Here is a 46622-nt window from a genome sequence, read left to right on the forward strand (position 1 = left end):
CTGCGTGGGCGTCGGCACCATCGGCTGCACGGTCCGGAACCGGGGCTCCTGGGCGGCGGGCAGCCCCAGGAAGAAGTCCAGGCCGTAGGGGGCGCGGACGCGCTCCTCGTGCAGCTCCTGAATCGTCCGGCCGGTCGCCCGCCGCACGATCTCGCCGGTGAGCGCGCCGATGACCAGGGCGTGGTAACCGAAGGCCGTCCCAGGGCGCCAGAACGGCCGCTGGTCGGCCAGGCGCTCCGCGACCACCCGGTCGTCGGCCAGCTCCGCCGCCGTGAACCCGGTGTCGGTGCCCACCACCCCCGCCCGGTGCGCCAGCAGCTCGCGCAGCGTCAGCGAGCCCTTGCCCTCGGCGGCGAACTCCGGCCAGTAGTACGTCACCTTGCGGTCCAGCTCCAGCGTGCCGTCCTGCACGAGCAGCGCGACCACCAGGTACGCGGCCCCCTTGGTGGAGGAGTACGCCGCGTACAGCGCGCCCCGGTCGGCCCCCGCCCACAGGTCGACCACCGGCCGCCCGTGCACATACGCGCACAACTGGCCCTCGTAGTCGGGCCGCTGAGCCGCCACGAACGCGGCGAACTCCTCCCGCACCGGCTCGTAACCGTCGGCGACGGTGCCGTGGATCTCCTGGGTCTGGCTCATGCGCTCTCCTCGACCTGACCGCTGACCACTGGTGGGACTCCCGGGGATCGGTACGGCGGCCCGGGCACGTTCGACTCAACGCCCGCCGCGAACCGTGGCGCGAAACCCTCGGTAAAGTGTGACCATGCGTGATCTTGGGGTGGGTTTCGGTCATCTGCTGAAGGGCCAGCGCTGGATGGCCCGGCACGGCAGGTCGTACGGCTTCGGCCTGCTCCCCGGCCTGATCGCACTCGCCCTGTACGCGGCGGCCCTCACCTCGCTCGCCCTGTGGGGCGAGGACGCCGTCACCTGGGCCACGCCCTTCGCGGACGGCTGGGGCAGCCCCTGGGCCGGCCTCTTCCGCGGGTTCCTCACCGCCGTGCTGTTCGCCCTCGGCCTGCTGCTCGCCGTGATCACCTTCACCGCGGTCACCCTGTTGATCGGCCAGCCCTTCTACGAGAGCCTCTCCGAGCGGGTCGACCGGGACGTCTCCCCGGACGGCAGCGCGCCCGAGTCGGGGCTGCCGCTCTGGCGCGAACTGTGGATCTCCGCCCGCGACAGCCTCCGCGTCCTCGTGCGGGCCGCGGTGTGGGGCGTGCTGCTGTTCGCCCTCGGCTTCCTGCCGTTCATCGGGCAGACCGCCGTACCGGTGATCGGCTTCTTCGTGACCGGGTTCTTCCTCACCGAGGAGCTGACCGCGGTGGCCCTCCAGCGCCGGGGCGTGGAACTGCGCGAGCGGCTGGCCCTGCTGCGCTCGCGCAGGATGCTGGTCTGGGGCTTCGGCACCCCGCTCGCCGTGGCCTTCCTGGTGCCCTTCGTCGCCGTGTTCCTCATGCCGGGCGCGGTCGCGGGCGCCACCCTGCTCGCCCGCGACCTGCTGGGGGAGGAGAGCGGCGGCGAAGGGAGCTCCCAGGCGTCCGGCGGCGGGGCGGGCACCGCGGATCCCGACGCTCCGGAGGCCCGGGAACTCAACCCGTGAATCGGCTCAGGCGCCGGTGTGGACGGTGCAGTTCGCCTGGCGGGTGATCTGTCCGAGGGGGACGTCCAGCCCGGTGCCGGGATTGCCGCACGTCTGGTTCTGCCGGCCGTTCTGGGCGGCGTTGGTCTCCGGGCCCACCGCGTCGCCCGGACGGACCGAGGCCCGGCCGAAGTGCGTGTCGCCGGGACCGTGGGAGGAGTGCTGGGCGGCGGTGCAGGTGGTGCGCTTGCTGACGGTGCCCGCCACGCTGAGGGTCAGGGTGTCGGCGGAGTTGCCGCAGTAGAGGTTCTGCCGGCCGGACTGGGCGGTGTTGACCTGAGGGCCGACGTTGGTGCCCCCGACGGCCCGGGCGCCCTCGGGGTGGGCGCCATGGCGCCGGCCGCCGCCGGGGTGGCGCGGGTCGGTGACCACACAAGTGGTGTTCCAGTACACGTCCCCCGTCACGTTGACCGTGACGAGGTCGGCGGAGTTGCCGCAGTACAGGTTCTGTTCACCGGCCTGGGCGGCGTTGACCTGCGGGCCCACGCCGGAGCCCCCCTCGGCCCGGGCGCCGCCGTGACGGCCGCTCAGGTGGCGGGTGCGGCCGTCACGCTCGACACAGAAGCGGTCGTGGTGCACCGTTTCCCCGACATTGAGCCTGATGATCCGGGCGGAGTTGCCGCAGTCCAGGTTCTGCCGCCCCTCCTGGTCGATGTTCTGCTCGCCGTTCAACGGGAGGTCGTCGAGCACGTCGGCGAGCGCGGCACCGGCTCCGACCGAGGTCAGGGCCCCGGCGGCCAGCACCACGGCGACCGCCCTGCGGACCTTCTGCGCGCCTGCTCCAGGCGCCGCGTGGCGTCCTCGCTGTCCCATTGCCACCTCTCCTTGTCGAGTTGTCGGGCCGCTCCGTCCGGCCGCGGTACCAGCCCGCGCGCGTTCGGCGCCCTCAGTCATGGGGTAAACGCCCGGGTGGGCGAAAAGTGTTGGTCTGCGCATATGTGAGCGGCCCGCCCGAGGGAGGTTTCGGGCGGGCCGGATCCGGGGTCGCCGATCGGGGGCGCCATGGTGACGCCCCGGCCGAGGCGATTGCCGGAGGTCAGGACTCCTGGGAGCCGATGTTGACCGAACGGTCGACCGCCAGGCACTGGCTGTCGATGCGGGCGTCCGTGGCGGTGAGGCTCAGGTCGTTGCTGTTGCCGCAGGCGTTGTTCTGCCGGCCCTCCTGGGCGATGTTCTGCTGGAACAGTCCCGCCAGGCTGGAGCCGCCCTCCACCCTGGCGCCGCCGCCGACCCGCGTCGTTCCCTTGTTCACCGAATCGTCCACGGTCGCGCACGACGACCTGACGTGCGTGTCGGTGAGGGACACCCCGTCCAGGGCGTTGTGGTTGCCGCAGGCGTTGTTCTGCCGGCCCTCCTGCGCGATGTTCTGCTGGTTGGCGTCGGCCACGGCGGAACCGCCGTGGATACCGGCGCCGCCCCCGATCTCCTTGGTGCCCTCGTTCTCCGAGCGGTCCACGGTCGCGCAACGGAACTCCGCGCTGCCGCCGCTCAGCGTGAGATCGGTGATGTCGACCATGTTCGCGTTGTTGCACGCGTTGTTCTGGCGGCCTTCCTGCCCGATGTTCTGCTGGATCAGGGAAGCCGCGGAAGAACCGCCGTCGACGCGGGTTCCGCGTCCCTTGATCACGGCGTCCTTGGTCCGGGAGCCGTCCACGTTGACACACCTGCTGTCGACCCGGGCATCGCCGGCGTCGGGGGGCTCGGGGAAGAGGGAGTTGTCGCAGGCGTTGTTCTGCCGGCCCTCCTGCGCGATGTTCTGCTGGAACTCGGCGCCGTCGCCGCCCCGGACACGGGAGCCGCCGCCCCGCACCAGGACGTCCTTGCTGCTGGAGTGGTCCCTGTTGACGCACTCGCTGGTCAAGCGGCCACCCTCCACGTCGGGAAGGAAGAACACGCCGCTGTCGCAGGCGTTGTTCTGCCGGCCCTCCTGGGCGATGTTCTCCTCCTCGAAGCCGGTGCCGCTGCCGCTCTTGACGTGCGCCCCGCCTCCCTTGGTCAGAACACGCTCGTTGCCGGAGTCGTCCGCGTTGTCGCAGCGGCTGGTCGTGCGGCCACCGGTCAGGTCGAAGTCGGCGTCGTTGTTGGTGGCGCAGGCGTTGTTCTGCCGGCCCTCCTGCGCGATGTTGTTCTGGAACGGCCCGTCGAGACCGGAGGCGCCCACGGCGTCGGCGCCGCCGCTGCGGAACAGCGTGTACTTGTTCCGGGAGTGGTCCTTGTTGGAGCACTCGTCGCCCACCAGGCCGCCGGTCACCTCGAGGGTGAAGTCGATGGAGTCGGCGCAGGCGTTGTTCTGCCGGCCCTTCTGGGCGATGTTCTGCTGCTCGACACTCGTCACCCCGTCACCGCCAACGGCACGCGCGCCCTTGTACTTGACGCGCGTGAACTCGTTGTAGGAACCGTCCCCGTTCACACAGCGGCCCCGCAACTGCCCGGGGTCCAGCGAGATGTCGCCCGCGGTCGACAGATCACACGCGCTGTTCTGCCGGCCCTCCTGGGCCACGTTCTGCTGCGACAGATCACCTCCGGCGGAACCGCCGGTGGCGGTCGCGCCGCCCGGGCCGACCGCGAAGGCGACTCCTCCGACGTAGGACGTGAAACTGCCCATCGTCATGGCCATCAACGTGGCCGCTGCCAGTTTGCGCACTCCACCACTCCTTGTTCTGCGGGGGTTTGGGACAAGCACTCAACGAAGCCCCCGAATCGCGCGTCACGGACAGCGCCACCGTGGCCCCCGCATGGCCTAATGGCGGCAGAATGGGTTCTTATGGTCGTATTTTGCAGGGGGGTCTGAGTGCCGCCCTTGTCGGAGCGTGCTCCCGGGGAAGAGGGCATGTGCGCCGGTAGCGCTCAGGCGGGTGTGAAGGGTTCGTACGGGATCGTGGCGCGAGGCCCGATCGCCGACCGCGGCCCCATCACGGCGACTAACGTCTGGCTCGGGGCGAGCCCTCCCCGAGAGCAGCCCCGGCCCGGGACCTGACCCCGGGCCGGGGCTTGTCGCGTCGCGGGCGCGGGTGCCCGCGCCGGTGCGGGCGCGTCCTCAGCCCCGTACCGAGAAGCCGTACACCGTCTCCGAGCGGAACACCTCGCCCGGCCGCAGCTCGGTGGTCGGGAAGGCGGGCCGGTTGGGGGAGTCCGGGAAGTGCTGGGTCTCCAGGGCGACCGCGTCGCCGGGCGAGAAGGGCTCGCCGAGGTGATCGGCGGTGTAGAGCTGGAGGCCGGGCTCGGTCGTGGCCACCGTCAGGACCCGGCCCGACACCGGGTCGTGCAACTCGGCGACCTCCTCGGCCGCCCCGGTCACGCCCTTGTCGAGCACGAAGTTGTGGTCGTAGCCCGAGCCGGTCCCGCGGCCCTGCCGGAAGTCGAAGCGCGTGCCGGACACGTCCTCGAGGACCCCGGTCGGGATGAGGTCCGCGTCCACCGGGGTGTAGTGCGAGGCGGCCAGCCGCAGCTCGTGCCCGCCCGCGCTCCCCGACCCGCTCAGGTTCCAGTACGAGTGGTTGGTCAGGTTGATCACGGTCGGCGCGTCGGTGGTCGCCTCGTAGGCGATGCGCAGGGCGCCCGACTCCTCGAGACGGTAGGTCGCCGAGACCTCCAGCCGGCCCGGGAAGCCCTCCTCGCCGTGCGGGCTGACCCGTGTCAGCCGCACCCCGTGCTCGACGGGCGCGGCGTCCCACACCCGCTTGTCGAAGCCGCGGTCCCCGCCGTGCAGCGAGTTGCGCCCCTCGTTGCGCTCCAGGGCGTACGTCCGCCCGTCAAGCGGGAAGCGGCCCCCCGCGATCCGGTTGGCGTAACGCCCGATCAGCGCGCCGAGGAACGGCTCGGGGTGGGCGAGATAGCCGTCCAGGTCCGCGAAGCCCAGCACCACGTCCGCCGTGCGCCCCTCCCGGTCCGGCACCTCGGCCGACTGCACGATCCCGCCGTACGACAGCACACGCACCCGGACCCCACCGCGCTCCAGCGTCCAGCGGTGGACCGGCGTGCCGTCGGAAAGTGTGCCGAAAAGTTCGCTCATGTGGGAAACCCTAGGGGACACCCCCAGGCTCACGGGCTCTTCGCGGTCACCGTGCGGTAGGCGATCTCGGCGAGGCGGGCCTGGCCGTTGCGGCTCGGGTGGAACCAGTCCCAGTGGCTGAGCTGCTCGGTGCCGAACCGGTAGTCGAAGACCGCGTTGTGGTCGAAGCGGCAGCGGCGGTCCTTGGCGCACACCTGAGCCAGCACCTCGTTGTACGCCTCCACCCGCTTCTCCACCGTGTCGCGCCGCTCGACCGCCGACGGGTCCAGCGCGTCCGCGTCGCCCAGCATCGAGGGGCAGATGCCCAGCTTCCAGATCTGCTTGCCCAGCGGATTGCCCCGCCCCTGCGACCACAGCCGCTTCAGGTTCGGCACACTAGCGACGTACACCTGGGTCTTGGGCAGCGCCTGACGCAGCGTGTCCATCGCCTCCTGGAACTGCGCGCGGAAGTCCGCCACCGACGTCATCGCGCCCGTCGTCGCCCGGCAGGCGTCGTTGGCGCCCGCCATCACCGTCACCAACTGCGGCTTGCGCAGCACCGCCTGCGTGATCTGCCCGGTCAGATCGGCCATCCGGGCGCCCGTCACCGCGTAGTTCCAGCTGCGCTGCGCCGCTCCGGTCACCCCGAGCAGCCGTACCGCCAGGGAGTCCACGGCGGCGTCGCTGCCGGTCGCCCACGACACCTCCGGGCAGTCCGACAGCACCGCGCACGCGTCGAAGCCGCGGGTGATGGAGTCCCCGACCGCGGCGATCGAGTCCGGGCCGCGGTCCCACACCGGCGCCGCCGACGCGGACGGGCGCGCCGCTCTCGCGCCCGGGTCCCGCGCGCCCGACGCGCCGTCACCGGCGGCGTCGCAGCCCGCGACGGCCAGAACGGCCGCCGCCGCCACGGCACCGGCGGCCCGGTTGCGGTGACTTCGCTTCCGCATCCCCTGGTGATCCCCTCGGTCGTAGTGCGCGGTCGTGGTGCGGTACCCCCCTCCATGAGAACGCGCGGGAGTTCCCGCCCCCACTCGATGGCGCTCGTGGAACCCGTACAAGCGTCCTGCCGGGTGAACGGGAGGCGTTTCCTTACCCCGGGACGGACGGTACGTCACACTCCTTGCGCCGTCGCACGGTAGCCTCGCCATCAACGTGGCGGTCGCGCCACTTCCGTCCGCCCGCCCGCACCATGTACCGCTCTGCCCGGAGGTCCCGGTGACGACACGTGGAGTTCTGTACGTGCACTCCGCGCCGCGCGCGCTGTGCCCGCACGTCGAGTGGGCCGTCGCCGGGGTGCTCGGCACGCGCGTCGGCCTGGACTGGATCCGCCAGCCCGCCGCGCCCGGCACCTGGCGCTCGGAGTTCTCCTGGCAGGGCGAGGCCGGCACCGCCTCGAAGCTCGCCTCCGCGCTGCGCGGCTGGCACCTGCTGCGCTTCGAGGTCACCGCCGAGCCCAGCGCCGCCGCCGAGGGCGAGCGCTACAGCTGCACCCCCGACCTCGGCATCTTCCACGCCGTCACCGGCATCCACGGCGACATCCTCATCCCGGAGGACCGCCTGCGCGCCGCCCTGACCCGCTCCCAGCGCGACGAGACCGACCTGGAGGCGGAGATCGCCCGGCTCCTCGGCAAGCCCTGGGACGACGAGCTGGAGCCCTTCCGGTACGCCGGCGAGGGCGCCCCCGTCCGCTGGCTGCACCAGGTGGTCTGAGACCCGCCCGGAAACTCGTCCGGAAACTCATCCGGGAACACCGACGGCGCCGGCCCGGGCCCCAGGTGGGGTCCGGGCCGGCGCCGTGTGCGGAACTCGCGGAACTCAGATCGTACGGAAGGCCAGCACCACGTTGTGCCCGCCGAAGCCGAACGAGTCGTTGAGGGCCGCGATACGGCCGTCAACGGGCAGCTTGCGGGCCTCCCCGCGGACCACGTCCGCGTTCGCCTCGGCCTCGGGGTCGATGTTCTCCACGTTGATGGTCGGCGGGGCCACCCGGTGGTACAGGGCCAGCACGGTCGCCACCGACTCCACGCCGCCCGCGCCACCGAGCAGGTGACCCGTCATCGACTTGGTCGCGGAGACCGCCATGTGGTCGGCGTCGTCGCCGAAGACCTTGCGCAGCGCCTTCAGCTCCGCGATGTCACCGGCCGGCGTGGAGGTGGCGTGCGCGTTGACGTGCACGATCTCGGCCGGGTCCAGGTCGGTGCGCTCCAGCAGGTTCTGCAGCGCGTGCGAGATGCCGCGGCCCTCGGGCTCCGGCTGCACGATGTCGTGGGAGTCGGCCGAGATGCCCTGGCCGACCGCCTCCGCGTAGACGCGGGCGCCGCGCTTGGCGGCGTGCTCGGCGGACTCCAGCACGAGCACGCCGGCGCCCTCGCCGAGGACGAAGCCGTCCCGGTCGACGTCGTAGGGGCGCGAGGCGCCCTCGGGGTTCTCGTTGTTCTTCGACATCGCCATCATGTTGCCGAACGCGGCGATCGGCAGCGGGTGGATCGCCGCCTCCGTACCGCCGGCGACGACCACGTCGGCGCGGCCGGTGCGGATCATCTCGATGGCGTAGCCGATGGCCTCGGCGCCCGAGGCGCACGCGGAGACCGGCGTGTGCACGCCCGCACGGGCGCCCACGAGCAGGCCCACGTTGGCCGAGGGACCGTTCGGCATCAGCATGGGGACGGTGTGCGGGGAGACACGGCGTACGCCCTTGTCCTTCAGCACGTCGTACTGGTCCAGCAGGGTCGTCACACCGCCGATGCCGGAGGCGATGACCGCGCCGAGCCGGTCCGGGTCGATGGCGCCGTCCTCACCGGCCTTGGCGGTGAAACCGGCGTCCTTCCAGGCCTCCTGGGCGGCGATCAGCGCGAACTGCGCCGAGCGGTCCAGTCGGCGGGCCTGCGGCCGCGGGATGGTCTCGGTCGGCTCCACGGCGACCGGGGCCGCGATGCGGACGGCCTGCTCGGCCGCCCAGTCCTGCTCCAGGGGCTTCACGCCGGACTTGCCGGCGATCAGACCCTCCCAGGTAGAGGCTGCGTCGCCACCCAGCGGTGTGGTTGCGCCGATACCGGTGACGACCACGGTGCGATTGGTCGAGCTCACGGGAATTCTTTCTCCAACGGTTACGAGGAGGACCATCCCCGCCCGAGCGGGGAACGGCGCCACCGCCGGGTGGCGGGGCAGTCAGCCCAAGGCGGTGATCGGTGGATCAGCCCTGGTGCTTGAGGATGTAGTCGGTCGCGTCGCCGACCGTCTTGAGGTTCTTGACGTCCTCGTCGGGGATCTTGACGTCGAAGCGCTCTTCGGCGGCGACGACGACCTCGACCATGGACAGCGAGTCGACGTCCAGGTCGTCGGTGAAGGACTTGTCCAGCTGGACGTCCTCGACCGGGATCCCGGCGATCTCGTTCACGATCTCGGCGAGACCGGCGACGATCTCTTCCTGAGTGGCGGCCATGTCGGCGCTCCTTCGTTGGTGTTCCAGAGGGTGTGGCGCCCGCCGCGGCAGCGGCAGGTGTTGCGTTCCCGTACCGGAAGCATGATCCGGCACGGAGTGCCTAGGGGAGGGTAACGACCGTCGCGGCGTACACGAGACCCGCCCCGAAGCCGATGACGAGCGCGGTGTCGCCGCTCTTCGCCTCGCCGGTCGCCAGGAGCCGCTCCATCGCGAGCGGGATCGAGGCGGCCGAGGTGTTGCCGGTGGTGCGGATGTCACGGGCGACCGTGACGTGCTCCGGCAGTTTCAGCGTCTTCACCATCGAGTCGATGATCCGCACATTGGCCTGGTGCGGGATGAAGACGTCCAGGTCGTCCGGGCTGATCCCGGCCGCGTCCAGCGCCTGCTGCGCGACCTTCGCCATCTCGAACACGGCCCAGCGGAAGACCGCCTGGCCCTCCTGCGTGATCGCGGGGAACTTGACGTTGCCCGCGCTGTCCAGGGGCAGCTCCGAAAGGTCGCCGATCCGGAAGCGGTCCCACGGCACGGTCTGCTTGATCGTTTCGGCCTTGTCGCCCTCCGAACCCCACACCGTGGGGCCGATCGCCGGCTCCTGAGAGGGGCCGACCACGACCGCGCCGGCGCCGTCACCGAACAGGAAGGCCGTGGCCCGGTCCTCCAGGTCGGTCAGGTCGCTCAGCCGCTCCACGCCGATGACCAGCACGTACTCCGCCGAACCCTCGACGATCATGCCCTTGGCGAGGGTCAGTCCGTAGCCGAAGCCGGCACAGCCCGCCGAGATGTCGAAGGCGGCGGCCTTGTTCGTGCCCAGTCTGTCGGCGATCTCGGTCGCCACCGCAGGGGTCTGGCTGAAGTGCGACACCGTCGAGACGACGACCGCGCCGATCTGCTCGGCGTCGATCCCGGCGTCCGCGATCGCCTTGCCCGAGGCCTCCACGGACATCGCCGCCACGGTCTCCTCCGGCGACGCCCAGTGCCGGGTCTCGATGCCGGAGCGCGACCGGATCCACTCGTCGGACGAGTCGATCGTCTCGAGGATCACCTCGTTGGGCACCACCCGCGTGGGGCGGTAGCCGCCCACACCGAGGATGCGCGCGTACGGGGCGCCCTTGCTGGGCTTGATCTTCGACATGATCGTCGGCTCCTTCGGGCGTCAGGCGTTCGCGTGGTCGGCGATGAGCTCGCGGGCCGCGTCGAGGTCGTCGGGGGTCTTCAGCGCCAGCGTCTTCACACCGGGCAGCGCGCGCTTGGCGAGCCCGGTGAGCGTGCCGCCGGGGCACACCTCGAGGAGCGCGGTCACGCCGAGCTCCTTGAAGGTCTCCATGCACAGGTCCCAGCGGACCGGGTTGGCCACCTGGCCCACCAGCCGCTCGACGACCTCTGCGCCGCTGTGCACCGCCCGGCCGTCCTTGTTGGACACGTAGGTGACCTTCGGGTCGGACGGCTCCAGCGCCTTGGCGGCCTGGGCCAGCTTGTCGACCGCGGGGGCCATGTGGTGGGTGTGGAAGGCGCCGGCCACCTTCAGCGGCACCACCTTGCGCACACCCTCGGGCTTGTCCTCGATCAGCGCGGCGAGCTGCGCCATGGTGCCGGCGGCCACGATCTGGCCCGCGCCGTTGACGTTCGCCGGGGTCAGGCCCAGCTTGCGCAGGTGCTCGACGGACACCTCCGGGTCGCCGCCGAGCAGCGCCGACATGCCGGTCTCGGTGATCGCGGCGGCCTCGGCCATCGCCAGGCCGCGCCTGCGGACCAGGGTCAGCGCCGCGGTGTCGTCCAGCACGCCCGCGAAGGCGGCCGCGGTGATCTCACCCACGCTGTGGCCCGCCACGGCACCGGGTGCCACGTCACCGAGCGCCGACGCCGACAGGATCCCGGCGGCGACGAGCAGCGGCTGGGCCACGGCCGTGTCGCGGATCGCGTCCGCGTCGGCCTGCGTCCCGTAGTGGACGAGGTCCAGGCCGATGGCGTCCGACCAGGCGGCCACGCGGTCGGCGGCACCGGGCAGTTCGAGCCAGGGAGTCAGGAAGCCGGGCGTCTGGGCGCCCTGGCCGGGAGCGACGAGTACGAGCACTCTCACACTCTCTCTTGGGGACGGGCGCGGCCGCCCGTGGGGACAGGGACGAAGAACACGGAGGGGTTTTGTGGACCCCCGACAAAAGCCTAGGCCTGGGGATCTCCATCGGCCAGACGCCCCAGGATCAGCGCGATCCTCAGTGTGAACGCGGATCGTACATCGGACGGCGACCATCCGGTGACGTCAGTCACACGTCGGAGCCGGTAGCGCACGGTGTTCGGGTGAACGAAGAGCATCCTGGCCGCGCCTTCCAGACTGCTCGCCTGCTCCAGATAAACACTCAAGGTTTCCAGGAGCGCGGAGCCGGCCTCCTCCAGCGGTCTGTAGATCTCCTCTACCAACTGCTCCCGCGCGCCCGGATCACCGGCGATCGCGCGCTCCGGCAGCAGATCGTCCGCCAGCACCGGCCGCGGGGCGTCCTGCCAGGCGAAACACGCCTTCAGGCCGGCCGCGGCGGCCTGCGCGGAGCGGGTCGCGGCCAGCAGGTCCGGCACGATCGGCCCCGCCACCACCGGCCCGGCCGCGTACGGCCCGATCAGCGACTTGGCCACCGCCAGCGGGTTGTCGCTGCCGCCCGCGATCACCACCAGCCGGTCCCCGAGCACCCCGGTGAGCACCTGGAGCTTGGCGTGCCGGGCGGCACGCCGGATGGCCTCCACCGTCAACTCCGAGTCACCGTCGGGCGCGGTGCCGAGCACCACGCACACGTGCTCCGGTGAGTTCCAGCCGAGCGCCGCCGCCCGCGACACCGCGCCCTCGTCGGCCTCCCCGCTCAGCACGGCGTTCACCACCAGCGACTCCAGCCGCGCGTCCCAGGCACCGCGTGCCTCGGCGGCCTGGGCGTACACCTGCGCGGTGGCGAAGGCGATCTCCCGGGCGTACACCAGCAGCGCCTCGCGCAGCACGCCCTCGTCGCCCGGAGCCGCCACCTCGTCGATCGCGGACTCCATGACCTCGATCGTGGTGCGCACCATCTCCACGGTCTGCCGCAGCGTGATCGCCCGCGTCAGCTCGCGCGGCGCGGTCCCGAACACGTCGGTGGAGATCGCCTGCGGGGCGTCCGGGTGCCGGAACCACTCGGTGAAGGCGGCGATGCCCGCCTGGGCGACGAGCCCGATCCAGGAACGGTTCTCCGGTGGCATGGCCCGGTACCACGGCAGCGTCTCGTCCATCCGCGCGATGGCCTGGGCGGCCAGCGACCCGGAGGACTTCTCCAGCCGTTTCAGGGTCGCGGCGTGCGGATGAGCGGGCCGCGCGGCGGCTTCGGACGTGTGGGATTCGGGTTCGGGCACGGGACAAGACTGCCTTATCCGGACGCCAGTGCGTGCCGCCGGGTCAGGGGTGGGGCCTTGAGGGCCTGTCCGGACACCGGGGTCTACGGTGGTCTGCGTGACGACGGACGTACGGCGCGCTGCGGAGCGCTACCAGGGCGGCGACCCGGCCGCCGGGATCACCACCCGGCACGCCTTCTCCTTCGGCCCGCACTACGACCCCGGCAACCTGCGTTTCGGCGCCCTGATCGCCTGCAACGAGGAGCGCCTGGCCCCCGGCGCCGGCTTCGGCGAGCACCCGCACAGCCACACCGAGATCGTCACCTGGGTCGTCGAGGGCGAGCTGACCCACCGCGACTCCACCGGCCACGAGACGGTCGTCCGCCCCGGCGACGTGCAGCACCTGAGCTCGGCGGCGGGGGTCCGCCACGTCGAACGCAACGACACCGGCGCCCCCCTGACCTTCGTCCAGATGTGGCTGGCCCCGCTGGAGCCCGGCGGCGACCCCCGCTACGAGATCGTCCACGGCATCGCCGACTCGACCCCGTACGCAGTCCCCGAGGCCGCCGCCATGCTCCACATCCGCCGCCTGACCCCGGGCGAACGCACCGCGATCCCGGACGCCCCCCACGTCTACCTCCACGTGGTCCGCGGCGAAGTCGCCCTCTGCGAGAACCACTTGACCCCGGGCGACGCGGCCCGCCTCACGAACACCGAGGACCGGGAGGCGGTGGCGGTGACGGAATCGGAACTGCTGATGTGGGAGATGGCGGCCACCGCCACCGGCCCGCGCTAGCCGCGCAGTTCCGCCAGTACCGCGTCCGTGAAAGCCGGCCACGCCTCGACGGCCCATGGGCCGAAGGCCCGGTCCGTCAGGGCCACGCAGGCTGCGCCCGCGTCCGGGTCCGTCCACAGGAAGGTGCCGGACTGGCCGAAGTGGCCGAAGGTGCGGGGGGAGGAGGAAGTGCCGGTCCAGTGCGGGGACTTGGAGTCGCGGATCTCGAAGCCGAGGCCCCAGTCGTTGGGGTTCTGGTGGCCGTAGCCGGGCAGGACGCCCTTCGTGCCCGGGTACTGGACCGTCATCGCCTCGGCGACCGTGCGCGGGTCCAGGAGACGGGGCGCCTGCAGCTCGGCGGCGAAGCGGAGGAGGTCCTCGACCGTGGAGGCGCCGTCCTTGGCGGGGGAGCCGTCCAGGGACGTGCTCGTCATGCCCAGCGGCTCCAGCACCGCCTGGCGCAGGTACTCCGCGAACGGGATGTCCGTGGCCTTGGCCACATGATCGCCCAGGACCTCGAAGCCGGCGTTGGAGTACAGCCGGCGCTCGCCGGGCGGGGCCGTCACGCGGTGTTCGTCGAAGGCCAGGCCGGAGGTGTGGGCGAGCAGGTGGCGGACGGTGGCGCCGGGCGGGCCGGCCGGCTCGTCGAGCTCGACCGCGCCCTCCTCGTAGGCGACGAGCACCGCGTAGGCCGCCAGCGGCTTGGTGACCGAGGCCAGCGGGAAGCGCTGGCCGGCCGGGCCGTGGGTGCCCGGCACCGTGCCGTCCGCGCGGACCACGCCCGCCGCGGCGGTGGGGACGGGCCAGTTCTCGATCGAGGCCAGGCTGTGCAGCGACATGGGACCGAGCCTAGGGCCTGTCCGGCGGATCAGGTCGCAGAAAAGCGACGACGCCTGGTCGACCCAGGTGACCCCGCGTCTGCGGCATGACCGCCGGACAGGCCCTGAGCGGTCACAGCCACAGCTCCAGCAACGGGTCGGGCTTGGGGCGGAAGCCCAGGGAGGTGTAGAGCGGGGCGCCCTGCGTGGACGTGGTGAGCTGCACGCGGTCGGCGCCGCGCTCGCGGAACCAGCCCAGCAGCGCGTCCATGCACGCGCGCGCGTACCCGCGCCGGCGGGTGCCGGGGTCGGTGGCGACGCTGAAGACGTAGCCGACCGTGCCCAGCGGGTTGCCCGCCCGGCCGATCCGGTAGTCGAGCGTGCCCGCCACCAGCGCGGCCAGCGCCCCCGGCCGCTCAGGGTGGTCCACGACGAACGCCGCGAAGTCCCCGTCGGGCTCGGCGAGCCTGGCCCGCAGCGTGGGCAGGGACCGCTCGTGCCAGTCGGTGGAGCCGTCCGCCGCGGCCATCGAGTCGATCATCACCTGGCGCAGCCGCAGCACCTCACCGGCGTCCTCGGGCACGGCACGTCGTACGAGACTCATGGCGCGCAGGCTAGCCAGCGCCTCCCGGCCGCGTCGCGCGCTTTTCTCACCGGCTTCCAGGGTTCCGCTTGCCTGGAGTGCACTCCAAGGCCATAGCGTGGAGGTCATGACGGTGACACAGACCACGGCCGTGGCCACCGAGGAGACCGAGTCGACCGACATCTGCTCCCCCCCGCCGCGGCGCCACCCGCGCCCCGACGGACAGGACAGCTACACGATCAGCGAGGTCGTCGCCTTCACCGGGCTCACCGCGCACACGCTGCGCTGGTACGAGCGGATCGGGCTGATGGCCCACGTCGACCGCTCGCACACCGGCCAGCGCCGCTACACCAACCGCGACCTGGACTGGCTCGACCTCGTCGGCAAGCTCCGGCTGACCGGCATGCCGGTGGCCGACATGGTGCGGTACGCGGAGCTGGTGCGCGCGGGCGAGAGCACGTACGGCGAGCGGTACGAGCTGCTGGAGGCGACCCGCCGGGACGTCCTGGCCCGGATCGCCGAGCTCAGGGACACCCTCGCCGTCCTGGACTACAAGATCGGCATCTACGCGAACGCCGGGCAGTCCTACGAAACCGCCCGTACCCGCTGACCACCGCCCGCCCCGGCCGTCCTCACAGCTCCGCGAGCAGCTCCGCCTTCTTCACCGAGAACTCCTCGTCCGTCACCAGCCCCGCCTGGTGCAGTTCGCCGAGGTGGCGGATGCGGTCGGCGATGTCGGCCGGGTCTCGGCGCGGGGCCGGGACCGGCACCGGCGTAGAGGGACCCGCGGCGCGCACCGCGGCGAGTACGGCGGCCGCGAAGGGCAGTGACTCGTGCACCGGGCCGTACCCGAGCCCGAACACGACCGCGGCCGGGTCCTGGTCCGGCTGCGGCGGCCGGGAACGGTCGGCGGCGCCCTGTGCGGAAGCCGCCTCGCGGGGCAGCAGCCGCAGATGGCCCTCGAAGATCTCCGGCGAGCGCCACTCCACCCCGCCGAGCCCGGCCACGGGAAAGCTCTGGTCGCCGGCCTTCCACTTGGCCGAGGAGGCGCCGGTCCACGACCAGCGGAACCTCACCGCGCTGCCGTCGAAGGACGCCTTCCCGTCGTACGCCTTGAACCGCAGCGGCGGCTCGGGCGGGGCCACCAGGTGGCGTTCGGCGGGGCCGCTCCCGGTGAGCCGTTCGCGAAGTTCCTCGGCGTAGTACTCGGCCAGGGTCGCCCGCTCGGCGGGCACGACCAGCCGGTAGGGGTCGCAGCCCTCCTTGAGCTGGCCGTCGGCCGCGTCCATCAGCGGGTCGGCGCCGGGTCTGGGCTCGGCCCGCAGGACCACGGTCCCGCGCCGGCCCGGGGTGAGCGTCACGCCCGCGAGGGCGGTCAGCGGGACCCGGCGTTCGCCGAGCGTCTGGAAGAGCTTCGGTGTCCGTATCCCCCGTTCGTAGCGGATGAGCACGGAATCGGACTCGAACTCCCAGGCAGCATGAAATCCGGTCAGTACGTCACCCATGCGGCTCATCGTAGGCGGCACGAGCTGCTTCGTCCCTCCTCGCGCGGACCGCACTTCCTGCTGTCTCTACGCGCGTCCGGCCTTCATCGTGCGGGCAGATCCGCCCGGCACCCGTCGTCGTCGTGGGCGCAGCGCACCGAGTCGTAGGCGCCGACGCCGATCTCCGCGAAGTTGGTCAGGCTGTCGGTGCCCGGCTCGAAGTAGCCGGCGTGTCCCTTCGCGCCCCGCGCCGACAGCACGCGCGCGCCGAACGCCGAGGAGACCGGGTCGGCGCCGTGGCCGAGTCCGCCGAGCTCCAGGTACGGCACGTCCTGGATCCAGTCGGTGGCGTCCCGCATCGCCCACACCTTCGCGGAGGTGTGCAGGTGGGATGCCTTGCGCACGCGCATGCCCGGGCTCGCGGCCACCGCTATGTCGGAGACCCGGCCGGGCAGCGAGCGCGCGGCCACCCCGCACAGCACCGAGCCGTAGCTGTGGCAGAACAGCGAGACGGGGGAGCGACCGGGCAGCCCGCGCAGCAGCGCGTTCAGCCGGACTGCGCCCTCCTCGGCGCGCATCGCGGTGGCCGCGTCCACGCCGAGCCCGCTGGGCGCGGTGTAGTCGGCCCAGGCGATCACGGCCGTACGGGTGCCGGGTGCGGCGGTGCGCTCGGCCGCGTACAGCGACTTCGCCATGCCGTACGGCGCCGAGTAGGGGCGGTAGCTCTTCTCGAAGGTGAGCAGGTCGGTGTCGACGCCGGGGACGACCACGGAGATCCGCGCGGCCCTGGGCAGGTCGCCGAAGACCTCGGCGATCCGGCCGGAGCCCTCGGGGTCGAAGGCGAGGATCTGGCGGTCCCCGGCCGTCAGCGTGGTGAAGCGGTGCATACGGCGGCCCGCGTCCTGCTGGCCGGCCGGGGTGAGCCGGGGGTCGTGCATGCGCTTGAGCTCGGCCTTGCGGGCCTGGCCGAGCGCGATGCGGTTGGCCTCGTAGCGCAGGGGCAGGGGGGCGCCGTTCATGTTGCCGACCGCGAGCGGATAGCGGTGGGCGAGGCGGGCGCGGTCCCGCTCGGTGAGCGAGGCGAAGAAGCGGCTCAGCCGGGCGGGGGAGGCGTCCGCGCCGGGGAGCCGGTGGCCGTGCAGCCGGCCGTGGTCCCAGGCGGACAGGGAGGCCTGGAGGGCGGTGGACCCGCGGTGGCTGCGCACGGCCGTCCAGCCGGTGGTCGCCAGCATCACGAAGACCACGGCCAGCGCGAGCAGCGCGCGCCAGACGTTGAGCTGCGGGGAGGTGGTGTCGAAGGAAGTCACTGGGAGGACACACTAGGAGAACGAGAGGGTCTCGCGTTAACCGAGTGACAGGGATCACGTTTCAATTCCTGTGACGGGGGCCTCAGTCCGTACGTCTGTTCAAGATCGGTCAGCCGTACGCCAGTTCAGCACCCGTCGGTGCGGCCTTCGCGTCGTTCCCGCTCAGGAACCGCCGCTCGTACGCCAGTTCCCGGTCAGCGCCGGTCCCACCTGGTCGAGGTAGGCGGCCGTGAGCGCGCGGATCGCCTCCAGGCTGAAGTCCTCACCCGTGCTCCACTGACGGCCCGTCACCCGCATCACCGCGCCGAAGACGGCGACCGCCAGCCGGGGCCGCGGGTCGGTGTCCACGTCGAGGCCCTCGCGCGCGGCGAGCAGGCGCGCGATCTCCTCCTCGGTCTCCGCCGAGCGCCGCAGATGCGCGGCGAGCAGCACCGGCGTCGACTCGATCAGCCGGAACATCCGCAGGTACAGCTCCACCGGCACCACCGAGGCGACCGCCTCGTTGATCGTGTCCCAGCCGTCCAGTACCGCCCGGCGCAGCGCCTCCAGCGGCGCCTCCCCGGGCGGGCGGCCGCGCAGGGAGCGTACGAAGTGCTCCTCGACCATCTCCTGCACGGCGAGGGCGACCTCCTCCTTGCCGGCGAAGTAGCGGAAGAAGGTGCGCTGGGAGACGTCGACGGCCTCGGCGATCTCGTCCACCGTGGTCCGCTCGTAACCCTGGGTGGTGAACAGCTCCAGCGCGGCCCGCAGCAGGGCGTCCCGGGTGCGCCGCTTCTTGCGCTCACGCAGACCGGGCCGCGGCACCGCCTCGGCGGTTCCCGCCGTCTCCATCAACTTCCCGGACCTCTCCCGTGCACCGTTCTCCCAGTTCAGACTATAAGGACATGGCGCGTCAGTTACCGACTAGTGAATCGGTTTGTCGTTTGTCAGTGGCTGTCACTAGCCTCGAAGGTATGACTAGTCAGACCACCATCGACACGACCGGGCCGGGGGACAAGGCCTCAGCCCCGTCGGACCCCACGCCCGCCGGCGGGCTGCGCGGCCACCCGTGGTTCACCCTGATCACCGTCGCCGTGGGCGTCATGATGGTGGCCCTGGACGGCACCATCGTGGCCATCGCCAACCCGGCCATCCAGAAGGACCTGGGCGCCAGCTTCGCCGACGTCCAGTGGATCACCAACGGCTACTTCCTCGCCCTCGCGGTCTCCCTGATCACCGCGGGCAAGCTCGGCGACCGCTTCGGGCACCGGCAGACCTTCCTCATCGGCGTGACCGGCTTCGCCGCCGCGTCCGGCGCCATCGGCCTGTCCGACAGCATCGCCACGGTCGTCACCTTCCGCGTCTTCCAGGGCCTGTTCGGCGCGCTGCTGATGCCGGCCGCGCTCGGCCTGCTGCGGGCCACCTTCCCGGCCGAGAAGCTCAACATGGCCATCGGCATCTGGGGCATGGTCATCGGCGCCTCCACCGCGGGCGGCCCGATCCTCGGCGGCGTGCTCGTCGAGCACGTCAACTGGCAGTCGGTGTTCTTCATCAATGTGCCGGTCGGCGCCCTCGCCCTGATCCTCGGCCTGCTGATCCTGACCGACCACCGCGCCGAGAACGCGCCGCGCTCCTTCGACGTCCTCGGCATAGTCCTGCTGTCCGGCGCGATGTTCTGCCTGGTGTGGGCGCTCATCAAGGCGCCGTCCTGGGGCTGGGGCGACGGCAAGACCTGGGCGTTCATCGCCGCCTCCGTGGTCGGCTTCGCGCTCTTCGCCTTCTGGGAGACCAAGGTCAGGGAGCCGCTGATCCCGCTCGGCCTGTTCCGCTCCGTCCCGCTGTCCGCGGGCGTGGTGCTGATGGTCCTCATGGCGATCGCCTTCATGGGCGGCCTGTTCTTCGTCACCTTCTACCTGCAGAACGTGCACGGGATGAGCCCGATCGACGCCGGTCTGCACCTGCTGCCGCTCACCGGCATGATGATCGTCGGCTCCCCGCTCGCGGGCGCCATGATCACCAAGCTCGGCCCGCGCATCCCGCTGGCCGGCGGCATGCTCGCCACCGCGATCGCCATGTACGGCATGTCCACCCTCAAGGCGGGGACGGGCAGCCTCACCATGTCGATCTGGTTCGCCCTGCTCGGTCTCGGTCTCGCGCCCGTCATGGTCGGCGCCACCGAGGTCATCGTCGGCAACGCCCCGCTGGAGCTGTCCGGCGTGGCCGGCGGTCTCCAGCAGGCCGCCATGCAGATCGGCGGCAGCCTCGGTACGGCCGTGCTGGGCGCCGTGATGGCCTCCAAGGTCGACAACGACCTGCCCGGCAACTGGAAGGACGCGGGGCTCCCGCCGCTCAGCCAGTCCCAGCTGGACCAGGCCTCCGAGGCCGTCCAGGTCGGCGTGGCGCCGGTGCCGAAGGGCACGCCCGAGGCGTTCGCCGCGAAGATCACCTCCGTCGCGCACGACACCTTCATCTCCGGCATGAGCCTGGCCTCGCTGGTCGCCGCCGGGGTGGCCGCCGTGGCCGTCCTGGTCGCGCTGCTCACCAAGCGCGGGCAGAACGCGGACGCCGGCGCGGGCGTCGGCCACATCTGACCGGGGCGGTTTCGCCCATCAGGGTGACGCGGCCGGGGATCCCACGCCCCCGCCGCGCGCCGCAGGTCACAGTGGGTCACGTCCTCCGCAGGGGACGGAGGGCGTGAACGCTGCGGCGCGCTGCCGGAGGGGGGGGGCAGCGCGCAGGCAGCAATGCGAGCCGGTGGTCCGGGAATTGACGACCGGAACCGGGGTACCCGCGTACACGAACCCCGAAAGAACCCCAACTCGACACGGGGTCCAAGGAGTTGATGATGGCGGGCTTCGGACACGGAACGCGCGAACACCCCCGTTCACGTAGCCGGACGTGGTCACGATGGGGGTCCCCCCGGGCGAGCGGATTCGAGGCTGGGGGAGGGCCGGACAGCGCGACGCTCGGAATCATCGGAACCATCTGCGCGATCGCCGGTTTCTTCGTGCTGGGCATCATCCTGGGCCCGGTGGCGGTCGTCTGCGGCTGGCTCGCGATGGGCCGCAGCTGGGCGGGCGCCAACCGCTCGGTCCCGGCCCTGGTCGCCCTCGTACTGGGCGCCATCGACACCCTCCTGGCCGTCATCTGGCTGGCAGGAGCGGCAACCTGGGGCAACGGCATGTTCTGACCCCGGGCGGTGCGGGAAAGGGCCTCCGGCGCTCGGCCGGGGGCCCTTCCCGCCGCCCGGCGCACCCGCGACCGCGCTCAGAGCGCCCGCGCTCAGCGCGCCGACCTCCGCGCGCAGCCTGCGCACCTCCTCGGTCAGCAGCTCGATGGCCTCGGTCTGCCGCCGCTCCTCCACGTCGTCCCGCTCGAACCGGGCGATGAACCACGCAGCGATGTTCGCGGTCACCACACCGAGCAGCGCGATCCCCGACAGCATCAGCCCGACGGCCAGCATCCGCCCGAGCCCGGTGGTCGGCGCGTGGTCGCCGTACCCCACGGTGGTCATCGTGGTGAACGACCACCACACCGCGTCACCCAGTGTCCTGATGTTCCCGTTGGGTGACTCGCGCTCCACCGACAGCACGGCCAGCGAGCCGAACATCAGCAGCCCGACCACCGCGCCGGCGACGTACGTCGTCAGCCGGATCTGCTCGGCCATCCGCGCCCGCCGCCCCACCAGCATCAGCGTGGACACCAGCCGCAGCAGCCGCAGCGGCTGGAGGATCGGCAGCACCACCGCGCACAGGTCCATCCAGTGGGTGCGGACGAACTCCCGGCGGCCCCGGGCGAGTGCGAGCCGCATGAGGTAGTCGGCCGCGAACGCGCCCCACACCACCCACTCCACCACCGTGCACCCGAGGGTCAGGGACGGGCTCGCGGAGCTGTTCACGATCGGCACGGCGTACGCGGCGGCGAAGGCGAGCGCGAGCACCAGCAACGGCCGCTGCGTCCGCCGTTCCCACCGCTTCTGTGCCGAGAGTTCCTCCATGTCCGCATCGTAGGGACACGGCACGCGAAGGGCGGCGGAGCCCACGGCCCCACCGCCCTTCACCGGCCCGGTCGCGAACGCCCGGCCGGGACCGGCCGCCTGCTGCCGCCTACGCGTCGCCGCCCGCGACCCCGGGGTCCGCCGCCGCCACGTCCAGCAGCTGGTAGCGGTCGATGGCCTGCTTGAGCACCGACCGGTCGACCCTGCCCTCGCGGGCCAGCTCGGTCAGCACGGCCACCACGATGGACGGCGCGTCGATGTGGAAGAACCGCCGCGCCGCGCCCCGGGTGTCGGCGAAGCCGAAGCCGTCCGCGCCCAGCGACTGGTACGTGCCCGGCACCCAGCGCGCGATCTGGTCCGGCACCGAGCGCATCCAGTCGGAGACGGCCACGAACGGCCCCTCCGCCCCGCTCAGCTTCCGCGTCACCCACGGCACCCGCTGCTCCTCCTCCGGGTGCAGCAGGTTGTGCCGCTCGCAGTCGACGGCCTCGCGCCGCAGCTCGTTCCAGGAGGTCGCCGACCAGACGTCCGCCTTGACGTTCCAGTCCGCCGCGAGGATCCTCTGCGCCTCCAGGGCCCACGGCACCGCCACGCCCGAGGCCATGATCTGCGCCGGGATCTCGCCCGCCGTGCCGGCGGAGATCCGGTGGACGCCCTTGAGGATGCCCTCGACGTCCACGTCCGCCGGCTCGGCCGGCTGCTGGATGGGCTCGTTGTAGACGGTGAGGTAGTAGAAGACGTCCTCGCCGTGCGGGTACGTCTCGTCGGCGCCGTACATCCGGCGCAGGCCGTCCTGCACGATGTGGGCGATCTCGTAGCCGTACGCCGGGTCGTAGGCGACGCACGCCGGGTTGGTCGAGGCCAGCAGCTGCGAGTGGCCGTCCGCGTGCTGCAGACCCTCACCGGTCAGGGTCGTGCGTCCGGCGGTCGCGCCCAGTACGAAACCGCGCGCCAACTGGTCGGCCATCTGCCAGAACTGGTCGCCGGTGCGCTGGAAACCGAACATCGAGTAGAAGACGTACACCGGGATCAGCGGCTCGCCGTGGGTGGCGTAGGCCGAGCCGGCCGCGATCGCCGACGCGGTGCAGCCCGCCTCGGAGATGCCGTCGTGCAGCATCTGGCCGGTGGGCGACTCCTTGTAGGCGAGCAGCAGATCACGGTCGACGGACTCGTACTGCTGGCCGAGCGGGTTGTAGATCTTCGCGCTCGGGAAGAAGGAGTCCATGCCGAAGGTGCGGTACTCGTCGGGCGCGATCAGCACGAACCGCCTGCCGAGCTCCTTGTCCCGCATGAGGTCCTTCAGGAGCCGCACGAAGGCCATGGTGGTCGCGATGGACTGCTGGCCCGAGCCCTTCTTCACGGACGCGTACGTCTTGTCGTCCGGCAGCGCGAGCGGCTTGGCGCGCACGATCCGGGTCGGCACATAGCCGCCGCAGCCCTTGCGGCGGTCGTGCATGTACTGGATCTCCTCCGAGTCGCGGCCCGGGTGGTAGTACGGCGGGGCGCCGGACTCCAGCTCCTTGTCGGAGATCGGCAGGTGCAGCCGGTCGCGGAAGCGCTTGAGGTCCTCGACCGTCAGCTTCTTCATCTGGTGGGTCGCGTTGCGGCCCTCGAAGTTCGGGCCGAGCGTCCAGCCCTTGACCGTCTTGGCCAGGATCACCGTGGGCTGGCCCTTGTGCTCCACGGCCGCCTTGAACGCCGCGTAGATCTTGCGGTGGTCGTGACCGCCGCGGCCCAGCATCAGGATCTGGTGGTCGGTCATGTTCTCGACCATCGCGCGCAGCCGGTGGTCGTCGCCGAAGAAGTGGTCGCGGATGTACGCGCCCGACTCGGTGGCGTAGGTCTGGAACTGGCCGTCGGGCGTGGTGTTCATCTTGTTGACCAGCACGCCGTCGCGGTCCTGGGCGAGCAGCGGGTCCCAGGAGCGGTCCCAGATCAGCTTGATCACGTTCCAGCCGGCGCCGCGGAAGACCGACTCCAGCTCCTGGATGATCTTGCCGTTGCCGCGCACCGGGCCGTCCAGCCGCTGCAGGTTGCAGTTGACCACGAAGGTCAGGTTGTCCAGGCCCTCGCGGGCGGCGATGGACAGCTGGCCCAGCGACTCCGGCTCGTCCATCTCGCCGTCGCCGAGGAAGGCCCACACGTGCGAGTCGGAGGTGTCCGCGAGGCCGCGCGCCTGCATGTACCGGTTCATCCGGGCCTGGTAGATCGCGCCGATCGGGCCGAGGCCCATGGAGACGGTCGGGAACTCCCAGAAGTCGGGCATGGAGCGGGGGTGCGGGTAGCTGGAGAGGGCGTACGGGGCCTTGGACTTCTCCTGGCGGAAGCCGTCCAGGTGCCGCTCGGTGAGCCGGTCCAGCAGGTACGCGCGCGCGTAGATGCCCGGCGAGGCGTGGCCCTGGAAGAAGACCTGGTCGCCGCCGCGGCCGTCGTCCTTGCCCCGGAAGAAGTGGTTGAAGCCCACGTCGTAGAGCGAGGCGGAGGAGGCGAAGGTGGCGATGTGGCCGCCGACCCCGATGCCGGGGCGCTGGGCACGGGAGACCATCACCGCGGCGTTCCAGCGGGTCGCGTTGAGGATCCGGCGCTCGATCTCCTCGTTGCCCGGGAAGAACGGCTCGCTCTTGGTCGGGATCGTGTTGACGTAGTCCGTGCTGCGCATTTCCGGGACGGCCACGCGCTTCTCGCGCGCGCGTTCGATCAGCCGGAGCATGAGGTAGCGGGCCCGTTCCCGGCCCCGCTCGTCGACGGCCGCGTCGAGCGAGTCCAGCCACTCCTGGGTCTCTTCGGGATCGAAGTCAGGAACCTGACTCGGAAGGCCGCCAATGATGATCGGGTTGCGATCGGATCCGGAAGCCACGCTGTTCCTTACCTGTCAGAGGGTGACGTTTTTGAGCTATGTCCGGGATTCTCCCGGGTTTCGGCCTGTGCCTGCACCGTTCCCCATCGTGTACCTCGGGACAGGCAAAGTCATCTCTACCGAGGGGTAATCGGGGGTACTCGGGACCAATGGCCCTCGTGGCGGCGATTCCCGAACGGACAAACCGGGCAGAAGGGTGTGGTGCTCGTCACCTCTGATCGCGATACCGTGTCAGGAGTTGCGGCGACACAGCCGGGATCGTCACCGTTTCGGCGGTCCGGACCGCCGGGTACTTGCGCGATCGGGCCCGCCCGTGTGGACTACGGCCAATGCTTCGCGCACGCGCGTGGCTGAAGACCCATATCGCAACACCATCAGGAGGCAACCCGTGAGCGCGACCGCGGACCACGCGGAGGAGCGGACGAACCCGGCCGGCAGGCTGGGGTTCCAGCCCGGACAGGTGGTCCAGGAGATCGGCTACGACGACGACGTCGACCAGGAGCTCCGCGAGGCCATCGAGGAAGCGATCGGCAGCGAGCTCGTCGACGAGGACTACGACGACGTGGCCGATGCCGTGGTGCTGTGGTTCCGCGACGAGGACGGCGACCTGACGGACGCGCTGGTCGACGCCACCACGTACATCGAGGAGGGCGGGGCCATCCTGCTCCTCACGCCGAAGACCGGCCGTACGGGGTACGTGGAGCCGAGCGACATCTCCGAAGCCGCGACGACGGCGGGTCTGTCGGCCGCCAAGAGCGTCAGCGTGGGCAAGGACTGGAGCGGCAGCCGGCTGGCGACGCCCAAGGCGGCCAAGTCCAAGAAGTAACCGTAACCGTCCACGGACGACCGGACGGGCCGATTCGCGTCGGCCCGTCCGCAGGCCTGCGGTGATCGCTGCGTAGGGTGGTACCACCCGAACAGTCCCACCGAAGGGAAGCAGGACGATGGCGATCCAGGTCGGAGACAAGGCGCCCGACTTCGAGCTCAAGGACAACCACGGCCGGACGGTACGGCTGTCCGACTTCCGCGGCGAGAAGAACGTGGTGCTGCTGTTCTACCCGTTCGCCTTCACCGGCGTGTGCACCGGCGAGCTGTGCGCGCTGCGCGACAACCTGCCCCGGTTCGTCAACGACGACACCCAGCTGCTCGCCGTCTCCAACGACTCCGTCCCCACCCTGCGCGTCTTCGCCGAGCAGGAGGGCCTGGAGTACCCCCTGCTGAGCGACTTCTGGCCGCACGGGAACACCTCGCGCGACTACGGCGTCTTCGCCGAGGACAAGGGTTGCGCCGTGCGCGGGACCTTCATCATCGACAAGGAGGGCGTCGTGCGCTGGACCGTGGTCAACGACCTGCCGGACGCCCGTGACCTGAACGAGTACGTGAAGGCCCTCGACACCCTGTGATTCTTCGGCTCCATGGCCTGCGGGGTGCGGGAACCCGTCACTAGGATCGACACGTTGATCCCATATCCGATGAACGACGGGGCTCCCCGCCCCCGGACACCAATGGAGGACTCGTGGGAGTCAGCCTCAGCAAGGGCGGCAACGTATCGCTGACGAAGGAGGCCCCGGGCCTGACCGCGGTCCTCGTCGGCCTGGGCTGGGACGCCCGCACCACCACGGGCACCGACTTCGACCTCGACGCCAGCGCACTGCTGCTGAACAACTCCGGCAAGGTCGGCAACGACCAGAACTTCGTCTTCTTCAACAACCTCAAGAGCCCCGACGGCTCCGTGGAGCACACCGGCGACAACCTCACCGGTGAGGGCGAGGGCGACGACGAGGTGATCAAGGTCAACCTCGCGGGCGTCCCCGCGGACGTCGACAAGATCGTCTTCCCGGTCTCGATCTACGAGGCCGAGAACCGCCAGCAGTCCTTCGGTCAGGTCCGCAACGCCTACATCCGCGTGGTGAACCAGGCCGGCGGCGCGGAGATCGCCCGCTACGACCTGAGCGAGGATGCCTCCACCGAGACCGCCATGGTCTTCGGCGAGCTCTACCGCAACGGCGCGGAGTGGAAGTTCCGCGCCATCGGCCAGGGGTACGCCTCGGGCCTGCGCGGCATCGCCCAGGACTTCGGTGTGAACGTCTGAGCCACCCGGCCGAACCGGTCCGGTCGGTCGCAACCGTCCGGGTCGAACGCACGACCGTCCGGCGCCGCGCGGGTTTCCGCGCGGCGCCGTACGTGCAGGACAACACAGAGGCACCATTTCGGGGAGGACCAGCATCATGGGCGTCACGCTCGCCAAGGGGGGCAACGTCTCCCTGTCCAAGGCCGCACCCAACCTGACCAACGTCATGGTCGGACTCGGCTGGGACGCGCGCTCCACCACCGGAGCCCCCTTCGACCTGGACGCGAGCGCCCTGCTGTGCGGCGCGGGCAACCGGGTGCTGGGCGACGAGTGGTTCGTCTTCTACAACCAGCTCAAGAGCCCGGACGGCTCGGTGGAGCACACCGGCGACAACCTCACAGGTGAGGGCGAGGGCGACGACGAGTCGATCCTGGTCGACCTCACCAAGGTGCCGCTGCACTGCGAGAAGATCGTCTTCCCGGTCTCCATCCACATGGCCGACGAGCGCGGCCAGACCTTCGGCCAGGTCTCCAACGCCTTCATCCGGGTCGTCAACCAGGCCGACGGCCAGGAGCTCGCGCGCTACGACCTGAGCGAGGACGCCTCCACCGAGACCGCCATGATCTTCGGCGAGCTCTACCGCTACCAGGGCGAATGGAAGTTCCGCGCCGTGGGGCAGGGGTACGCGTCCGGACTGCGCGGGATCGCTCTAGACTTCGGAGTCAATGTTTCGTAAAGCCCGGCGTGGCGCGGGGGGCAAACCTCCCCCCAGCCCCGCCCGGGGACCCCCAGCAGACGGATTGGGTAGCCAGTGCTTCTGAAAACCTTCGGCTGGTCGTTCGCGATTACCGCGCTCGGCCTGGTCGCCGCGGTCTTCTACGGGGGGTGGACCGCTTTCGGCATCGTGGCGATCCTGTCCATCCTCGAGATCTCGCTGTCCTTCGACAACGCGGTCGTCAACGCCGGAATCCTGAAGAAGATGAATGCCTTCTGGCAGAAGATCTTCCTCACGGTCGGCGTGCTCATCGCGGTCTTCGGCATGCGGCTGGTCTTCCCCGTCGTGATCGTCGCCATCAGCGCCAAGATGGGGCCGATCGAGGCCGTCGACCTCGCGCTCAACAACAAGGACCGCTACCAGCAACTGGTGACCGACGCCCACCCGGCGATCGCCGCCTTCGGCGGCATGTTCCTGTTGATGATCTTCCTCGACTTCATCTTCGAGGACCGGGACATCCAGTGGCTGCGCTGGATCGAGCGGCCGCTGGCCAAGCTCGGCAAGGTCGACATGCTGTCGGTCTGCATCTCCCTGGTCGTCCTGCTGATCACCTCCTTCACCTTCGCCACCCACGCCCACCAGCACGGCGGCGCGCACGCCGACAAGGCGCAGACGGTACTGATCGCCGGCATCGCCGGCCTCATCACGTACATGGTCGTCGGCGGCCTGTCCGGCTACTTCGAGGACAAGCTCGAGGAAGAGGAGGAGCGCGAGCACGAGGAGGAGGAAGAGGCCGCGCGCACCGGGCGCAAACGCTCGGCGGCCGTGCTCGCCGGCAAGGCGGCGTTCTTCATGTTCCTCTACCTCGAGGTCCTGGACGCGTCCTTCTCCTTCGACGGCGTGATCGGCGCCTTCGCCATCACCAACGACATCGTTCTGATGGCCCTCGGCCTCGGCATCGGCGCCATGTACGTCCGGTCCCTGACGGTCTACCTGGTCCGCCAGGGCACCCTCGACGACTACGTCTACCTGGAGCACCCTGGTCCGCCAGGGCACCCTCGACGACTACGTCTACCTGGAGCACGGCGCGCACTACGCCATCGGCGCCCTGGCCGTGATCCTCATGGTCACCATCCAGTACGAGATCAACGAGGTCATCACCGGTCTCGTCGGCGTCGTCCTGATCGCCTGGTCCTTCTGGTCCTCGGTGCGCCGCAACCGCGCGCTGGCGGCCGCGGAGGAGGCCGCGGGCTCGGACGCCAAGACGGAAGTGTCCTCCAAGGTGTGACGCCCCCCGGGGCGAGGAACGCTCTGAGCGGGGCGGCCCGCGGGAAGGGGCGGCGAGCAGCCGTCCGTGCCCCGGGGCCGCCCCGCGGCATGTGTGCGGGGCAGTGGGTGCGGTCGAGCGTGGGGGCGGGAGATGGGTTTCTTCGACGGTCTGCTGGGCGGGCGCGGACAGGACTTCGACTCGGGCAGCGCCGCGAGCAACGCGATCGAACTGACCAAGCGGCACCACCAGGTGTCGCTGACCAAGCAGGGCGCGGCCACCGGGCATCTGCGCGTCAACCTGACCTGGCGGATGCGCACCTCCGACATCGGCGGCTCCGCCCGGGAGAGCCTGCTGCGGCACCCCTTCAAGGCGCTCAGGCCGCCGGAGGTGATGGGCCACAGCCAGTCCATGGTCAACGTCGACCTCGACCTGGGCTGCCTGTACGAGCTGGCCGACGGCACCAAGGGCGTGGTCCAGCCGCTCGGCGGGTTCCTCGGGGACGTCAACGCCCCGCCGTACGTGAAGCTCAGCGGCGACGACCGGTTCGGTTCCGCCTCCGGTGAGACGATCTACGTCAACCTCGACCACCGCGACGACATCAAGCGCCTGCTGGTCTTCGTCTACATCTACGACCAGACCCCGGCCTTCGACCGCACCCACGCGATCGTCACGCTCTACCCGAGCAACGGCCCGCGCATCGAGATCGGTCTCGACGAGCGCCAGCCGCAGGCCCGCTCCTGCGCTGTCGTCCTGATCGAGAACGTCAAGGGAGAGCTGGTCGTGCGCCGCGAGGTCAAGTTCGTCTACGGCTTCCAGTCGGAACTGGACCGGCTGTACGGCTGGGGATTGCAGTGGGGCCGCGGCTACAAGACCGCCGACCGGTGAGCCGGCGGGGCCGGCGCCCCGGCTACCGCCCGATGAACTGCGGTCCCTGCGGCGGCAGCCGGAACTCCGGGTCCGGCGCGGGGCCCACGGGCGGCGGGTAGCCGTACCCCGTCTGCGGATAGCCGTACGCGGGCTGACCGGACGCATACGGGCAGCCGTAGGACGGCTGGGCCGTCACGGCGGGCCGGACCGGCTGCGCGGGCAGCTCCGGGGGCAGCGGCTGCGCCGTGGTGGGCGCCGCGTCCGGCCCGGTGGACGCCGGTGCCGCGGACCACTCCCCGGCCCCCTCGGCGCCCTCCGCCTCCTCCGACTCGTCCACCGAGATGCCGAAGTCGGTCGCGAGGCCCTTCAGGCCGTTGGAGTAGCCCTCGCCGAGCGCCCGGAACTTCCAGCCCTCTCCGCGCCGGTACAGCTCCCCGCAGATCAGGGCCGTCTCCTGGCCGGTCTCCGGCTTGATGTCGAAGTGGGCGAGCGGCTCCCCGTCGGCGACGGCCGCGTCGTACAGCGCGATCCGCAGGTCCCGTACGCGGTCGAAGCTCACGCCGTCCGCCGAGGCGACCAGCAGGATCCGGCCGACCTGGGACTCCAGGCCCGCGAGGTCGGCCTGGACCGTGTCGGTCAGGCCGTCCGCGACCCGCTTCTTGCCCAGCCGCCACACCTTCCCGCAGGGATGCCGGGGCTGGTTGTAGAAGACGAAGTCCTCGTCGGAGCGCACACGGCCGTCGGGGCCCAGCAGCAGCGCGGAGGCGTCGACGTCGGGGACCTGCTGCCCGGGCGTCCAGCGCAGCACGGCCCGTACCGTGGCGGCCTCCAGCGGGACGTTGGATCCCTTCAGCATCGCGTGCGTCATGCGGTCATCCTGCCTTCTCGGTCCTGGTCACGACAACGCGGGGTGAGGGGCGAGGGGGGGAGCCCGACAGGTTCCGACACGGCCGGGTTACCAGAAGTTCATGCCCGACGGGAACTTCTGACCGGGATTTGTACGTACTATTACCGGCCACCCTTTCCAAAATCCGACCGGCCGCTCGCATCGTAACGGGGGAGCTATATGCGTCATTTCGGGCACCTGGCTCCTGAGGTGCGGCAGCGACTCTTCCACCAGGAGCCGTGCGAGTTCACCGCCGACTCCCCGGCCCGGCTGCTCTCCGCCGCCCTGGGCGCCACCCTCTACAGCCCGGCCACCCGGCCCCGCCTCGCCGACGACATCGTCAAGCAGGCCCGGCGCGGGGTGGTGTCCATGGTGCTGTGCCTGGAGGACTCCATCGGCGACGCGGACGTGGCCGCCGGCGAGGCCAACCTCGTCAGCCAGTTCGCCGACCTGGCCGCCCGCCCCGGCGCCGGGCTCCCACTGCTGTTCATCCGGGTCCGCGTCCCCGGGCAGATACCCGACCTGGTGCGCCGCCTCGGGCCCGCCGTACGGCTGCTGTCCGGCTTCGTGCTGCCCAAGTTCACCGCGGAGCGCGGACTGCCGTTCCTCGAGGCCGTCGAGGCCGCGGAGGCGGAGTGCGGGCGGCGGCTGTTCGCCATGCCGGTCCTGGAGTCGCCCGAGCTGCTCTACCGCGAGTCGCGGGTGGAGACCCTGGAGGGCATCTTCCGCGCCGTCGACAAGCACCGGGAGCGGGTGCTCGCCCTGCGCCTGGGCGTCACCGACTTCTGCTCCTCCTACGGGCTGCGCCGTGCCCCCGACATGACCGCCTACGACGTCCAGGTCGTCGCCTCCGTGATCGCCGACGTGGTGAACATGCTGGCCCGCGCGGACGGCACCGGTTTCACCGTGACCGGGCCGGTGTGGGAGTACTTCCGCATGCCGGAACGGATGTTCAAGCCTCAACTGCGTCAGAGCCCCTTCCTGCAGGTGCAGGCCGTCGAGCTGCGCGAGAGACTGATCGAGCACGCGATGGACGGGCTGCTGCGGGAGATCTCCCTCGACCACGCCAACGGCCTGCTCGGCAAGACCTGCATCCACCCCTCCCACGTCCTGCCCGTGCACGCGCTGTCGGTCGTCAGCCATGAGGAGTTCAGCGACGCGGCGGACATCCTCAGACCCGAGCGGGGCGGCGGGGGCGTGCTGAGATCGGCGTACACCAACAAGATGAACGAGGTGAAGCCGCACCGCGCCTGGGCCGAGCGGACCCTGCAGCGCGCCGAGGTCTTCGGCGTCGCCCGGGAGGACGTCGGTTTCGTGGAGCTGCTCGCCGCCGCCATCCCCAGCTGAAGGAACGCATGAACAAGGCAGTCAACGACGCGGTCTGGTCCGGCACCTGGGTCGCCGAGCGGCTCGGGGTCGAACTGCGGGGCGACGACGAGCTGACGGGCCTGCTGGGCCTCGCGCTGCGCCGCAACCCCAAGCGCGCCCACCTGCTCGTGTCCAACGTGCTCGGCAAGCACGTACCGCAGTCGCCGTCGGTGGTGTACGGGCACGGATTCGCGCTCGGCCGCCGCGTGCGGGACCTGCTGGGCCCGGCCGAGGCCGCCGAGGCCGTCGTCCTCGGGTACGCGGAGACGGCGACCGGCCTCGGCCACTCGGTCGCCGACGGCCTGGGCACGGCCCGCTGCCTGCACTCCACCCGCCGCCCGGTCGCCGGGGTCGCGCAGGCCGGCGGCTTCGAGGAGTCCCACTCGCACGCCACCTCCCACCTGCTGCTGCCCGAGGACCCGGCCCTGCTGGCCGGACCCGGCCCGCTGGTCCTCGTCGACGACGAGTTCTCCACCGGCAACACCGTCCTGAACACCATCCGCGACCTGCACGCCCGCCATCCGCGCCGGCGCTACGTCGTGGTCGCCCTCGTCGACATGCGCTCCCCGGCCGACGCCGGCCGCCTGCACGACCTCGCCCGCGAGACCGGCGCCCGCGTCGACCTGGTGGCCGCCGCCTCGGGCACGGTCGAGCTGCCCGAGCACGTCCTGGAGAAGGGCCGCGAACTCGTCGCCCGCTACGAGCGGCCGGCCCTCCCCGCCCAGCGTGCCCGCGGCCGGATCACCCGGGTCGGCCTCGGCTGGCCCCGTGGCCTCCCGGACGGCGGGCGGCACGGCTTCACGCCCGCCCACCGCGACCGCCTGGAGCGCGCCCTGCCCGCCATGGCCGCCCGGCTCGCCGAGGCGCTGCCCGCGGACGCCCGCCGGGTGCTGGTGCTCGGCTTCGAGGAGCTGATGTACGCCCCGCTCCGGCTGGCCCGGGAGCTGGAGCACGTCACCGGAGCCGAGGTGCGCTACTCGACCACCACCCGCTCGCCCGTCCTCGCCGTCGACGACCCCGGCTACGCCATCCGCACCCGCCTGGTCTTCCCCGCCCACGACGACCCGGCCGACGGCCCCGGCGAGCGGTACGCGTACAACGTCGCCGGCGCCGGCTTCGACGCGGTCGTCGCCGTCGTCGACTCCGTAGCCGACACGCCCGAACTGCACGCGCCCGACGGGCTGCTCGCGCAGCTCGCCGCGCACACCCCGCACGTCCTGCTCGCGGTCGTGCCCTCGTACGTCCCCGCCCGCCCGCACGCCCCCGAAAGGCCCTCCATGCTGCCCGAGCCCCTGCGCGGCCCCGCCTTCTCCTCGTACGCGCCACAGGAGGTCGGCTGGCTGCTGCGGGACCTGTCGGAGGTGACGCTGGAGGCGCCGACCGAGGAGCGCGAGGAGGCGATCCAGAGCGGCGGCGCGCACTACGCCGAGTCGCTCCCGGTGGAGTACCAGCCGAGCGAGCAGTACCAGGAGCTGTTCCACGCGGCCCTGGAGGTCTCCGCCGCCCGGATCGCCCAGGCCGTCGGCGTGGTCACCGAGACGGTCCTCACCGAGCGGACACCGGCCCCGGTGCTGGTCTCGCTCGCCCGCGCGGGCACGCCGGTCGGCGTGCTGATGCGCCGCTGGGCCCGCTTCCGGCACGGCCGCGAACTGCCGCACTACGCCGTGTCGATCGTGCGCGGCCGAGGCATCGACGCCAACGCGCTGCGCTGGCTGGCCGCCCACCACGACCCCGCCGACGTCGTCTTCGTCGACGGCTGGACCGGCAAGGGCGCCATCACCCGCGAACTGGCCGACGCCATAACGGAGTTCGAGCGGGAGGAGGGCGTCACCGGGTTCGACCCGGAGATCGCCGTGCTGGCCGACCCGGGCTCCTGCGTACGCACCTACGGCACCCGCGAGGACTTCCTCATCCCCTCCGCCTGTCTCAACTCCACCGTCTCCGGCCTGATCTCTCGCACGGTGCTGCGCGCCGACCTGGTCGGCCCGCACGACTTCCACGGCGCGAAGTTCTACCGCGAGCTGGCCGGCTCCGACCTGTCGAACGTCTTCCTCGACGCGGTCGGCGCACGCTTCGCCGAGGTCGCCGACTCCGTCGACACCGCGGTCAAGGAGCTGCTGTCCGCCGACCGCACGCCCACCTGGGAGGGCTGGGCGGCCGTGGAGCGCATCAGCGAGGAGTACGGCATCCACGACGTGAACCTGGTCAAGCCGGGCGTCGGCGAGACCACGCGCGTGCTGCTGCGCCGGGTGCCGTGGCGGATCCTCGCCCGCGCGGGCGCGGGAGCCGACCTGGACCACGTGCGGCTGCTGGCCGAGCAGAGAGGGGTCCCGGTCGAGGAGGTGGACGCGCTGCCGTACACCTGCGTGGGCCTGATCCATCCGCGCTACACACGCGGGGCGACCGGCGCCGACGGCCGGGCGGTGAACAGCTGATGCCGGTGCTGGTGGCCAGCGACCTCGACCGTACGCTCATCTACTCCGCCGCCGCCCTGGCGCTGACCATGCCCGACGCGCGGGCGCCCAGACTGCTGTGCGTGGAGGTGCACGAGAGCCGGCCGCTGTCCTACATGACGGAGACGGCGGCCCAGGGGCTCACCGACCTCGCCGACGCGGCGGTGTTCGTGCCCGCCACGACCCGCACCCGCAAGCAGTACCTGCGCATCAACCTGCCGGGCCCCGCGCCGGCGTACGCGATCTGCGCCAACGGCGGCCATCTGCTCGTGGACGGCGTGTCCGACCCCGACTGGCACCGGCGGGTCACCGAGCGGCTGGCCGGCGAGTGCGCGCCGCTGGCCGAGGTGCAGGAGCACCTGCTGCGCACCGCCGACCCGGTGTGGGTGCGCAAGCACCGCGTCGCCGAGGACCTGTTCGCCTACCTGGTGGTGGAACGCGAACTGCTCCCCGGTGACTGGGTGAAGGAACTCGGCGCGTGGGCGGAGAACCTGGGCTGGACGGTGTCGCTGCAGGGCCGCAAGGTCTACGCCGTGCCCAAGCCGCTCACCAAGAGCGCGGCCGTCCACGAGGTGGCCCGGCGCACCGGCGCGGACCTGGTCCTGGGCGCCGGTGACTCGCTGCTCGACGCCGACCTGCTGCTCGCCGTGGACCGGGGCTGGCGTCCCGCCCACGGCGAGCTGGCCGAGACGGCCTGGACGGCCCCCGCCATCACGGCCCTCCCGGAGCGCGGGGTGCTCGCCGGCGAGCGCATCGTCCGCGAATTCCTGCGCACGGCCCGGGGAACGGCCGGGGGAGCCCCGTAGGAGCCGCCGGGCGGGTCAGCCGCAGCAGCCGCCTCCGCAGCAGCCGCCTCCACCGCCGCCCGAGGCGCCCCGGGGCGCGGGGGACGGGGCGCTCGCGGAGCCGCCGACCGCCACCGTGGACAGCAGCTTGACCGTGTCGTCGTGGCCCGCGGGGCAGGTGGCCGGGGCGGCGGACTCCGCCATCGGACGGCTCAGTTCGAACGTGTCACCGCAGCTGCGGCACCGGTACTCGTAGCGAGGCATGGCCCCAGGTTACGGCCTGGTCGGCGGGCGTGACGGGACACACAGCGCTCCGCGTTTCTCATGTGTTGGTTTCTGTCCCGTTCTTGTGCGGAGGAATTGAAAAGACGGCTGATAATTTTATAGCGCCGCGAGGGCCGCGAGGCGGCTGGGAACCAGGGGGCTGGCGGCCGCAACTGCGGCGGCTGTGTCGACCCGCGCAGGCAACACGGAGTGCGGAGGGAGACGCAGTCGTGACCGAGGCAGGGCAGGGGGAGGGCCTCCCCGGGGAGGGCCGAGGGCCCCGCGGGCGCCGCTCGGCGCCCAGGCGCGCACCCGATACCGGTCCGCCGCCACGTGCGGACGAGACCATGCAGCTCAACGTCGACGCCCTGCGGGAGCGCAACCGCGAGCTCAGCCGTGACCGCGACCGCGAGCTCGGCGGCGATCGCGACCGCGAGCTCGGCCGCGACGGGGAGCGGACCGAGCGGCAGACGGCCGGTGCCCCGCCCCGGCCCGACGAGACGATGCAGCTCAATGTCGACGCCCTGCGCAGGCAGCGGAAGTCCGCCGAGGCGGGTGGGCCCGCCGGCGACCCCGAGCCGCACGAGACCATGCAACTGCGCGTCTTCCGGCCGAAGCCGGGCCCCAAGCCCGGTGGCGCGGGCGACGGCAGGCAGGCCGGCCGCCGCGCCGGCCGCCGCAAGCCGCGCAGCCGCCCCGCCCTGCCCCCGTGGCTCGCCCGGCTCACCGCCGCCACCGCGAGCCGCCTTGCCCCGCTGCTGCGCCGCCTGGCGCCCCTGGCCGCCCTCCTCGCGCCCTACGCCCGCAAGCTGAAACCGGTCTACCCGCGCCCCGGCCGCACCGGCTGGCGCCGCTGGATACCCTCCTGGCGGCAATGGATAGGCGCCACCTTCTCCGCCTTCGGCCTCACCGGAGTGTTCCTGGTCGTCGCCTACGCCGCCACGGACATACCGTCCAACCTCAACACGTACGCCACCCAGCAGGACAACGTGTACTTCTGGTCGGACGGCACCCCGATGGCCCGCACCGGCTGGGTGCAGCGCCAGGCCATGCCGCTGAAGGACATACCCGAGGACGTCCGCTGGGCCGTCCTCGCCGCCGAGAACGAGAGCTTCTACAGCGACCCCGGCATCTCCTTCAAGGGCATCAGCCGCGCCCTGTGGCGCACGGTCGGCGAGGGCGACACCCAGGGCGGCTCCACCATCACCCAGCAGTACGTCAAGAACGTCTACCTGACCCAGAACCAGACGGTCAGCCGCAAGTTCACCGAGGCGATGATCGCCCTCAAGCTCGACAACCGCATGAGCAAGGACAAGATCCTCGAGGGCTACCTCAACACCAGCTGGTTCGGCCGCGGCACCTACGGCATCCAGCGCGCCGCCCAGGCCTACTACGGCAAGGACGTCAGCCAGCTCAACGCCAGCGAGGCCGCCTTCCTCGCCTCCCTGCTCAAGGGCGCCGGCCTCTACGACCCCACGCTCAACCAGGCCAACCACCACCGCGCCGAGGAGCGCTGGAAGTGGATCCTCGACCGCATGGTCAAGATCGGCAAGCTGTCGCCCGCCGAGCGCGCCAAGTTCAGGACCTTCCCCGAGCCGCTCAAGCGCAACCCGCTCTACGACACCGGCCAGCAGAGCGACTACCTGGTCGAACTCGCCTCCCAGTACGCCAAGAAGGCCGGGCACATCTCCGACCGGGACTTCGACATGGGCGGCTACCAGATCTACACGACCTTCGACCGCAAGCGGGAGAGCACCCTCACCGACGCGGTCACCAAGGCCCGCAAGAAGGCCAAGTCCACCGACGCGGCGGCCGCGAAGACCGCGCACTACGGGGCCGCCTCGGTGGCCGCCGACGGCCGTATCCTCGCCGTCTACGGCGGTCCCGACCACCGCACACAGGGCTACAACGAGTCCAACGCCTCCACCGTGCCCGCCGGTTCGGCCTTCCAGCCCTTCGTGTACGCGGCCGGGCTCGAGTACGGCGTCACCAAGCGCCGCGACGTGGCCCGGGAGCCGGTCACCCCCGAGACCCTCTACAACGGCGACGACGCCGTGCCCGTCACCACCCCCGAGGGCCCCTACTGGGACCGCAGCGGCCGCAAGGTCGCCGCCCACAACGACGGCAAGAAGTCCTGGGGGCAGATCAGTCTGCGCAAGGCGCTCGCCGAGTCCGTGAACACCCCGTTCATGCAGCTCGGCATGGACACCGGCCTGGACAAGGTCAAACAGACCGCCACCGCGGCCGGACTGCTGCCCTCCACCATGGGCCCGCAGGTCCCCGCGCTGTCCCTGGGCAGCTCCACCCCCAGCGCCATCCGCATGGCCAACGGCTACGCCACCTTCGCCGCCGGCGGCATGCACACCGAGCCGTACTCGGTGCGCCGCATCACCCGCAACGGCTCCGCCGTGCGCCTGGACGACCCGGTCCGCGACCGCGCGGTCACCGCCCAGGTGGCCCAGCAGGTCACCGAGGCCCTCGGCGACGCCTTCCGCGGCGCCCACCCGGCCGCCGTGCCCGCCGCGAACTCCGTCCCCGGCACCACCGCCGGGCCCACCGTGGCGGGCAAGGCCGGCGGCACCGAGGACGACACGGCCGCCTGGTACGTCGGCACCGCCAAGTCGGTGTCCACGGCCGTCGTGGTCTACCGCAGGGACCTCGCCAAGAGCCTCGAACCGCTCCCGCTGAAGGGACTGGCCGGCACCGGCCCCGACAACGTTCCCTACGGCATCTGGGCCCGCGCCATGGACCCACTCGGCTGACCGAAGGCGGCCCGGGGGCCGCACCGCACCCGCACCCGCACCGACCACCACCCAATGTGAGCCGCCCATGAAGCCGACACCCGGCCGCCGACGCAAGGCCCGCGCGCGCCGCCGCACCACCCGCCCCGAGTTCGTGACCCTGGCCGCCCTGCTGGTCGTCGCGTCCGTCGTGGCGGGCTTCCTGGCGCTGACCCGCCCCGACTCCACCGCGCCGACCGCCTCCGCCGGCTCCAAGAGCGGCGCCAAGAACCCCGGCGCCAAGGCCACCACCGAGCCCAAGTGGGACGGCAAGACCCATGTGCTCGGCGACGGCTCCACCTCGTACACCGGGCCGCAGAAGGGCGAGTTGAAGCCCGTACCCCTCAAGCCGGGTGAAAAGCCCCCGCAGTTCGTGGTCTTCTCCTGGGACGGCGCCCTCGAGGGCAGCGACCACCTCTTCTCGCACTACCGGGAGCTGGCCAAGGAGTACAACGCCCACATGACCTTCTTCCTCACGGGCATCTACCTGCTGCCCAAGGACAAGAAGACCCTCTACCACCCGCCCATGCACTCCCCGGGCGCCGCCGCCATCGACTACGCCACCGACGAGCACATACGCGACACCCTGGAACAGCTCCGCCTCGCCTACGACCAGGGCAACGAGATAGGCACCCACTTCAACGGCCACTTCTGCGGCGCCAAGGGCGGCGGCGACTGGAGCGTCGAGGAGTGGAAGAGCGAGATCGACCAGTTCTACTCGTTCGTGGAGAAGTGGAAGACCAACACCGGCTTCACCGACATACCCCCGCTGCCCTTCGACTTCCGCAAGGAGGTCACCGGCGGACGCGCCCCCTGTCTCGAGGGCCAGCCCAACCTGCTGAAGGCCATCAAGAGTTACGGCTGGCGCTACGACGCCTCCTCGCCCGGCGACTTCCAGATCTGGCCCAGCAAGAAGAACGGCATCTGGGACTTCCCGCTGCAGATGCTCCCCTACGAGGACGGCAAGTACCAAGGCCTGTCCATGGACTTCAACTTCCTCTACAACCAGTCCGGCGGCGAGACCAAGGGCGACCCCGCCAAGTACCCCCAGTGGGAACAGCAGACCGTCGCCTCCTACATGGCCGGCTTCAACCGCGCCTACTACGGCAGCCGCGCGCCCCTGTTCATCGGCAACCACTTCGAGGACTGGAACGGCGGCATCTACATGAAGTCCATCGACCAGGTCATCAAGAGCGTATGCACCAAAAAGGGCGTCAAATGCGTGTCGTTCAAGGAACTCGCCGACTGGATGGACGTGCAGAAGCCCGAGACGCTCCAAGCCCTGCGCAGCCTCGACCCGGCGCAGTCCCCGGACTGGTCCACGGTGGTCAAGTGACGCCTATAACCCCTTGATTCCACTTCTGCACACCCTCTTCACAACCGGCGCTCCCGTCATGCGAAGATGCGACTGCCCGGTAGGTGTACCGGCGTAGAGGGGAACGAAGATTGAAATCAAGAAAACTGAGCCGTAAGCGGCGCCGCGTCACCATAGTGTCGGCGGCCGCCGCCTCGCTGGTGGCCGGCGTGGCCCTCGTGCCCAACTGGAGCGCGGGCGCGGCCGTCACCGACGACCCGACGGTGGACGCGGCGACCAAGGCCACCTTCCAGAAACTCGCCGACGCGGTCTTCACCGACCGCACCCAGGCGCTGGTCGACGACAGCAGCGGGAAGAAGGACCGGCACCGGCACACCTCCGGCTTCTCCGGCAAGGTGCGGCTGTCCGGCACCCAGAACCGCCAGGAGAGCTCCGCGCTCTCCCAGCTGCGCGGCCGCAAGTCCCGCCTCGCCCAGCTCGGCGAGAAGTACAGCGCGGGCAGCACCACCGTCACGCTGGACGCCACCCAGGTCAAGGGCCGCAACGCCAAGGTCGCCGTCACCGAGAGCACGACCCTGACCTACGAGAAGGTCCGGGGCAACGAGCCCAAGACCACCGGCTTCCAGGCCCACCACGAGCTGTCGTTCCGGGCCGACGACCACGGCACCTGGCAGCTGACCGGCATCCGCGACACCGACGACGGCGTGGCCGTCAACCAGGTCGCCGCGCCGGCCCCCGCCGTCGCCGCCACCGGCAGCGACGACAACCCGCCGGAGGCACCCCGCGCGTCCACCGCGCGCAACGCCCCCGCGAACACGAAGAACACCACTTCCGGCACGTACGACTACAAAGCCATGGTCGCGTACGCGCAGAAGTACTGGAACAACTACAACCCGGACTACCCGGACTTCAACGGGCAGGGAGCCGGCGGCGACTGCACCAACTTCGTCAGCCAGACCCTGAAGGCCGGTGGCTGGAAGCACGTGCCCGGCTACACGTACGACTTCCACAAGTGGTTCGGGAACGCGGACATCCAGTCCGACTCGTTCGTCGGTGTGAACGAGTTCTCCTGGTTCGCCCTGTCCTCCAAGCGCGTCACCCCGCTCGCCTACGTCTACCAGGCGGACATCGGTGACGTGATCCAGATGGACTTCAACAAGGACGGGTCCAAGGACCACACCATGGTCGTCACCTACCGCAGCCCCCAGGGCGTGCCGTACGTGTCGTACCACTCCACCAACACCTACAACAGGTCGGTGGCGAGCCTCATCGCGTCGTACCCCAACGCCGCGTACTACGCCTACCGCACCTGATCGCGGACACCGGGCGGGCGGGGAACGGGTCCTTCAGTGACTGGTTCCCCGCTCCTCGCGGATCCGCGACACCACCCGGGCCGCCGTCTCCCGCACCGCACCGGTCTCCGTCAGGAAGTGCCAGTAGTCCGGGTGGCGGCCCTCCAGAGCGGCGACCGCCCGCTCCAGCCGCGCCACCGCCTCGTCCAGCGGACGGGCGTGGCGCGGATCCGGCGTCGTACGCCCCGTCATCGCCAGCCGCTGCGCGTCCCGCACCGCGAACCGCGTCCGCTCGATCTCCGTCTGCGGATCCTTCTGCACCGCGTTCAGCCGCGCGAGGCGATCCCCGGCCGCCGACACCGCCTCGTCCGTCATGTTCAGCAGCGCCCGCACCGTCGACAGCAACGCCGTCGCGTCCGGCCAGCGCTGCGCGTCCCGCGCCGCCTGCGCGTCCCTCAGCTTCGCCTCCGCCTGCCGCACACTCTCCGCGGCCTGCTCCGGCACCTGCTGCAGATCCTGCCAGCACGCGGCCGTGAACCGCCGCCGCAGCTCACTGAGGACCGGCTCCACCTGGCCCGCCCGCGTGGTCAGCGCCTGCGCCCTGGTCCGCAGCGACACCAGCCGGTGATCGACCTCCGCCGCCCGCTCCGGCAGCCGCGCGGCCTCCGCCCGCACCGCCTCCGCCTCCCGCGCCACCCGCTCGGCGCGCTCCAGCGTCGGCCGCGCGCCGTGCTGCGCCGCGCCCTGGTTCAGCTTCGTCAGCTCCGGCGCCAGCGCGGCGAGCCGGGCCGCCAGATCGTCCGCCCGCAGCCCCGAACCCCGCGCCGTGTCCAGCGCCCCGCTCGCCGCGCGCAGCGCCTGACGCGCCCGCTCCACGGCCGGTGCCAGCCGCGCCAGTTCGGTCTCCGCCTTGCCCAGCAGCGGACCCAGACCGCTGCTGAAACGGTCCAGCTCACGCCGGACGTTCTCCAGCTCGTCCTTCGCCCGCGTCAGCTCCGTGCGCGACCGCGCCGCCGCCGACGCGTCCAGGTCGTCCCGGTCCAGGTCCTGCGCGTCCACCGCCTGGATGTAGCCCTGGCTGACCTCGTCGATCCGCCGGCCCAGCGCCTCGAAGTCCGCCAGCGCGCGCCGCGCGGCCGGGGAGTCGTCCACCGCCGCGATCGTCTCCATCGAGATCCGCAGATCGCGCTGGGCGGTGTCCAGCTCGTAGAACGCGGCGGCCGCCGCGTCCTTCGCCGCCTGCGCCTGCGCACGCTCACTCTCCGCCCGGCCGCCGAACCAGCGCCGCGTCCCGCCCCCGGCGAAGGCGGCGGGCAGCGCGAGCGCCACCAGCACGGGCAGGCCCATCAGCGCCAGGACGTCCCGCGCGGGGTGAGGGCCGCGAGCCCGGGGGCGGGTCCGGGGCCGCCGTGCGAACGGCGAGTGCGGCTGCCGAGGTGTCGCCGATGCCGCGCGGATCGCCGAAGTCGCCGGTGTGGCCGTCACATCCCTCTCCCGTACCGTGGTCCGCCTGCGTGGAATTCATTCTCCCACCCGTACAGGACGAACACACGGGCCGGTCAGTTCGCCGTACGCACCGTGACCGCACCGTCGTCCGTGCGCGCCGACACCACATGGGCGCTGGAGTCGTCGCGCGGCACCGACACGTCCACCGAGCCGTCGCCCGTGCTCGTCGTCACCCTGTACGCCGCACGCGGCAGGGCGAGGCTCACGGAACCGTCGGAGGACCGCGTGTCCACCAGGTCCGGCACCGCACCCAACTCCAGCCGCACCGCCCCGTCCACGGTGGTCGCCCGCACCCGCCGCGAGGACACCTCCGCGCGCACCGAGCCGTCCTGCGAGCGCAGCTCCAGCGGCCCGGTGGAGTCGGTGACGTGCACCGACCCGTCGGCCGTACGCACGCTCAGCGCGTCCCTGAACCCCCGCGCCACCACGCTCCCGTCCTCGTCCTCCACCTTCACCACGACCCCGCGCGGGACCTCGATCCGGTGCTTGGCCGAGCAGTCGGCGACGATTCCCGAGCACTTCACCCGCAGCACCAGCCGGTCGTCCTTCATCGCCCAGGTCACCTTGGGATCACCCCCGACGACCACCGACCCCTCGAACCACCGGGTCACCTCGACGCTCCCCGCCTTGTTCCCGTCGGCCGCGACGATCTCCAGCGCCGAGTCGTCCGAGTCCACGGTCAGCGTGTGCCCCCGCAGCGCGAACGCCCGGTGCTCGGGATCCTTGTCGTCCCCGGCCGAAGCCCCGCACCCGGTGAGCATGGCCACCAGCACCCCGGCCACTCCCACAACGCCGACAACGCGCCCCGCACCCCGACGCCCCACAACGACCTCCCCGTCCACCGGCCCACTCCGGCTCCGCACACGAACCACTCCGGCCCGCACACCAACGACCCTAGAAAGACCGCCACCCAGAAAGAATCCGGCTCGCTACCGGACGGGGGGTGGGGCTGTCCCCCGCAAGGGAGGGGACACGCGGCACGACGAAGGCCCAGGCGGCGGGTGCATCCCGCGGACCTGGGCCCTGTCTTCGTCCTGCACTGCTGCGACTGGTGGGCGCGGACGGTTTCGAACCGCCGACATCCTGCTTGTAAGGCAGGCGCTCTACCCCTGAGCTACGCACCCGGGACGAGCCGACAGCCTACCTTGCCGGGGGGAGTGTCCCGCAAACCCGTTGCCTGGTTGTTCTGGTCGAAGTGGATCTCTTGGATGCTGGTCACGGCGTCGCGGTCGAGAGGGCCGTAGAGGTGGGGGAAGGGGGTGCCCGCGGGGACGCCGGGCGGTGGGGTGGGAGTGGCAGGTTCCCACTTCAGGGGGGCGGTGAGGCGGGTTTCGTCGAGGACGAGGGCCAGGAGGGGGCGGGGGGCGGTGCGGTAGAAGGCGTTGACCACCGCGAGGGTGGTCGGTTCGTCCGGGGAGCAGTGCACGAAGCCGTCGTCCGCGAGGGAGGCGGGGGCGTAGGGGCGGTCGGGGGTGGCGGTCCACTCCGCGAGCGGTACCACGTGGTAGATCATGCGTCCTCGTCCTTGCTCTCCGGTGCCTCGTGGGCGTGCTTCAGCCGGCTGCGGGCGTCGATGCCGTCCGGGCCGGTGAACTGCGACCAGTATCGGTGCGTGGTGACGAACACCGCGAGTTCGTGCTCGCGGCGGCGCAGTTTTTCCACCTCGGCCTGTTCGTCGGCGGTCCAGCCCGGTGAGGCCGGCCGCTCCACCTTGCGCCAGCCGCCCTCGTCGCTGAATCCTTCCAGCGGTACGACCGCCCAGGGCAGCCGCTTGAGCAGGGCCGACAGCTCGGCCCGGACCTGATGCAGCTCCTCCTGACCGGCGAGGAGGTCACTAGGGAAGTCATAGGGCGTAGCCACGGCCCAATGGTACGCCTGTTCGATTTTGGGGCGCGACTCGCTTTGGCGTGTTCGTGTGTTCGAGCGGGGTCCCGCCCGTGGACCCCAGCGGCGTTGTCGGACCCCTGCCCTACGGTGGCGGCATGGATGAGGTGGCGAGGAGTGACGTACGGCTGGAGCCCTGGGCGGAGGGCGACTTCTGGCTGCTCGAGCTGCACAACAGCCCGGAGATGACCGCCCACCTCGGCGGTCCGGAGGCCGAGGAGCAGCTGGTGGCGCGGCACCGGCGGTATCTGGAGCTGAGCGCGGGGCGGATGTACCGGGTGGTGCTCGCGGGCGGCGGGGAGACCGCGGGGACCATCGGGTTCTGGGAGCGCGAGTGGCGCGGCGGGACGGTGTGGGAGACCGGGTGGGGGATATCGCCCGCCTTCCAGGGGCGGGGGCTGGCCGTCCGGGCGGCCCGGGCGCTCGTGGCCGAGGCGCGGGCCGCCGGCGTGCACCGGTATCTGCACGCGTATCCGGGCGTCGGGCACGCGGCCTCCAACGCGGTGTGCCGGCGGGCCGGGTTCACCCTGCTGGGGCCGGTCGACTTCGAGTATCCGAAGGGGCACTGGATCACTTCGAACGACTGGATGACCGACCTCGAGGGCCGCTGAGTTCACAGGGAGACGGACGCGCCCGGCGACAGCAGGTGCAGGCGGTCGGTGAGGGCCGCCCCGGCGAACGCCTTCGCCAGGCTCGCGCCGTCCTCGGTGAAGTGCGCCCAGTGCTCGAAGTGCAGGGGTACGACATGGCGGGCGCCGAGGATTCCGGCCGCCTCGGCCGCCTGCTCGCTGGTGAGGGTGAGCGGGGCGTCCGGGACGAGCGGGGTGCGGGCGGCACCGGCGAACAGCAGGGCGATGTCGAACGGCCCCTCGCGGCCGGCGATCTCGCGGACCAGGCCGAGGGAGGCGTTGTCGCCGCTGACGTAGATCCTGGGCAGGCCGTCGCCGGACAGGACGAAACCGGTGACCTCGCCGACGAGGGGCTCGGACCCCGGCGGCCCGTGCAGCGCCGGCACGGCGGTGACCCGCAGGGCGCCGCCGCCGGGGAGGGGGAGTTCGGTGCGCTCCCAGGGGGGCAGGGCGCGGACGGGGCCGCCGATGCGGGACGCGGCGGCGGGCGTGGAGAGGACGAGAGGGGCGCGCTCGAGGTACGTACGGCCGGAGCGGTCGAGGTTGTCGGGGTGCTGGTCGTGGGAGAGGAGTACGGCGTCGACCGCGCCCACCCCGGTGGGCGGCAGGGCCGGGCCGGCCGTCTTGACCAGCTCCCGCGAGCCGATCGGATAGGCGCCGGGGGCGTCGAAGGTCGGGTCGGTGAGCAGGCGCAGCCCGGCCAGTTCGAGGACGGCGGTGGGGCCGCCGAGGTAGGTGACGTGCACTGGGGTCATGGCCGGTGCAAGAGGAGCCGGAGCGGAGCTATTCCCTCCGGGGAGGACGGGAGAGACTGGGAGCATGTGCCGGAGCATCAAGACACTGCGTCCGCCCGCGTTGCCCGAGGAGGCGACCGAGGAGGAGATCCGCGCGGCGGCCTTGCAGTTCGTGCGGAAGGTCTCGGGGTTCCGGGCGCCGGCCGCGCACAACCGGGAGGTCTTCGACCACGCCGTCGAGGTGATCGCGGGTGCCACCGCCGAGCTGCTGGACGGACTGGAGGTGCGGGGCCGGACCGCCGCGCGGTAGACGGGCTGACCGGCGGACGGGACACAACCGGGCGGGCGCGGGCCTACGAGGCCTCCGGGATCTTCCGGGTGCGGCGCATGAGGTACGCGGCTCCCGCGCCCGCCGCGAACAGCGCGCCCACGGACACGCCCGTCGCCAGCCAGGCCGCGCCCAGCCACCGGGTGGCGTAGTAGCCGAGGGCCACGCTGTACGCGGCCCACGACAGCCCGGCCAGCGCCGACCAGGGCAGGAACTCGCGCACGCGGCGGTGGGTTGCGCCCGCGCCGAAGGAGACGACCGAGCGCCCGGCGGGCGCGAAGCGGGCCAGTACCACCAGTGCGCCGCCCCCTCGGGACAGGGCGGTGCCGAGTCGTTCCTGCGCGGTGCTCAGCCGGCGTGAGCGGGCGATCGCGCGGTCCAGCCGCTCGCCGCCGCGCCGGGCCACCCGGTAGGCGACGAGGTCGCCGAGCACCGAGGCCGTGGCCGCGCACAGGGTGAGCGCCAGGATGTCGGGGACGCCGTGGGGGACCTGGCCGGTGGCCGCGCCGGTGCCGGCGGCCGCCGCCGTGGCCGCGGTCACGACCAGGACGCCGCTCGGCAGCACCGGCAGGAACACGTCGAGCAGGACGGACAGCGCCACCACGACGTAGATCCACGGAGTGGCGGTGAGCGACCCCACCTTCGCCACACTCTCCAGCACCGCGAACTCCCCTGACTCCCCCGTGTACCGGCCGGGCCGCGACGTCGCGGGGGAGCGGCAGGGGCGGCTGTGAACAGCCATACAGCGTACGCCGTAGGTGTGACAGAAGGTGCGGCGGGGGCACAAGTGTTCCGATCAGGCGGTCGCGGGCGTCCGCTGCTCGGTCGTGCGGCCGCGCTCGGCCGAGCGCCGGGCGGAGTTCCCGGCCAGCAGGCCGTCGAGGCCGAAGGCGCCGTGGCCGGTGAAGACCAGCAGCAGGAAGGCCCAGCAGAACAGCACCGACAGCTCGCCGCCGTTCTGGATCGGCCACAGGGCCGCCCGCTGGTGGACGTCGAAGTAGGCGTACGCCATGGATCCGGAGGCGACGAGCGCGGCGGGCCGGGTGGCCAGGCCGAGCAGGACGAACGCGCCGGCGGCGAGCTGGATCACGGCCGCGTACCAGCCGGGCCAGGTGCCGGCCGGGAGGGTGCCGCCGTGGGTGCCCATCGCGCCGCCGAGCACGCCGAAGAGCGAGGCGGCGCCGTGGCAGGCGAACAGCAGGCCCACGACGACGCGGAAGAGGCCGAGGGCGTGGGGGCGGGCGGAGTCGAGCCGCCG

44 protein-coding genes, 1 tRNA gene and 2 pseudogenes are annotated in these 46622 nt (G+C 71.6%); 20 read left to right on the top strand and 27 right to left on the bottom strand.

Annotated features, from left to right (window positions below):
* Positions 1–639, bottom strand: a 639-nt coding sequence (locus IE249_RS35755; RefSeq protein ID WP_229857151.1) for a serine hydrolase domain-containing protein, incomplete at its 3' end; no start/stop codon positions are given.
* A 124-nt stretch (positions 640–763) separates the two neighbouring features.
* Here IE249_RS35755 and IE249_RS00800 point away from each other — a divergent pair.
* A complete protein-coding gene (locus IE249_RS00800) occupies positions 764–1597 on the top strand; it encodes an EI24 domain-containing protein (RefSeq protein WP_189702800.1) in 834 nt (277 codons plus the stop codon).
* 6 nt (positions 1598–1603) lie between these two features.
* Here the strand turns inward: IE249_RS00800 and IE249_RS00805 are convergent, their stop codons facing one another.
* The 4 genes from IE249_RS00805 to IE249_RS00820 all read right to left on the bottom strand — a co-directional run bounded on the left by IE249_RS00805 (position 1604) and on the right by IE249_RS00820 (position 6577).
* A complete protein-coding gene (locus IE249_RS00805; RefSeq protein WP_189702801.1) occupies positions 1604–2449 on the bottom strand; it encodes a hypothetical protein in 846 nt (281 codons plus the stop codon).
* A gap of 223 nt (positions 2450–2672) precedes the next feature.
* A complete protein-coding gene (locus tag IE249_RS00810) occupies positions 2673–4280 on the bottom strand; it encodes a hypothetical protein (protein ID WP_189702802.1) in 1608 nt (535 codons plus the stop codon).
* A 393-nt stretch (positions 4281–4673) separates the two neighbouring features.
* On the bottom strand, positions 4674–5648 hold the full coding sequence (locus tag IE249_RS00815) for an aldose epimerase family protein (protein ID WP_189702803.1): 975 nt from the start codon (positions 5646–5648) through the stop codon (positions 4674–4676).
* Positions 5649–5677: 29 nt separating this feature from the next.
* Positions 5678–6577, bottom strand: a complete 900-nt coding sequence (locus tag IE249_RS00820) for an SGNH/GDSL hydrolase family protein (protein WP_189702804.1) — start codon at positions 6575–6577, stop codon at positions 5678–5680.
* Positions 6578–6845: 268 nt separating this feature from the next.
* On the opposite strand from IE249_RS00820, the gene IE249_RS00825 reads away from it, so the two are divergent.
* Positions 6846–7340, top strand: a complete 495-nt coding sequence (locus IE249_RS00825) for a DUF3145 domain-containing protein (RefSeq protein ID WP_189702805.1) — start codon at positions 6846–6848, stop codon at positions 7338–7340.
* A 105-nt stretch (positions 7341–7445) separates the two neighbouring features.
* On the opposite strand, the gene fabF is transcribed toward IE249_RS00825, so the two are convergent.
* The 5 genes from fabF to fasR all read right to left on the bottom strand — a co-directional run bounded on the left by fabF (position 7446) and on the right by fasR (position 12438).
* Positions 7446–8717 (bottom strand): beta-ketoacyl-ACP synthase II, encoded by a 1272-nt coding sequence (fabF, locus tag IE249_RS00830; RefSeq protein ID WP_189702806.1) that lies wholly within the window; start codon positions 8715–8717, stop codon positions 7446–7448.
* Between the two features lie 106 nt (positions 8718–8823).
* A complete protein-coding gene (locus IE249_RS00835) occupies positions 8824–9072 on the bottom strand; it encodes an acyl carrier protein (protein WP_003989952.1) in 249 nt (82 codons plus the stop codon).
* A gap of 100 nt (positions 9073–9172) precedes the next feature.
* Positions 9173–10204 carry a ketoacyl-ACP synthase III gene (locus IE249_RS00840; RefSeq protein WP_189702807.1) on the bottom strand — a complete coding sequence of 344 codons (1032 nt, stop codon included), beginning with the start codon at positions 10202–10204 and terminating at the stop codon, positions 9173–9175.
* A gap of 21 nt (positions 10205–10225) precedes the next feature.
* The gene (locus IE249_RS00845) at positions 10226–11143 is read right to left on the bottom strand and encodes an ACP S-malonyltransferase (protein WP_189702808.1); all 918 of its coding nucleotides are present in this window, start codon (positions 11141–11143) and stop codon (positions 10226–10228) included.
* An 89-nt stretch (positions 11144–11232) separates the two neighbouring features.
* Positions 11233–12438 (bottom strand): fatty acid biosynthesis transcriptional regulator FasR, encoded by a 1206-nt coding sequence (gene fasR, locus IE249_RS00850; RefSeq protein ID WP_189702809.1) that lies wholly within the window; start codon positions 12436–12438, stop codon positions 11233–11235.
* A 97-nt stretch (positions 12439–12535) separates the two neighbouring features.
* Between fasR and IE249_RS00855 the strand changes: the two genes are divergently transcribed.
* Positions 12536–13213, top strand: coding sequence for a pirin family protein (locus IE249_RS00855; RefSeq protein WP_189702810.1), 678 nt, complete (start codon positions 12536–12538; stop codon positions 13211–13213).
* Here IE249_RS00855 and IE249_RS00860 read toward each other — a convergent pair.
* Together IE249_RS00860 and IE249_RS00865 are read right to left on the bottom strand one after the other, a co-directional pair.
* Complete coding sequence (locus tag IE249_RS00860) at positions 13210–14031, bottom strand: serine hydrolase domain-containing protein (RefSeq protein ID WP_189702811.1); 822 nt, start codon at positions 14029–14031, stop codon at positions 13210–13212. The two genes, IE249_RS00855 and IE249_RS00860, sit on opposite strands and share 4 nt — an antisense overlap.
* A 112-nt stretch (positions 14032–14143) precedes the next feature.
* Positions 14144–14614, bottom strand: a complete 471-nt coding sequence (locus IE249_RS00865; RefSeq protein WP_189702812.1) for a GNAT family N-acetyltransferase — start codon at positions 14612–14614, stop codon at positions 14144–14146.
* A gap of 106 nt (positions 14615–14720) precedes the next feature.
* Between IE249_RS00865 and IE249_RS00870 the strand changes: the two genes are divergently transcribed.
* Entirely contained in the window at positions 14721–15203 is a 483-nt protein-coding gene (locus tag IE249_RS00870) for a MerR family transcriptional regulator (RefSeq protein WP_189702813.1), read from the top strand.
* 22 nt (positions 15204–15225) lie between these two features.
* Here the strand turns inward: IE249_RS00870 and IE249_RS00875 are convergent, their stop codons facing one another.
* The 3 genes from IE249_RS00875 to IE249_RS00885 form a co-directional block, all read right to left on the bottom strand.
* Positions 15226–16098 (bottom strand): DUF4429 domain-containing protein, encoded by an 873-nt coding sequence (locus IE249_RS00875; RefSeq protein ID WP_189702814.1) that lies wholly within the window; start codon positions 16096–16098, stop codon positions 15226–15228.
* Positions 16099–16181: 83 nt separating this feature from the next.
* Positions 16182–17384, bottom strand: a complete 1203-nt coding sequence (locus IE249_RS00880; protein WP_189702815.1) for an alpha/beta hydrolase — start codon at positions 17382–17384, stop codon at positions 16182–16184.
* A 162-nt stretch (positions 17385–17546) separates the two neighbouring features.
* Positions 17547–18215 (bottom strand): TetR family transcriptional regulator, encoded by a 669-nt coding sequence (locus tag IE249_RS00885; protein ID WP_189702816.1) that lies wholly within the window; start codon positions 18213–18215, stop codon positions 17547–17549.
* Between the two features lie 122 nt (positions 18216–18337).
* Here IE249_RS00885 and IE249_RS00890 point away from each other — a divergent pair, with 122 nt between their 5' ends.
* Both IE249_RS00890 and IE249_RS35760 read left to right on the top strand, forming a co-directional pair.
* Positions 18338–19954, top strand: coding sequence for an MFS transporter (locus IE249_RS00890; RefSeq protein WP_189702817.1), 1617 nt, complete (start codon positions 18338–18340; stop codon positions 19952–19954).
* A gap of 251 nt (positions 19955–20205) precedes the next feature.
* Positions 20206–20553: a small hydrophobic protein gene (locus IE249_RS35760; protein WP_229857339.1), complete on the top strand. Its 348-nt coding sequence runs from the start codon at positions 20206–20208 to the stop codon at positions 20551–20553.
* A gap of 90 nt (positions 20554–20643) precedes the next feature.
* Here IE249_RS35760 and IE249_RS00895 read toward each other — a convergent pair.
* Positions 20644–21360: pseudogene (locus IE249_RS00895) on the bottom strand (potassium channel family protein); the annotation flags it as partial.
* Between the two features lie 109 nt (positions 21361–21469).
* The gene (gene aceE, locus IE249_RS00900) at positions 21470–24217 is read right to left on the bottom strand and encodes a pyruvate dehydrogenase (acetyl-transferring), homodimeric type (RefSeq protein WP_189702818.1); all 2748 of its coding nucleotides are present in this window, start codon (positions 24215–24217) and stop codon (positions 21470–21472) included.
* Between the two features lie 388 nt (positions 24218–24605).
* Between aceE and IE249_RS00905 the strand changes: the two genes are divergently transcribed.
* From IE249_RS00905 to IE249_RS00930, 6 genes and pseudogenes are all read left to right on the top strand, one after another.
* Positions 24606–25043 carry a DUF3052 domain-containing protein gene (locus tag IE249_RS00905; protein ID WP_189702819.1) on the top strand — a complete coding sequence of 146 codons (438 nt, stop codon included), beginning with the start codon at positions 24606–24608 and terminating at the stop codon, positions 25041–25043.
* 118 nt (positions 25044–25161) lie between these two features.
* Positions 25162–25620, top strand: a complete 459-nt coding sequence (locus tag IE249_RS00910) for a peroxiredoxin (RefSeq protein ID WP_189702820.1) — start codon at positions 25162–25164, stop codon at positions 25618–25620.
* A gap of 113 nt (positions 25621–25733) precedes the next feature.
* Positions 25734–26309, top strand: coding sequence for a TerD family protein (locus IE249_RS00915; protein ID WP_189702821.1), 576 nt, complete (start codon positions 25734–25736; stop codon positions 26307–26309).
* A 136-nt stretch (positions 26310–26445) separates the two neighbouring features.
* Complete coding sequence (locus tag IE249_RS00920; RefSeq protein WP_189702822.1) at positions 26446–27024, top strand: TerD family protein; 579 nt, start codon at positions 26446–26448, stop codon at positions 27022–27024.
* 75 nt (positions 27025–27099) lie between these two features.
* Positions 27100–28291, top strand: a pseudogene (locus IE249_RS00925) (DUF475 domain-containing protein).
* A gap of 132 nt (positions 28292–28423) precedes the next feature.
* A complete protein-coding gene (locus IE249_RS00930; protein WP_189702823.1) occupies positions 28424–29158 on the top strand; it encodes a TerD family protein in 735 nt (244 codons plus the stop codon).
* 22 nt (positions 29159–29180) lie between these two features.
* On the opposite strand, the gene IE249_RS00935 is transcribed toward IE249_RS00930, so the two are convergent.
* Positions 29181–30008: a TerD family protein gene (locus IE249_RS00935; RefSeq protein ID WP_189702824.1), complete on the bottom strand. Its 828-nt coding sequence runs from the start codon at positions 30006–30008 to the stop codon at positions 29181–29183.
* Between the two features lie 198 nt (positions 30009–30206).
* Between IE249_RS00935 and IE249_RS00940 the strand changes: the two genes are divergently transcribed.
* From IE249_RS00940 to IE249_RS00950, 3 genes are read left to right on the top strand one after another with little or no spacing between them, the layout of a single operon-like run.
* Positions 30207–31373 carry an HpcH/HpaI aldolase/citrate lyase family protein gene (locus IE249_RS00940; protein WP_189702825.1) on the top strand — a complete coding sequence of 389 codons (1167 nt, stop codon included), beginning with the start codon at positions 30207–30209 and terminating at the stop codon, positions 31371–31373.
* A gap of 8 nt (positions 31374–31381) precedes the next feature.
* Positions 31382–33829 carry a phosphoribosyltransferase gene (locus IE249_RS00945; protein ID WP_189702826.1) on the top strand — a complete coding sequence of 816 codons (2448 nt, stop codon included), beginning with the start codon at positions 31382–31384 and terminating at the stop codon, positions 33827–33829.
* Positions 33829–34653 carry an HAD family hydrolase gene (locus IE249_RS00950; protein ID WP_189702827.1) on the top strand — a complete coding sequence of 275 codons (825 nt, stop codon included), beginning with the start codon at positions 33829–33831 and terminating at the stop codon, positions 34651–34653. Before IE249_RS00945 ends, IE249_RS00950 begins: the two co-directional genes overlap by 1 nt.
* A 15-nt stretch (positions 34654–34668) precedes the next feature.
* Here IE249_RS00950 and IE249_RS00955 read toward each other — a convergent pair whose 3' ends face one another.
* Entirely contained in the window at positions 34669–34896 is a 228-nt protein-coding gene (locus tag IE249_RS00955; RefSeq protein WP_189702828.1) for an FmdB family zinc ribbon protein, read from the bottom strand.
* A 347-nt stretch (positions 34897–35243) separates the two neighbouring features.
* On the opposite strand from IE249_RS00955, the gene IE249_RS00960 reads away from it, so the two are divergent.
* The 3 genes from IE249_RS00960 to IE249_RS00970 all read left to right on the top strand — a co-directional run bounded on the left by IE249_RS00960 (position 35244) and on the right by IE249_RS00970 (position 40304).
* On the top strand, positions 35244–37658 hold the full coding sequence (locus IE249_RS00960) for a transglycosylase domain-containing protein (RefSeq protein ID WP_229857152.1): 2415 nt from the start codon (positions 35244–35246) through the stop codon (positions 37656–37658).
* Between the two features lie 67 nt (positions 37659–37725).
* Positions 37726–39012, top strand: coding sequence for a hypothetical protein (locus IE249_RS00965; RefSeq protein WP_189702829.1), 1287 nt, complete (start codon positions 37726–37728; stop codon positions 39010–39012).
* Positions 39013–39188: 176 nt separating this feature from the next.
* On the top strand, positions 39189–40304 hold the full coding sequence (locus tag IE249_RS00970) for an amidase domain-containing protein (RefSeq protein WP_229857341.1): 1116 nt from the start codon (positions 39189–39191) through the stop codon (positions 40302–40304).
* A 33-nt stretch (positions 40305–40337) separates the two neighbouring features.
* Here IE249_RS00970 and IE249_RS00975 read toward each other — a convergent pair whose 3' ends face one another.
* The 5 genes from IE249_RS00975 to IE249_RS00995 all read right to left on the bottom strand — a co-directional run bounded on the left by IE249_RS00975 (position 40338) and on the right by IE249_RS00995 (position 43649).
* Positions 40338–41768 (bottom strand): hypothetical protein, encoded by a 1431-nt coding sequence (locus IE249_RS00975; protein ID WP_373304317.1) that lies wholly within the window; start codon positions 41766–41768, stop codon positions 40338–40340.
* A gap of 74 nt (positions 41769–41842) precedes the next feature.
* The gene (locus tag IE249_RS00980; protein WP_189703204.1) at positions 41843–42550 is read right to left on the bottom strand and encodes a DUF4097 family beta strand repeat-containing protein; all 708 of its coding nucleotides are present in this window, start codon (positions 42548–42550) and stop codon (positions 41843–41845) included.
* Positions 42551–42838: 288 nt separating this feature from the next.
* Positions 42839–42913: transfer RNA gene (locus IE249_RS00985), tRNA-Val, on the bottom strand.
* A complete protein-coding gene (locus IE249_RS00990; RefSeq protein WP_189702831.1) occupies positions 42904–43302 on the bottom strand; it encodes a DUF952 domain-containing protein in 399 nt (132 codons plus the stop codon). The genes IE249_RS00985 and IE249_RS00990 overlap by 10 nt, the downstream gene beginning before the upstream one ends.
* Positions 43299–43649 carry a DUF8825 domain-containing protein gene (locus tag IE249_RS00995; RefSeq protein WP_189702832.1) on the bottom strand — a complete coding sequence of 117 codons (351 nt, stop codon included), beginning with the start codon at positions 43647–43649 and terminating at the stop codon, positions 43299–43301. The genes IE249_RS00990 and IE249_RS00995 overlap by 4 nt, the downstream gene beginning before the upstream one ends.
* 122 nt (positions 43650–43771) lie before the next feature.
* Between IE249_RS00995 and IE249_RS01000 the strand changes: the two genes are divergently transcribed.
* The gene (locus tag IE249_RS01000; RefSeq protein ID WP_189702833.1) at positions 43772–44284 is read left to right on the top strand and encodes a GNAT family N-acetyltransferase; all 513 of its coding nucleotides are present in this window, start codon (positions 43772–43774) and stop codon (positions 44282–44284) included.
* A gap of 2 nt (positions 44285–44286) precedes the next feature.
* Here IE249_RS01000 and IE249_RS01005 read toward each other — a convergent pair whose 3' ends face one another.
* Positions 44287–45057 carry an MBL fold metallo-hydrolase gene (locus IE249_RS01005; RefSeq protein ID WP_189702834.1) on the bottom strand — a complete coding sequence of 257 codons (771 nt, stop codon included), beginning with the start codon at positions 45055–45057 and terminating at the stop codon, positions 44287–44289.
* 64 nt (positions 45058–45121) lie between these two features.
* Between IE249_RS01005 and IE249_RS01010 the strand changes: the two genes are divergently transcribed.
* Positions 45122–45346, top strand: a complete 225-nt coding sequence (locus tag IE249_RS01010; RefSeq protein WP_189702835.1) for a DUF2277 domain-containing protein — start codon at positions 45122–45124, stop codon at positions 45344–45346.
* 43 nt (positions 45347–45389) lie between these two features.
* Here the strand turns inward: IE249_RS01010 and IE249_RS01015 are convergent, their stop codons facing one another.
* Together IE249_RS01015 and IE249_RS01020 are read right to left on the bottom strand one after the other, a co-directional pair.
* Entirely contained in the window at positions 45390–46025 is a 636-nt protein-coding gene (locus tag IE249_RS01015) for a DedA family protein (protein WP_189702836.1), read from the bottom strand.
* Positions 46026–46160: 135 nt separating this feature from the next.
* A partial coding sequence (locus tag IE249_RS01020) for a DoxX family protein (protein WP_189702837.1) occupies positions 46161–46622 on the bottom strand: 462 nt, incomplete at its 5' end.

It is taken from the genome of Streptomyces anandii JCM 4720 (assembly GCF_014650655.1).
Classification (GTDB): domain Bacteria; phylum Actinomycetota; class Actinomycetes; order Streptomycetales; family Streptomycetaceae; genus Streptomyces; species Streptomyces anandii.

What these genes read in the sequence shown, in the direction of transcription:
- IE249_RS00800 (WP_189702800.1), top strand. Translation starts at nt 764, where the DNA reads ATGCGTGATCTTGGGGTGGGTTTCGGTCATCTGCTGAAGGGCCAGCGC.
- IE249_RS00805 (WP_189702801.1), bottom strand. Translation starts at nt 2,449, where the DNA reads ATGGGACAGCGAGGACGCCACGCGGCGCCTGGAGCAGGCGCGCAGAAG.
- IE249_RS00815 (WP_189702803.1), bottom strand. Translation starts at nt 5,648, where the DNA reads ATGAGCGAACTTTTCGGCACACTTTCCGACGGCACGCCGGTCCACCGC.
- IE249_RS00820 (WP_189702804.1), bottom strand. Translation starts at nt 6,577, where the DNA reads ATGCGGAAGCGAAGTCACCGCAACCGGGCCGCCGGTGCCGTGGCGGCG.
- IE249_RS00835 (WP_003989952.1), bottom strand. Translation starts at nt 9,072, where the DNA reads ATGGCCGCCACTCAGGAAGAGATCGTCGCCGGTCTCGCCGAGATCGTG.
- IE249_RS00840 (WP_189702807.1), bottom strand. Translation starts at nt 10,204, where the DNA reads ATGTCGAAGATCAAGCCCAGCAAGGGCGCCCCGTACGCGCGCATCCTC.
- IE249_RS00860 (WP_189702811.1), bottom strand. Translation starts at nt 14,031, where the DNA reads ATGTCGCTGCACAGCCTGGCCTCGATCGAGAACTGGCCCGTCCCCACC.
- IE249_RS00865 (WP_189702812.1), bottom strand. Translation starts at nt 14,614, where the DNA reads ATGAGTCTCGTACGACGTGCCGTGCCCGAGGACGCCGGTGAGGTGCTG.
- IE249_RS00870 (WP_189702813.1), top strand. Translation starts at nt 14,721, where the DNA reads ATGACGGTGACACAGACCACGGCCGTGGCCACCGAGGAGACCGAGTCG.
- IE249_RS00875 (WP_189702814.1), bottom strand. Translation starts at nt 16,098, where the DNA reads ATGGGTGACGTACTGACCGGATTTCATGCTGCCTGGGAGTTCGAGTCC.
- IE249_RS00885 (WP_189702816.1), bottom strand. Translation starts at nt 18,215, where the DNA reads ATGGAGACGGCGGGAACCGCCGAGGCGGTGCCGCGGCCCGGTCTGCGT.
- IE249_RS00890 (WP_189702817.1), top strand. Translation starts at nt 18,338, where the DNA reads ATGACTAGTCAGACCACCATCGACACGACCGGGCCGGGGGACAAGGCC.
- IE249_RS35760 (WP_229857339.1), top strand. Translation starts at nt 20,206, where the DNA reads ATGATGGCGGGCTTCGGACACGGAACGCGCGAACACCCCCGTTCACGT.
- IE249_RS00910 (WP_189702820.1), top strand. Translation starts at nt 25,162, where the DNA reads ATGGCGATCCAGGTCGGAGACAAGGCGCCCGACTTCGAGCTCAAGGAC.
- IE249_RS00920 (WP_189702822.1), top strand. Translation starts at nt 26,446, where the DNA reads ATGGGCGTCACGCTCGCCAAGGGGGGCAACGTCTCCCTGTCCAAGGCC.
- IE249_RS00930 (WP_189702823.1), top strand. Translation starts at nt 28,424, where the DNA reads ATGGGTTTCTTCGACGGTCTGCTGGGCGGGCGCGGACAGGACTTCGAC.
- IE249_RS00935 (WP_189702824.1), bottom strand. Translation starts at nt 30,008, where the DNA reads ATGACGCACGCGATGCTGAAGGGATCCAACGTCCCGCTGGAGGCCGCC.
- IE249_RS00940 (WP_189702825.1), top strand. Translation starts at nt 30,207, where the DNA reads ATGCGTCATTTCGGGCACCTGGCTCCTGAGGTGCGGCAGCGACTCTTC.
- IE249_RS00945 (WP_189702826.1), top strand. Translation starts at nt 31,382, where the DNA reads ATGAACAAGGCAGTCAACGACGCGGTCTGGTCCGGCACCTGGGTCGCC.
- IE249_RS00950 (WP_189702827.1), top strand. Translation starts at nt 33,829, where the DNA reads ATGCCGGTGCTGGTGGCCAGCGACCTCGACCGTACGCTCATCTACTCC.
- IE249_RS00955 (WP_189702828.1), bottom strand. Translation starts at nt 34,896, where the DNA reads ATGCCTCGCTACGAGTACCGGTGCCGCAGCTGCGGTGACACGTTCGAA.
- IE249_RS00960 (WP_229857152.1), top strand. Translation starts at nt 35,244, where the DNA reads ATGCAGCTCAACGTCGACGCCCTGCGGGAGCGCAACCGCGAGCTCAGC.
- IE249_RS00965 (WP_189702829.1), top strand. Translation starts at nt 37,726, where the DNA reads ATGAAGCCGACACCCGGCCGCCGACGCAAGGCCCGCGCGCGCCGCCGC.
- IE249_RS00980 (WP_189703204.1), bottom strand. Translation starts at nt 42,550, where the DNA reads ATGCTCACCGGGTGCGGGGCTTCGGCCGGGGACGACAAGGATCCCGAG.
- IE249_RS00990 (WP_189702831.1), bottom strand. Translation starts at nt 43,302, where the DNA reads ATGATCTACCACGTGGTACCGCTCGCGGAGTGGACCGCCACCCCCGAC.
- IE249_RS01000 (WP_189702833.1), top strand. Translation starts at nt 43,772, where the DNA reads ATGGATGAGGTGGCGAGGAGTGACGTACGGCTGGAGCCCTGGGCGGAG.
- IE249_RS01005 (WP_189702834.1), bottom strand. Translation starts at nt 45,057, where the DNA reads ATGACCCCAGTGCACGTCACCTACCTCGGCGGCCCCACCGCCGTCCTC.
- IE249_RS01010 (WP_189702835.1), top strand. Translation starts at nt 45,122, where the DNA reads ATGTGCCGGAGCATCAAGACACTGCGTCCGCCCGCGTTGCCCGAGGAG.